This is a genomic window from Pseudomonas sp. v388 (assembly GCF_003935425.1).
Lineage (GTDB): Bacteria > Pseudomonadota > Gammaproteobacteria > Pseudomonadales > Pseudomonadaceae > Aquipseudomonas.
Genome location: NZ_RHQN01000005.1, coordinates 115,344 through 173,014 on the forward strand (window position 1 = coordinate 115,344; position 57,671 = coordinate 173,014).

A 57,671-nucleotide genomic window follows, 5' to 3' on the forward strand; every position below is an offset into this window, starting at 1 on the left:
AGTACACGCTTGCCCTTGAGATCAAGGTGCGGCGAAACCCGTGACCATTTCCAGTCCGAGCGCCATTCGGTGTCGATATGCACGCCGAACACATTGAACGGCCCTTTGCGCCACGGCGACAGCCCCATCAGAGCGGTGCGCAGCTGCGTGCGGGTTTCGCCATCGCAGTCGACATCCAGCGTGAAACTGTCGGCCAGGTCAACGCGGCTCGGCGTCAGCCTGGGCAGGGCATCCAGCGCGCTCTGCCAGCGTTGCAGGTCGCCGTGACCTTTCGCCATCTTTGCGTCGAGCTGGGCTTGCAGGCCGTTGGCCCAAGCGGCCAGGGGTGTGCCCGCCAGACGGCGGACGAGTGGAGCGAGATCAATCATGGCAGGGCAATCAACGAGGCAAAGTTAAGGCATTGGAACCAGGGCACTACCTTGGAGAATCCGGCGGCCAACAGGCGCTCACGGTGTTCCTCCAGGCTGTCGGGTTTCATGACGTTCTCGATGGCGCTACGCTTCTGGGCAATTTCCAGATCGCTGTAGCCATTGGCACGTTTGAAAGCGATATGCAGGTCGGTCAGCAGTGCCTGTTCTTGCGGATCGTTGAAGCGCAGCTTCTCCGAAAGAATCAGCGCGCCGCCTGGCACCAGCGCCTGGCGAATCCGACCGAGCAGTTCGTGACGCTGATCGGGTGGAATGAATTGCAGGGTGAAGTTCAGTGCGACCACCGACGCGGGTTTGAAAGGCAGCGCGAGAATGTCGCCTTCGATGACCTCAACCGGCAGCAGCTCCTGAAACATCGAGTCCTGAGCATTGAGGTATTCACGGCAGCGCTCGACCATCGCCGCCGAGTTGTCCACGGCCACTACACGGCAGCCGTCGGTACGAACATGACGGCGCAGCGCCTGGGTCACGGCACCCAGCGAACTGCCCAGGTCATAGAGCACGGTATCAGGCCTGGCGAACTGAGCCGCGAGCACGCCAAGGTTTTCGACAATGGTCGGGTAGCCGGGCACCGAGCGCTTGATCATGTCCGGGAAGACCCGCACGACGTCTTCATTGAAGGCGAAGTCGGGCACCTGGGCCAGTGGCTGGGCGAAAAGGCGATCGGGTTCTTTGCTCACGGCGGTTCCGGCAGGCGGTCTGAAAGGGCGGCATTCTAGCCAAGTTACGGCCGGGATGCATGGGCCAGATCGACTTGTCTGATGAGCCGCCGTTGCCTCAATGGACCGAGATGGAACAGTCGAAGGTGGCCTGCGGCGTGACTTCAGGCGCCCACGGTTGCTGATAGACCATCAACAGACGTCCGCTGCCGGCTTCGGCTGCCTTATAGCGCCAGACCGACTGCCCGGCGCTGCCGACCATGTCCATCTGTTCAGCACTTGAATAAACCTCGGGGCCGAGACTGCGCAACACGCCGGAACCCGGGTTCTGCACCTGCCAGCGAAAGCCGGTGGTGGGGTTGCTGGGCAACGTCAGAATCAGTGTCTGGCCGGCACTCAGGTTCAGCGGGCAGTCGCCTTGTTCTTCGATAGAAACGGTGTTGTGAGCGGTCTGAGCGCAAGCGGTGAGCAAGGCAAAGCCTAGCGGAGCTAGAAAGCGGGCAGGGGTCATTGGCAAGGTCCGATTTTGCGTGACGATGCGGGAGGATAACCGATGGTGGGCAGGGCGTCTGTTTTCCCGCGGGTGCCTGTGCGGCAGTCTTCGCCGGCAAGCCGGCTCCTACAGGCATCGGACGCACTGCGATTGTGTAGGAGCCACCGGGCGGCGATCCGCCGCATCCGAAAACTTCTTCGCGAAGTGAACGGTGATGCCTTCCTTCAGGTAGTCCGGCAGTTCTTCGAAGTTGCCGCGGTTGGATTCCGGCAGGATCAGTTCGTTGAACGGCGGAGCGATTAGATAGGAACAGCCGTAACGCCGGGGCTCAGAAAGTCGATATGGTAGCCCGTCGAACCGTCGCCGATGGCGAGGTGGACGCCCTCGATGCCTTCGTTGAGCTGAGAATTCACAGCGTAATTAATCAAGGGTTGTATCGAGCGGTTAACGCCTATGGCGAACTCCGTCACACTGAGCCGCCGGGTGCCTGCGGCTTGCTCTAAAAGTTCGAGGTGTTCTCCATCGGCATTTTTCAATGACACGATCTGATTATTTTCTATTGTGATGCTCCCCGCAGAAACGCTGATGCTTTTCATCAGTTTCTCAATACGGATCTCTAAACTTTTTGATTCCTCTACGTGCTTGCTTCGGCGCGCACTCAGGATCCCGGACACCTTCAAATACCCTTCGATGGAAAATGGACAGGGGTGCCCAGCATTCATGTGGGCGTAATGTACTTCGAAAAACTCTGCAACGGAATGGATAAAGTTCTCCTCTAAATCGCTTTTTATCATCGCGTAAGGTGTTGAGTCTTCTTTTATTACAACGCTGGCCATGGAGTGCTCGCCAACAAGATGTAAGCTCTTATGGTGTTTCAGTATGGAAAGTATCTTTCCTTGAGTGTTTAGAGCTTCGATGAAGTCGCTCTTTAGTATCAGGCTCAAGGTGTAGAGTGCCGAACCAACTGAGGCGTCAAATACATGAAGCGGACAAAATATACATTTTCTGACAGGTGTAATTTTCGCCGTTTCGAAAATAAGCCTCGCAGCTTCGTCAGAAAATGAAAATGCCACACTGTGCCCGGGTAGTTTTATCCCCTTTTTAAGGGCGTGTGTGAGGAAACCGAGTTTTCTGCATTCAGAAAGAAAGTCGACGGAGTCCGACACTATTGATAGTTTACGGGCAGTCAGCAGGCTTTTGACAGGGTTTTTGATGAGCATCTTGTTGCCACCCAAAAGGGCTGCAAGCGCACGTCTGGGCACGCTTGCAGGTAGGTTGTGCTGATAGCATCAATATTTGTCAGGCCCAGGCTAGTGGGGGCCAGCTAAATCCGTGCTGGTCGGCCGTAAGTCTGTTTGGCTTTTTTGTTTCAGGTTTGGCGCGTTTCATGGTTTTGTCCTCGATTGCTTACTTTGATGTGCCGCTTAGCTACAGTGGCGACATTATTTAAACATGTTGTCGCTGTCGGGTGTCAATCTGGGTTGCGAAGAGTAGTGGAGGTTTTTATATTGTTGCATCATAAGTTGTAGTGCTCAGATCATGTATGGCTATTAGTGTGGGAAATAACTGTAATTGATTTCTGAAATTCAGCGGGTGCCACCCGTTAGACTTCATTTGCTGGTGCGGAGAGCCTGGAGTAGTTGTATTTTGACTTCGTAAGAACTTTGTGTCTGTAGCTGGAGAATCCAAATGGAAGTTGCAAGAAAAACACTCAGTCAGGCAGCGCTCGAAAACTCTTTAAGCCTTGAAGATCTCACAGAGCTTTCTTTCGCCGGCGAGTCTCACGCCGTCCGGCTCCTTTATCTCAAAATTCTCGAAGACATCAGGCGTAGCGGTTGGCCCCAGGCGGTGATCCTGACTGGGCAGAGGGTCGTGTCTGCTCAGGAGAATTACGGTCTGCTGGGGTACGATCCAGCAGAAGTAACCTTGGGGAATGAGCACACTCGTTGGGTAACCGAAACCACGCTGCTTCGTACACAAACCACCAGTCAGATCCCCGCAGCTTTGAGGGTTGCGGCGCAGCGGCGCAAACCGCAGGAGTTGGTGACACTCGCCGCCCCCGGCATGACTTACCGTAGAGATACCCGCGACCGTTGGCATTGCGCCGAGCCGCATCAGATGGATATCTGGGTATTGGGTGATCCGGACATTTCTACATCCGACAATCTGTTGAAACTGGTCAGTGACATTCTCGCATCGGCTGTTCCCGGTCAATCATGGGAGTACAGCCACAGCCCGCATCATTACACCGAAGAAGGAATTGAGATAAATGTGATCAATGACGGCTGCCGGGTGGAGGTGCTGGAGTGTGGCCGAATTGCTCGTTCTCTGTTGCAGCGGTTAGATATTGACCCGCAGCAACATGGAGGACTGGCGCTGGGCATGGGCCTGGACCGGCTGGTCATGCTGCATAAAGGAATACCTGATATCCGGTTGTTACGTGATCCTCATCCACGCGTTCGATCACAAATGCTTGATCTAGCGCCATGGAGGTCGGTTTCGCGACTGCCATCAATCATTAGAGATATTTCCCTCGCGGTCACGCCAGGTCAAAGTGAAGAGTTATTGACGGAAAAAATGTTAAGCGCTGCCGGAGATTCAGCGGGGTGGATCGAGGAGATGCAGGTCAAAGGGCGTTGGAAATACGAGGATTTGCCTGATAAAGCGATTCAGCGACTGGGAATGTCGTCTGGACAGGAAAATGTATTACTGCGGGTAGTGCTGCGCGATTGCTCTCGATCCATTACGACTGAGGAAGCCAATGTTGTGTACGAGCGCATTCAAGAGCACTTGCATGAAGGCTTACCTGGAGGAGGGTATCGAATCAATAAGGAATAGGTGTACGCGGCGCGCGTCGCGCGCCGCTAGGATTGATGGTTAAAACAGCACCTTCGCCACATCCGAAAACTTTTTCGCGAAGTGAACGGTGATGCCTTCTTTCAGGTAGTCCGGCAGTTCTTCGAAGTTGCCGCGGTTGGATTCCGGCAGGATCAGTTCGTTGATTTTCTGGCGGCGGGCGGCGATGACTTTTTCGCGCACGCCGCCAATCGGCAGGACATGGCCGGTCAGGGTCAGTTCGCCGGTCATGGCCACGCCTTTTTTCGGCGGTTGATTGCGCGCCAGGGACAGCAATGCACTGGCCATGGTCACCCCGGCACTCGGGCCGTCCTTGGGGGTTGCGCCTTCGGGCACGTGCAAGTGCACGAACGCTTCATCGAAGAACTTGGCATCGCCGCCAAACTTCGCCAGGTTGGAACTGACGTAGCTGTAGGCGATTTCAGCGGATTCCTTCATGACCTCACCCAACTGGCCGGTCAGCTTGAAGCCACGGTTGAGAGTGTGGATGCGGGTGGCTTCGATCGGCAGCGTCGCGCCGCCCATGCTGGTCCAGGCCAGGCCAGTGATCACGCCGGTGCCGGACAATACTTGTTCACTGCGGAATACCGGCATGCCCAGTGAGGCTTCCAGGTCCTTGGGGCCGATCTTGATCACCGAGTCCGGCGCGTCTATCAGTTTCACCACCGCCTTGCGCACCAGTTTGCCGAGCTGTTTTTCCAGCTGTCGGACACCGGCTTCCCGTGCGTAGCCGTCGATCACGGCGCGCAGCGCGGCATCGTTGATGGACAATTTCGATTTAGCCACGCCGGCCTTGGCCAGTTGCTTGGGCCACAGGTGACGCTTGGCGATCGCCAGTTTTTCTTCGGTGATATAGCCGGAAAGGCGAATGACTTCCATGCGGTCCAGCAACGGGCCGGGGATGGAATCGAGGGTGTTGGCGGTGCAGACGAACAGCACTTTGGACAGGTCCAGGCGCAGGTCCAGATAGTGATCGAGAAATTCGACGTTCTGTTCCGGGTCCAGGGTTTCCAGCAAGGCGGAGGCGGGGTCGCCCTGGTAGCTCTGGCCCATCTTGTCGATTTCATCGAGCATGATGACCGGGTTCATGACCTCCACGTCATTGAGCGCCTGCACCAGCTTGCCCGGTTGGGCGCCGATGTAGGTGCGGCGGTGGCCCTTGATCTCGGCTTCGTCACGCATGCCGCCCACGCTCAGGCGGTAGAACGGCCGGCCCAGGGATTCGGCGATGGAACGGCCGACGCTGGTCTTGCCCACGCCCGGCGGGCCGACCAGCAGCACGATGGAACCACTGATTTCGCCCTTGTACGCGCCAACCGCGAGGAATTCGAGAATGCGCGACTTGATGTCGTCCAGCCCTGCGTGATGCTCGTCGAGCACCTTGCGGGCGTGCTTGAGGTCCAGCTTGTCCTTGCCGTAGACGCCCCACGGCAACGAGCTGGCCCAATCCAGATAGTTACGCGTGACGGCGTACTCCGGCGAGCCGGTCTCCAGCACCTTGAGCTTGCCGATTTCTTCGTCGATCTTCTTGCGCGCCTGGGCGGGCAAGGTCTTGCCTTCAAGGCGTTGTTCGAATTGCTCGATGTCGGCGCTGCGGTCGTCCTTGCTCAGGCCCAGCTCCTGCTGAATGACCTTGAGCTGTTCCTTGAGGAAGAACTGGCGTTGATGCTCGCCGATCTTGCGATTGACCTCGGCAGAGATCTCCTTCTGCAAGCGAGCGACCTCGACTTCCTTGCGCAGCATCGGCAGCACTTTTTCCATGCGCTTGAGCATGGGCACGCAATCGAGGACTTCCTGCAACTCGACACCGGTGGCGGAAGTCAGCGCGGCGGCGAAGTCGGTCAGCGGTGACGGGTCGTTGGGGCTGAAGCGGTTGAGGTAGTTCTTCAGCTCTTCGCTGTACAGCGGGTTGAGCGGCAGCAGCTCCTTGATGGCGTTGATCAGTGCCATGCCGTAGGCCTTGACCTCGTCGGTCGGCTCGTTGGGCTGGTGCGGGTATTCGACTTCCACCAGATACGGCGGGCGATGGTGCTTGAGCCAGGTGCGGATGCGCACACGGCTCAGGCCCTGTGCAACGAACTGCAAGCGCCCGTTTTCGCGGCTGGCGTGGTGCACCTTCACCAGCGTGCCGTATTCGGGCAGCGCCTCGGTATTGAAGTGGCGGGTATCGTCCTGCGGCGTGTCCATGAAAAACAGCGCCAGCGAGTGGTGATCGGATTTGCTGACCAGTTCCAGGGTTTCGGCCCACGGTTCTTCGTTGACGATGACCGGCAACACCTGCGCCGGGAAAAACGGGCGATTGTGGATCGGGATGATATAGACCTTGTCCGGCAGGTTCTGGCCGGGCAGGGCAAGGGAGGTGCCGTGGGAACTCAGTGACACGTCATGCTCGGCTGCATCGTGTTGCAAATCTGGCGAGTCTGTCTGCTGGTCGTTCATAGGGCACCTGCGAAATTGAACATGGCTCTTAGATGGGGCAGCGGGCCTCAGGTTTCAATGGCAGCGGTCGATAGTGTGGTTATGGGCAAAAAGCCCACGGAGGCAGGGACGGATAAACCTTTCGTTGCGTTTGGCTGGATCAGGCAGAAAATCCTGCTCGTTTGCGTGCATCACCACGTAAGCCCGTTGATCTGCACGCGAGACACATCACTGCCAGGGTCGGCTTTTCAACTTACCGGCAGTGCCATTGTGGATCGAAAAAATATGACCAACCTGATTTCCAAGGCGTTGCTGGCCGGCGTGTTCATGGGCGTCGTGGCCAACGCCCCGGCGGCGTCGCTGACCGCCCAGGTCGTCGACCAGCAGGGCCAGCCGTTGGCCGATGCGGTGGTGACCCTCAAAGGCCCGGCCAGCGCGCCGGGCGCCGCGAAGGCCGACATGGATCAGCGTGATCAGGAATTTTCGCCACGGGTGTTGGCGGTTCATACCGGCACCCAGGTGAAATTCCCCAACAGCGACAACATTCGCCATCAGGTCTATTCCTTTTCGCCCGCCAAGCGTTTCGAGTTGCGTCTGTACGAGGGCACGCCGTCAGAGCCGCTACTGTTCGACAAGCCGGGCGTGGTGGTGCTGGGCTGCAACATCCATGACTGGATGGTCGGCTATATCTATGTCACCGACGAGCCACTGTTCGGCGTGACCGACAGCAACGGCACGCTCAAGCTCGAGCAGGTGCTGGCCGGTCATTACGAAGCGACCCTCTGGCACCCGCGCACCGAAGACATGCAGCCATCGTCAGGCGGCAGTTTTGACGTGCCTGCGGCGGGTCTGGTTCAGCGTTTCAACCTGCCGGTCCAGCCAGGTTCGGATGACAAACCGTCCAAGCCTGCGGCGGGCGGCTTCGGTGATGCCTTCCACAAGGCAGCCCATGAATGAACCTTAGAACCAGCTTTCAGGCGCGCATCGCCTGCGTGTTGATCGCGTTGCTGCTGGTGGTGGTCGTGGCGGTGTTCCTTGCCGTCAAGGTCGCCACCAACGATGCGGTGCACACGCAGGCCCAGGCTCAACTGGAAGTGGGTAGCCGGGTGTTCGAGCGGCTGATCGATTTGCGCGGCCGGCGGCTGCGCGACGCGGTGCAACTGCTGTCGGCGGACTTCGGCTTTCGCGATGCCGTGGCCAGTGAGGATTCCTCGACCATTCGGTCAGTGCTGCTCAACCACGGCAAGCGCATCAACGCCAGCGACATGTTCCTGCTGGGCATGGACGGTACGGTGGTCGCCAGTACCGTAGAGAATGTGTCGGAGGGTTCCAGGTTCGTCTACGACCAGGCGCTGCGGGCGGCCAAGCGCAATAACCAGTCAGTGCTGATCGTGCCCGGCGGCGGCACTCCGCACCTGTTGGTGGAGAGTACGGTGCTGGCGCCGTTGCCGCTGGGCCGTGTGGTCATGGGTTTTTCCATCGACAGCGACATCGCCCAGGAGCTGCGCTCGCTCAGTGGGTTGGAAGTGTCGTTCCTGACCGTTGAAAATGGCCAGCCGGGCAAGCTGATCAGCACCCAGCCCGAGGCGCTGCACGCCAGTCTGGTGGATTTCATGCGAAATGCCTCCGGCGCCCAGACCAGCGTAACCGAACAGTCCAACCAGAACTTTCTCAGCCAGACGCTGATGCTGGCCAACGCCGGCAGCGCCGGCGGTGGCCAGGTGATTGCGCTGCTGCAAAGTCCGCTGGACAAGGCGTTGCAAGCGTTCGCCCCGCTGGATGAAAAGATTTTCTGGATATCCATGGCCGCCTTGCTCGCCTCGCTGGTGGGCACTCTTGCCCTGGCGCGCAGTGTGTCGCTACCGGTGCGGGCGCTGGCGCTGGCGGCCAAGCGCATCGGTGACGGCGATTACGAAACCCCGGTGAAAATGGCCCGTAGCGACGAGCTGGGCATGCTCGCCGATGCGATCAACACCATGCAGCACGGCATTTCGGTGCGCGAAGGTCAACTGGCGCATAACGCGCTGCACGATGCGCTGACCGGGCTGCCCAACCGGGCGCTGGTGCTGGAGCGTCTGGGCAGCTCCATTGCCGCGCAGCGTCCGGTGGCGCTGATGTACCTGGGCATCGAGAACCTTGCCGCAGTCAACGAGAGTTGCGGTGCCGACGGCGTGGACCAGCTGCTGCGCCAGGTCGGTCAGCGTCTGCAGGACACCCTGCGTTCCGGCGATACCGTTGCGCGACTGACGGCCAACGAATTTCTGCTGTTGCTCGACCACACCACCAGCGATGGCGCCGTGGCGATGGGCGACACCTTGCAGCGCCTGCTGATCGAGCCGCAGCGGATCGACACTCAGGAAATCGTTCTGGACAGCTGCATCGGCATCGCGGTGTACCCGGAACACGGCGACTCGCCGCAGGAGCTGGTCAGCCGCGCGGCCATTGCCCGCAAGGACGCCGCGACCATGGCCGGGCGCATGCACATCTACGAAGATGGCCGCGATCTCGCGCATCAGCGGCAAATCAGCCTGATTCGCGACCTGCGAAAAGCCGCCCGCAATGGCGAGCTGATGCTGCATTACCAGCCCAAGCTGGATATTCGTCAGGGCCGGGTGCGTCAGGCCGAAGCCCTGCTGCGCTGGACCCACCCGCAGTTCGGCAACGTGTCTCCCGCTGAATTCATCATCCTGGCCGAGCGCACCGGCAGCATTCAGTTGCTGACCAATTGGGTGATCGAGGAAGCCATGCGCCAATTGGCCGAGTGGAATCGACGCGGTCTGGTGTTGCAGCTGTCGGTCAACATTTCGGCCGACGACTTGCTCGGCACCGATCTGGTCGGTTACGTGATGCGTCTGCTCAAACAGTACGGTGTGCCCGCCAATCAGTTGATTTTCGAAATCACCGAAAGCGCGGTGATGAGCGAACCTGAACAGGCGCTGGTGGTTCTGCACCGTCTGCGCGACTGCGGCATCAGCCTGTCCGTCGACGATTTCGGCACCGGCTATTCCTCTCTGGCGCACCTCAAGCGCCTGCCGGTGCAGGAGCTGAAGATTGATCAATCGTTCGTCCGCAACCTGGATGACACCAGTGAAGATGCCGTGATCGTGCGTTCCACCATCGAAATGAGCCACAACCTGGGGCTCAAGGTGGTGGCCGAAGGCGTCGAGTATCAGCACAGCCTGGATCTGCTCCAGCGCTGGCATTGCGACACCGCCCAGGGTTACCTGATCAGCAGACCGCTGACTGCGTCGGCGTTCGAAGCCTGGGTCGCCCAGTCCCCGTTCTCTTCCAGTCCCACACCCAGCCTGATGGTTAATTGAGTCATGACTTATAGAATTTCGTTGTTGTTAGGTTGTGTGTTGGGCGCCGCTACCTCTGTGGCGCTGGCGGATAACGGACGTCTGATCGCCACGGGTGGCGCCAGCAGCATTGAAGGTGCTGCGGGTGGCGGCATCGCGCCGTGGGCAGTGATCGCCGGCTACAGCGAGCAGGGCGAGTGGGGCGCGACGGCGTTCGCCACCCATGTCGACCTGCCGGATTATCATCTGGACGTCGCCGGGCTGGCGTTTGCCTACGGCAATCGGGTCGAGTTTTCCTATGCCCATCAGCGTTTCGACATCAGCACCTTGCAGCATCAGCTGAGCCTGCCGGAAGACAACCTCAGCCAGGATGTGTTCGGCGTCAAAGTGCGCCTGTTTGGCGATCTGATTTACGACAGCCTCCCGCAGGTGTCGCTGGGTGTTCAGTACAAGCACATGAACAATTTTCTGATCCCGAGCCTGGTCGGTGCCGAGCGCGACTCGGACGTCGAAGGTTACCTGACCGCCAGTCGCCTGTTCATGGGCGCGGCCTTTGGTTACAACGTGGTGGTCAACGGCGGTGTGCGCTACAGCCGCGCCAATGAAACCGGCCTGCTGGGTTTTGGTGGCGATCGCCGGGACACGCGCAGTGTGCTCAAGGAAGGGTCGGTGGCGGTGCTGTTCAACCCGCGCTGGGCGATGGGCGTGGAATATCGAGAGAAGCCTGACAATCTGTCGTTCGCTGGTGAAAGCGACTGGGCCGATATGTTCGTCGGTTATTTCCCCAATAAACATCTTTCTGTCGTCTTGGCCTACGCCCGACTGGGTGAGATCGCGACCCAGGAAAACCAGAACGGTACCTATCTGTCCGTGCAGGGGAGTTTCTGATGATCCGCTTTCTGAGTTGCCTGCTGTTTGCTCTGCTGGTGGGGTGTGCCCAGCAGCCGGCCAAGGATGACAGCCTGTATCGCGACCTGGGCGAGCGTGCCGGTATCCAGCGCATCGTCGAAGGCATGCTGATGAATGTCGCCAAGGACGACCGCATCGTCGAGCACTTCCGCAAGGTGAGCATCGTGCTGTTGCGCGACCGACTGGTGGAGTTTCTGTGCGTCGAAGCGGGCGGCCCGTGCCGTTACAGCGGTGACAGCCTGGCCGAGTCGCACAAGGGCAAGAACCTGACCCGCAGCGATTTCAACGCCCTGGTGGAAAACCTGATCGCCTCGATGGATGCCGAGCATATCCCGGTCCCGACACAAAACCGCCTGATCGCAAGGCTGGCGCCCATGCGTGGAGAAGTGATCGAGAAATAGGCGGGGTTTCACCGGCAAGCCCGCTCCTACGCTTCATCACCCGCCGCGCTCCCGCAGGCAAACAGGCCCGTCCAGTCCATACGCCCACAAAAAAGGCGGCCATCTTTCGATGAGCCGCCTGTTCTTTACCTCAGCAACACTTTACTTGGGCAGTTTGAATGCCATCACGTAATCGCCTTGCTTGGTACCCAGCGAGCCGTGGCCACCGGCAACGACCAGCACATATTGCTGGCCGTCCTTGCCGGCGTAGGTCATCGGTGTGGTCTGGCCACCTGCAGGCAGGCGTCCTTCCCACAGCTGCTTGCCGTTACGAACGTCGTAGGCGCGCAGGTACTGGTCCAGGGTGCCGCTCAGGAACGCAACGCCACCGGCAGTGGTGAACGTACCACCCAGGCTTGGCACGCCCATGCTCAGCGGGATTGGAACCGGCGAGCTGTCACGCACGGTGCCGTTCTTGTGTTTCCAGATGGTCTTGTGCGTAGTCAGGTCGACAGCGGCGACATAACCCCACGCCGGCGCCTGGCACGGCAGGCCCATCGGCGACAGCAACGCTTCCAGAATCACGCCGTAAGGCGCGCCTTTATTCGGCTGAACGCCTTCGGTTTCGCTCTTGCGACCCGGACCGCTTGCCACTTCTTCGGCCGGAACCAGCTTGGAACGGAACGCCATGTAGCTTGGGTTGACGAAGGCGATCTGGCGAACCGGATCGACCGAAATGCCGCCCCAGTCGAACACGCCGAAGTTACCCGGATACACAATCGAACCCTGCAGCGATGGCGGCGTGAACGGACCGTCGTAGCGCAGGGACTTGAAGTCGATGCGGCACAGCATCTGGTCGAACGGCGTCACGCCCCACATGTCGCGTTCCTTGAGCGGAGGCGGCATGAAGTTCAGATCGGACTTGGGTTGGGTGGCCGACGTCCAGTCACCCTCAACCGCGCCCTGTGGAACCGGCACTTCGTTGATCGGCACGATTGGCTGCCCATTGCTGCGGTCCAGCACGTAGATGCTGCCTTGCTTGGTGGAAACCAGCACTGCCGGCTTCACGCCATCGGCGGTTTTCATGTCCATGAGCGTCGGTTGACCGCCCACGTCCATGTCCCACAGGTCGTGGTGAGTCAGCTGATAATCCCAGCGCACGCGACCGGTGGCGATATCCAGCGCCACGATGCCGGCGGCGTATTTCTCGGATTCGGGGGTGCGATGACCACCGAACTGGTCAGGCGTCTGGTTGCCCATCGGCAGGTAGACCATGCCCAGCTTTTCATCGACGCTGAACATGGACCACATGTTCGGCGAGTTGCGCGTGTAGATTCCGTCCGCTGCGATAGGAGCAGTCGCTTCGGGGTTGCCGCTGTCCCAGTTCCAGACCAGACGACCGGTGTGTACGTCATAAGCGCGGATCACGCCCGACGGCTCGTCCATGGAGACGTTATCGGTGACGTGACCGCCGATGATCACCAGATCCTTGGTCACCGCCGGTGGCGATGTGGAGTAGTAACCGCCCGGAGCGAAGGTGCCCATGTTGGCCGTCAGGTCGACCGCGCCCTTGTTGCCGAAGTCTTCGCACATCTTGCCGGTGTCGGCGTTCAGGGCGATCAGGCGAGTGTCGGCAGTCGGAATGAAGATTCGACGCGGGCAGGCCGTGGCTGTGGTGGCGGTTTCAGCCGCGGGGGTAGCCGGGCTCTGCGCCGGCGTCGCTGCCGCATAGGCCGCGTCATCGTGATACGAGACGCCACGGCAGGTCATGTGCGCCCAGCCCTTGAAGTTCTCGGCATTCTGAGTGCTGATCTTCGGGTCGAAGCGCCAGATTTCCTTGCCCGTTTCCGGCTCGAGTGCGATCACCTGGCTGTGCGGCGTGCACACGTACAGCATGCCGTTGACCTTGAGCGGCGTGTTCTCGGCCGTGGTTTCGCCCGGATCGTTCGGACCAGGGATATCGCCGGTGCGATACGTCCAGGCCGGTTCCAGCTTGTGAGCGTTTTCCGGAGTGATCTGCGCCAGAGGCGAGTAGCGATCACCGAAAGCGGTGCGGCCGTAGGACTGCCAGTCGCCGTCCGGCATGGCCGGTGCGGTGTTGGTGGTGCCTGCGGTCTCGCGGTCCAGTTGACCTTCGATGCGACCCGGGTTGGTGAACTGGCTGGCCAGTGCCGTCAGGCCCGCCAGCACCACCGCCACGCTCAGCGCACCGGTGCCCATGCGGGCCGGTTGGCCACGCAGCAGCGGGCGACGAAACCAGGGCAGCAGCAACACAATGCCCAAGGCAAACCACAGTGCCAGGCGCGGCACCAGTTGCCACCAGTCCAGGCCCACTTCCCACAAGGCCCAGACCGTGCTCGCGAACAGGAGGATGGCATACAGGCCGAGCGCCGCACGGCGTCCGGTGATGAGTAGCACACCCGTCACGGAGAAACCGATACCTGCCAGCAGGTAATACAGTGAACCGTCCAGTTGCACCAACCTGACACCGCCGGCCAGCAACGCCAGCCCCATCAACAGGATCACCAGCCCGAGCAACGTCGGTAGCAGGCGATTTCTACTCAAAGCACCGTCAGTGCTCATAATGCGATTCTCCGTGAAGAGTGATTGATTGACGCCTCAATTCAGCAAGGCAGTGAAACGTCATTCTTTAGAGGGCGCTACAAACCGGCTGCACTCGGCAATCCTGCGGTGAAAGGCTGTCAAAATGCGCAGTTACGTTGAGTAAACTCCACTTCGAGCGATTTCGCCTCGTCTTGCCTTGGTTGGCCTGTGTCGTAGACACCCTCTTGCAGCTAGTTGTTTGAACGTATTGCCGGCAGCTGGATTCAACCGCCGGTCAGAACGAGAGTTGCACTTTCAGACCCGCTATCCACGCGTCGTCGACTTGATCGACACCACCCGGGTGGCGGATGTACTGCAGATTCGGACGCACGGTCAGCCAATTGGCGACGTGTACGCCGTAATAAAGCTCGGCGTTGTACTCGGTGTCCTGGACAGGCGTGAACGAGGGGTCGTTGTAGTCGTAGACCGCCGCAGCCTGGTTTCGTGCATCGGCATTCCTGCGGTACGCAGGGTTGACATGAATGCGCGAAACGCCCAGGCCAATGGCATCTTTGGGACGAGCATCGAGCGGGCCTTTGTAGACCATGCCCAGCGACACGTAGTTGTCGACCATGTTGGTCTTCTTGTCATGCAAGGTGCCGTTGGCGAACAGGCTCAGGCCGCGGCTCTGGTCGCTCGCCTGGCTGGTGACCTGCTGGCTGAAGTTAAGCCACATGCCGTGCTTGCTCGACGCGGCGCGATAGGCCATGCCGGTCAACGCCGCTGGCTGACCGTCGGTATCTTTATAGACATCTTCGCTGTCGGCGCTGCTGTAGTAATAACCGGCCCGGTATTCACCCGGCAGACCGTTGAGTTTCGGGCTCCAGACCAGCTCCACCGGCACGACTGCGCCTTGGGTACCGCTGCCGCTGAGCTTGAAGGCGTTGTCGTTTTCCAGGTTGGACGGGTTCTGCTCGAATACGCCGATTTGCGCGAACAGCTCCGGGTTGAGCTGATACTTCACGCGCATCGCCCACTGGCTGATCGGCCAGTTGTACCAGGTGTTCACGTAGTTGCCGGCCTGGGAACCGCACAGCGACAGGTTCTGGAAGTCGCAGGGCATGGTGTTGAAGTCTTCACCTTCGTTGAACCGGCCGAGCTTGATGCTCAAGGCCTGGTCGAAGAACTTCTGCTGATACCACAGTTGGGTCAGGCGCGTGACGCTGCCACGGCCCCAGACTTCCTGCGATGAAGAGATCGTGCCGACACGCGGGTCACCGGTGCGCTCATTGCCCAGGCTGTCGCCGTTGCGGTTGTTCAGCGCCAGCTGGAACTCGGCGTCCTGCCAGCCCAATAGCTTCTGCAGGTCCAGGTGAGCGCTCAGGGTGAACTGGTCGCTGTAGCGCGTGGCCTTGTCGTGGTTATAGCCGCCGTGCAGGTTGGCGGCCGTCTCGCTGGTGTAGTCGAGCTTGAAGTCGAAGCCCTGTTGCGCAAGTTCCGTACGCTTGCCGCCCCAGTCGCCGAACATCCACGGCGAACCGGAATCGAAAGCTGGTGCCGCCTGCACGGCATTGGCGAGGCCGAGAGCCGCCAGCCCGCACAGACCGGCAGCACGATGGACCGCCATGAAACGGTGACGCTTGATAAAACTAGGCATGGGAAAAAGTTTTCTGTTCGAGTTGTTATGGGGACAGAGTGCAAGCTCGCCCGCAACTGCCGGAGGCAGGCGGGTATGAAGTCGACGTGTTGAAAAATCGATTCAGCCAGGACGGCGACAATGATAGGGCGCTAACGAGTTTACAAACAGTAACAAACTCAATATTTATCTTTGCAGATTTTGCAATAGTGGCTCGTGCGACCTAACCGCGCAGCTGCGGGCGCGTCATGACGCCAGTCATTCCGGGAAATGCCTGCCATCACACATCGGTCTCTTCCCGCTGCCCGGCGCGTCGGCTAAGGTGCGCAGCTTATTCATATCAGGCTGCAAGGTTCGTCATGACAACGCCCACCCAAGACCCACTGCACGGCGTCACGCTGGAGCAGATTCTCAAGGCTCTGGTCGAGCACTACCAATGGTCCGGCCTTGCCGAGCGTATCGACATTCGCTGCTTCAAGAGCGATCCGAGCATCAAGTCGAGCCTGACGTTCCTGCGCAAGACGCCCTGGGCGCGGGAAAAGGTCGAAGCGCTGTATGTGAAGCTGCATCGCAGCAAGGGCTGGTGATCCAGCGGGGTGAGGGATAAAACACAGATGTTCAGCGATGATCCGCAACGAACGCAGGTACAGGGTTATTACACCTTGGTGGCCGCGTGCCTGGGCTGGGCGGGCCTGGTCATTCAGTTGTACCTGATCTTTCTCGGACGCTGGGCCGACCAGGCCAGTCTGCTCGGCGGGTTGGTGCGGTTTTTCAGTTTTTTCACGGTATTGACCAACACGTTGGTGGCGGTCGCGCTGACCTGCGCGTTGAGCCACCGCCATTCGGCAGGGCATCGCTTCTTCCGCCATCCGGTGGTCTGCGCGGGCATCGCGGTGAGCATCGTATTGGTCGGGATTGCCTACAACGTTCTGTTGCGACATTTGTGGCAACCGCACGGTTGGCAGCGGGTCGCCGATGAACTGCTGCATGACGTACTGCCTGTGATGTTTGCGTTGTATTGGTGGTTGTACGTGCCCAAAGGGTTATTGCGCCTCAAGCATGTGGCACTGTGGACGCTCTATCCGGTGATGTACTTTGCCTACGTGCTACTGCGCGGCGACGTGATCGGCGACTACATGTACCCGTTCATCGATATCGGCACCATCGGTTACAGGGCAGCGTTCATCAATGCCGGCGGGGTTTTGCTGGGGTTTGTGGTGATCGGGTTGGTGGTTCTGGGTGCTGACAAGCTCATGGTCCGCCGCCAAGCGTGACCTCTGCAGGACGGCACAAATCCACTGCAGAGGTCATGCCGTACATTGAAGCTGTGGCAGGAAGCTTGCTCGCGACTGCTTATGCCGCTGTGATTGACACACTGCAGTCGCCAGCAAGCTGCCCCACGGGGCATCGCAAGACCGTTGCTGAAGGTGCGTTACTCGTCTAGCGAATCCCGCTTCCAATACCCCGCCGCCTTGACGAACGCTTCATCCAGACCGAAATGATCGAGCAGCACCCGGCGCAGTTTGCGCGACAGGCCCGACTCGGTGGCGATCCACGCATACAGTTTGCCGTCCGGCATTTCCAGGCGGCGGACGACACTCTGCAAATCCTGCTCGCCGCGCACGATCCAGATCACATCCACTTGAGCGGCGCTGTCGAAAACCTGCTGCTCTTGCGGGCCGGCGACTTCCACTACCACCAACGCTGCACGATTGGCCGGCAGCGATTCGAGGCGCCGCGCGATGGCCGGCAACGCGGTTTCGTCGCCGATCAGCAGGTAGCTGTCGAAAATATCCGGCACCACCATTGAACCGCGCGGCCCGGCGATGTGCAGAAACTGTCCGGGTTCTGCCTGCGCCGCCCAGGTGGCGGCCGGGCCTTCGCCATGCAGCACGAAATCGATATCCAGCTCGCCGGTCTGCGGATCGTAGCGGCGGGGCGTGTAGTCGCGCATGGCCGGACGTGGCCCTGCGCTGTCAGTGTTCGGTAGCCACTCATCCAGCGCGACCTGTTCTTCCGGCGTGCTGGCGAAGAACAGTTTGACGTGATCGTCGGTCCCCAGGCTGATGAAGCCTTCCAGTTCCGGCCCGTGCAGGGTGATGCGGCGCATCAGTGGCGTGACGTTGCTCACGCGCAGCACTTCGAGCTTGCGACGCGTGATCTCATGCATGACGCGATGAATCGATTGTTCAGAATTCATGCAGATTTCCCCGACAGGTCTTGAGGGCCATCGACGATAGCTTTGGCGGTGTTGTTGAGCAGATCGCGAACCCTGAGGATTTCTTCCGTGCTCCAGCGGCCGTGGTGCAGGTGCAACGCGTGACGCAGGTTATGGATCGCTTCGTGGATTTCGGCGGGCCGGTCGTGGCCGCGCAACGAGCGCTTGCTGACGTCGATGCGCATGCGCACGCCGTCAAGGGCAACGGTCTGATCGGCCAGCGAGGCGGTGCCTGGCGCGGTGATGCGGTAGAGTTTTTTGCCGCCCTGGGCGTCGCCGGTGATCAGTTCGCTTTCTTCGAGAAAGGTCAGCGTCGGGTAGATCACGCCGGGGCTTGGGCTGTAGGCACCGTCGAACATGGCCTCGATCTGGCGAATCAAGTCATAGCCGTGGCACGGCTGTTCTGCAATCAACGCCAGCAGCAGCAGCTTGAGGTCGCCGGGGGCGAACACGCGTGGGCCGCGGCCGCCGCGCTCACGCCCCGGTCGTTTTTCGAAACCGTCGCCGTACTCGCGAAGGGGTGGGGGCTGGTGAGGGTCATCACGCATTCGTCTTCATCTCCGTTTAAAAGTTAGATATACCTTAAGATATATCTTAACTGGCATGCAAGATGTCAAGACGAACGGTTCTCATTTGGCGCTAGATCGAGGGCATGGAGACCGGCTCCCCACACATTGCCTTGCCATCGTTTTCCAGGTACGGAGTGAGAATCGGGGCCATGCCCTTCAGCACTTGTACCGGCAGGGCGGAAGTGAAGCGAAATCCTTCGGCAGCGCGACCGGGAACGAAGGCGGTCAGCGTTCCGAAATGGTGATCGCCGATGTAAAACACGAAGGTTGCCGTGCGGTTGATGGCTCTGGAGCTGATGATGCGCCCGCCGGCGCCGACGCTTTCGATACGGTTATCGCCGGTGCCGGTCTTGCCGCCCATGGTCAGTACGCTGCCGTCCTGCAACTTGAACGTGCCTTGCACGCGCTTGGCGGTGCCGCCTTCTACCACTTGCGAGAGCGCTTCGCGCAATGCCGCGGCAACTTCCGAGGGCAGCACCCGCTTGCCCAACTCAGGATTAGTGGTCAGCACCGTTTCGTAAGGCGTGTCGGCGGCGAAGTGCAGGCTGTCGATGCGCACTGCGGGCAGCCGAATCCCGTCGTTCTGAATGATGCCGACCAATTCGGCCAGAGCGGCCGGGCGGTCTCCCGAACTGCCTATCGCAGTCGCCAACGACGGAACCAGGTGGTCGAACGGGTAGCCGACTCGCTGCCAGCGCTGCTGGATGTCGAGGAAGGCTTCGACTTCCATCATGGTGCGGATGCGGCTGTCCCGCGCGCTCTTGTGCCGACTCTTGAACAGCCAGCCGTAGACTTCCTGACGCTCATGGCGGCTGGCCGTAACGGCATCCTTGAATTGCGCATCCGGGTGCTGCAACAGGTAGCCCACCAGCCACAGGTCCAACGGGTGGACCCGGGCGATGTAGCCCTGGTCCGGCAAGTCGTAGGCGCCCGGCCCGTAGTTGCGATACAACTCCGCCAGGCGTTTATCGGTCAGTTTCGGCAGGGCCTTGTTCTCGGCCAGATGAGCACGGACGAAGGCATTGAATTCGGACGGTTGCGCGCCGGGGAGCAGATAGCGATGCACGGCGGCCAGGCGGCTGGCGGTCGGATGGATGCCGTCGAGGAAGGTGCTCAGGCGTTCCTCACTGCTCTTGTCCTTGTAACGTTTCCAGAACTTCAACAGGAACACCCGACCTTCGCGGTCGGCGAACTCGCTCAGGTATTCCTGGCGGCGTGGGTTCTGGTCGTCCTTGAGCAACGCGGCGCTGTTATTGGGCGCCTGATAGGTGCTGTAGCGCACCAGATCCCGCATCAGGCGAATGAACGGCAGGTTGATGGATTCACGCAGCGATTCGCGAAGGGTCGGAAGGCGCGAATCGTCTTCACGGCGGAAGTTATGGAAACGATGCAGGCCGCCGCCGGTGAAAAAACTTTCGTCGGGGCTGGCCGAATATTTGCGGTCCAGGGCGGCGGAAAGCATTTTCGACAGGTCTCGATCCTTGTTCTGCATCAGGTAGTCCACTGCCCAGCGGGTCAGCCTGTCGGGATCTTCGACAGGGGTTTTCTTGAGCTGCGCGTTGGTCAATCCGGCGTAACGGGTATGCAATTGGGCCATGATTTCCAGATAGGTGGTCAGCACCCGCAGCTTGGCGGTGGAGCCCAGTTCCAGCTTGCTGCCTTCGTTGATATCGAACGGCTGGTCGGTGCTGTCGGTCTGCACGCGCACCCGTGACCCGTCGGCACCGCGCTCGAACAGCGTGAAGCTGTAACGGACCTGCGCGGTGCTGGCCGGCGTCAACAGACGTTCGCCCAGCAAGCCAAGCTGCGCGGCGAACTCGGGGTTGGCCAGGTCGCGCAGGTACCGGCTGACGCTGTTCTGCAATTCACCCTGCAAGGTGCTGGTGGCCGACAGATCGAGGCGGTCCAGATCGTAGAGCGGGCGATTGAGCAGGCTGGACAGGCGGCTGCGCGCGACGCTGATGCCCTTGTTGGTTTCAATGGGCTGGACGGTGGGTTGTTGCACCCAGTCGCGGTAGGTCAGGGTGGCGGCCAGCGCGGCGTCCGCCAATGGCCGGTCGATGACATTGGCCTGGGCCAGCAGGCGGATATGGCTGTCGGTCAGGTCCGCCAGCTCCAGTCGGCCTTTGGCCAGATAGTGCGACGGCCGCCGTTGGGCGATCACCAGCGACAGCACTTCGCGCAGGGCCAGGGCTTTGGCCGCCAACTCGGTGGGGTTGGCCGGTTCTGACGCCAGTATCTGATTGGTCCTGGTGAAATCCGCACCAAACCAGACCCGCAGCCCTTCCGCCAGGCCATGCACCTCGCCATGGCCGGGCACCGCCGACAACGGCACGCTGTTGAGATAATCGCGTACTACATGCTGCCGCGCCTTCAGGGTCTCGACCCCCGGCTGGTAGGCACGCACGCTGGCGGACACCATCTGACGCAGCTTTTCCGAACCGGACTGGGTCATGCCATCGGGCGAGTGGCGATATTTTTCCAGTTGAGTCGCCAGCGTGCTGCCACCGGCGGATTGCCCCGGCAGCGCGAGCAGCTTGGCCACCTGCGACCACGCCGCTTTGACGAAGCGTGGCCAATCCACGGCCGGATTGGCCAACGGCTGGCCGGGGTCCAGCAGATTGCGGTTCTCGATGAACAACAGGCTGTTCACCACCACAGGCGGAATGGCGGCAAAATCAGGGTACAACTGCTGCGGGTAACGAAATTCGTACAACGGCTCTCCCCGGCAGTCGGTGAGCGACAGGCCGGCCTGGATCTTTTCCTGATACGGCACGAAAAAACCGCGCTGGCTGTAGCGCATCAGCTCGGGGGAGAAGTGCGTCTGGCGGCTGATCAGGTAGTCACGTTTGAGCAGCCGAGGCAGGAATTCATCCAGAGATGAGTAGCCCAAACGTTTGTCGAACGGCCCATCGCCCGGATACACCACCTGATCGCTAGGCCCAGGTTGCACCGAGTAACTGAGGCTTGCGGCAAACCGGTTGAATTCCCGGGCCTGCAGCCGGGAACTGCGACTCTCGATGGCCACCGCCGCACCCAGCGCAACGCCGCCCATCGCTACCACCACCCAGAACACTCGCCATCCGTAGCGCCTGCGATGGGGGCCTCGTGGCGCGTTGGGGTCATCCTGTCGGTCAGCGGAAATCACATCTTTCTCGATATCGGAATGCCGTAATACGCCCATGGTCGATTGGCCCGGTCACCCTGTTAAACGCACCTGAAACAAGCTTAGACGCTCGCTGGCTTTGTTGCGGAAATTGTCAGGATTGCGTGCGGGCCCGTAAGTCCGGGCCCGCAACCGCGCTCAGGCCTGGACGTCGACCAGTCGCTTGGGTTCCTCCTCCACCTTCTCGGCATTGCGCTCCAGCTGGTAGCTGAGTGTCTGAACGTAGTTACCGATGGTGTTGCGGCAGAACAGTTGCCCGTAATCAATAATCTTGCTGAAGTTTTCGAGATTGAGCTGACGGCGATCCGGGAAGTTCTTGCGGTCGTGATCGTTCATGGTCATGACCAGCCGTGCGTGAGCACGCACGTCGTTCTGCAACTTGGTGCGGTTGTTGAACTGCTCAGTCAGATAAGCGACCTCCGCAGGCGTCAGTACACCGTCCGGGTCAGTGACTTTGATTTGCTGATCGAAACCGAGGGTGAAGCCGAAATACTTTTTCGAGAGCTCCGGATTCACGTAGGAGAGCTGGTCTTTCAAGCCGTAGAAGGTGTCGCAGATGGAACGCAGAATTTCGCCGGACTTTTCGTGGAGCTTCTCAAAATATCTTTTTTCCTTATCCTGAAGTTCTTTGTCAGGCAGTTTCTTGTAGAACTCTTGGATTTCTCCTGTAGGCGTCTTGGGCAGCCAAGGTGATTCCTCGTAGCGGTAGAATTCGGCGTTTGGGTCGCGCTGGTGTTCTATCTTCGCTGGCGAGGCGTACTCGGGTTTGATCTCTGAAGAGGCTTCCGGGTGTGGCGTAGGCCAGCTTGGGGATAGAGGGGGATTATTTGAGATGTTCATTATGAGTCCTCATTGGTTTGTCGCTGATCTGGCTAGCGGCAGAGGGACCGAAAACTTGGGCTGATAAAACTGTGGGATATTTCCGAAATTTAGGTTTTTGATTTGATTTGTAGGAAGTTTCTGTAATTTCTGGTGAGCGCTTGACGAGGCGATTGATATTGGTCGATGCACGGGTGGTGTAGATGCGAAATCATTTGTTGAGAAAAACCGTGGACGAAATCTCTGGCGGACACAGTTCTATGAAGGTGGTTGGTCTGTCCATAATTTTTTTGCCCCAAAGAAGGGGGCCTACGCCACTCACTTTGATAGCGGTCAGATTGGACACATATGCTACCAGCATCTGGTTAGAAGTACGCCATATGAAATAGGCTTTTGATGCTTGATTGAGCGCGATCCAAAGCCTGGCAAGCCAGCTTGCCAGGCTATGATTAAGCTCTTTCGGATATGTACAGCTCCGACTTAGGCTCAGCGTAACTCCCCACTTGTCTGATCCATTCATTCTGCATGCTATTCGTCCCGCAGCTCAGTACTTTGTGGTAATCGATAATTTCGTGAAAATTGTCCAGGTTGATGTTTCGAGCGGAACCAAAAGTGGCGTGGTCATGGTCTGCGAGGATCATGATGTCTTTAGCTTGATGTTGGATTGCAATTTTCAGTGTCTGGAAGTTGTTCAGCATTTCATTGATTGAGGAGCATTCAGCCTCCGTCAGTGAGTCTGAGTAACTGATGACCTTCAAGTTGGTATCCGGACCCAGCGTAAAGCCGAAGCTTTTCTTTGCGATATCCGGGTGGGTTGTCTGCAATGCATCCTTGAATTGGGTATAGGTAAGCTGAATCAAGGCCAAGTCAATTTGATCCATTGATTTTTTACGTGCCACATACTCTTCGCGGTTTTTCACATCCTCATAGCCAGGCTCGGTCAGCCATGCTTCTTTCTGATACGTATAGAAAGCACCTTCTTTTGAAATAGGCACGTCCGTTGCTAAGCTAATATTCTCCGTATAAGGTGTGAATGTAATGTTGTTTGCACGCTGTAGCTCAATTTTTCTGTGGGTGGAGCTTATGTCGGAGTGTGTAAGGGTTTGAATGCTCATGGTTAGGTTCTCCATTCTGTCGTGGCTTAATGGATAACGGCCGATCGCTGAAAAACTTTGCCTGATAAAGTTGTAGGATGATTCCGAAAATTAACTAGAGTATAAAACTCTGCGCTATTTTTGTAGGATGTTTCTGAGATTCCTACTCGGATTCTTGACTCTTGATGGTCACTTTGATTACGTGATTTTGACAGCTGCATTCAACAGCTGCTGGGAGCAAGGTTGTGAAGTTGCGCATGGAGAGTGAAGATGAATAAACGTCATACGTGCCATTTGTTAAATCTGGCACTGCTCGCGGTATCGTTGCGTTCGTTCGCTGACGGCGCCGATTCTGTTGAGTCTTCGATTCCACTTTCGCAGGACAGCCGTAAAGTCGCCGCCGAATCGAAGATGAGCGACTCCTATTCGGCCATGAGTTGTATATGTGGGTGTAGACCAGATCCGGCGTTCGCTGCGGCCTCGAGACCTGACAGCATGCCTTTGTGGAGCGTGCGCTCGTTTGGATATGCGTCCCGGCGTGAGGGTGAACGGTCTGGTTTCGAGCCACGAACAGTGCCGTTTGAAACCCTGAATTCAGACCGAGCCCAGCAAGGTCGCGAACTCCTCAGGTTCTGACCGCCGCGAGTACAGTCCTCAAGTCGCGACAGCTTGAACCGGTTTCCCCCACTTTTTATTCAGCTCAAGCCCGTTGGCCATCAGGGTCATCAACCCCAGGCCCGCGATGGCAGTGGTGACTTGCATCGGCCAGGTATCGCCAGCCAGGGCATTGGCCATGTCGGCCAGGGGAGCGAGCAACACGCCAAGGCAGAAGATTTCCAGCGAGTAGCGGCCCATGCGGCAGGTCTGGCGGGCTGCCCAGTTGTCGAGCCAGGCCGGGTGAGTGGGCAGCAGTCTGGCGACCACATAGACCAGCGCCAGGAAGTGCAGCAAGCGCACGGGGGCCAGGTCGGTCTTGCTGATCGGATAGAACGATTCAAGGTGCAGCAGGGACACTAGCGACTGATGCACGTCGGGCCATTTTTCACTGAAGGTCAGTGTGCCGGCTACCAGCAGGTACAAGGCCGCGGCAATGAAGAGCGGTTGTTGGCAAGCGGGGCGGCGCTGGCGTGGCGCTGCATTTTCCGCTCGCAACGCGCAGGCACCGCCCAGTACGAACAGCAACTGCCACGCCACCGGATTGAAGTACCAGACGCCGCCACCTTCGTAGGCGCGCAGGTTCCAGCCGAACAGCGGCACCATCAGGTACAGCGCGATCGACAGGCCCACTGCGACTTCCAGCCTGCGCAGCATCAGCGGCAGAATCAAGGGCAGTGCCAGCAGCAGCACGATGTAGAGCGGCAGCGGGTCGGTGAGGTTGGGCTTGAAACGCAGCAGCAGTTCATCGGCCAGCGCCTGCTGCGGGTTGCCGACAAAGTATTCAAGGCCCATCTGCTGGACCATGTCGCGGGTCTCGACATGATTGTTGGCGACGAAGACGATGCCCATGAGCAGGGTCAGCAGGAAAATGTGCACGACGTACAGCACCCAGGTGCGGCGCAGGATGCGGACGTTGGCGACCAGCAGTCCATCGCGCCGGGCGATGCGTCCGTAGGCCAGGATGGCGGCATAGCCGGCGAGGAAGACGAAAATTTCCGCTGCGTCGCTAAAGCCGAAGTTGCGCACGGTCAGCTGCGCCAGGGGGTTGTCCGGTACGTGATCCCAGAAGATGAAGATCAGTGCCAGGCCCCGGAAGAAGTCGATTCGATGATCGCGTCCGTTAGTCATAACGGTGGGCTCTTGAAGGTCGTCAATGAAAGAAGATCGCTCTGGGGCGAGCAAGGTTCCCGTGCCGTGGTCGGTGGTACGCGGCGGCGCGGCAGGGTGGCGTTTCCCGGCAGGAAATGCAACGCGGCGCTATTACAGAATGTCTCCAGCGGCGCCGACCGGGAATGACCTGCCGTACAGGAGAATGTAGCGGATGCTGGTTGCCGGGCGGGCCTTAAAAGCCGCTTTTGTGATGATGTTCCGCCCTGAACCGTGAGCGCTGCAACACTGCGTTCACTGCTCCAGAATCCACGGCTTGAGGTAGCGATAACGCTCGGCCATCGCGTAGACGTCCTCGCGTCCTTCCAGGCTGGTCCAGCGCAAATGCTGGATGAGTATCTGCTCTTTCGGGTTGAGGGCCACGAATCCCAATTCATCGGCCTTGCGCATGAACGAGTCGCGGGGTTCGGCGGGGCTGCTGGCAGCGATGACATCCTGCAGGGCGTTTTGCAGCATCGACACATAACCCACCAGCATCGACGGGTTGCACAGCACGTCCGTTTTATTGACGTAACTGTCAAGCAGGCGAAGCGAATCGCGAGCTTCGATCAGGCGTTCATAGGCATGTTGAGGCAACTCGTAGCGGGTGTCAGGCATGAAAAATCCTACTAGCTTTGTTATGTCATCCCCAGTCCGGGACCAGTCGGATGGGCGGCTCCGTGTAGGCTGGTCTGACAAGTAGTAGACGTTGCCATGCCCTGCGGCACGGTTAAAGGGGCTGGCCGTTGTCGGAAGCCTTTGTCGCTACGAGTATGAAAGACGCTGTGCGCCATTGTGCTTGCCGACAGGAGGGAGACCCATCCCGAAACGCTGATGCGGCACAAAGGGCGAACCATAGCCGCAAGCGCCCGACCGATCAAGTTCGGTCATATGGGTGCTGGATGAGAACGATGAGCGCATCTTTTGATCATTATGTTATGGTATAACAATTCTGCTATTGCTCTCTGGAGGCATCATGAAACCTGGCATTCACCCCGCGTATCGCACCGTGCTGTTCCATGACACGGCGGCCGACGTGTATTTCCTGATCGGTTCCACCGTGGACACTGACCGGACGCAGCAGCACACCGACGGCAACACCTATCCTTATGTGGCGCTGGACGTGTCGAGTGCCTCGCATCCGATGTATACCGGCCAGCAGCGCAAAACCACGACCGAAGGTCGGATCGCCGGATTCAACAAACGCTTCGCGACGTTCGGTTCCGCAGGCAAGAAGGACAGCACGGCCGCGCAATGAGCGGCTCACCATCCCGGTCCGGTGCATCCAGGCCGGGATTTTTCGTGACAGAAAGACTGTGCGACCACACGCGCACTGGACTAACTCCGGCAATTGCTTTTATCTTCGCGGCCTGAAAAACAGGAGTACCCGCTTTGAAAAAATCAGTTGCCATCGTTTTCGGTGGGCAATCCAGCGAGCACGAGGTTTCGTTGCAGTCGGCGCGTAATGTCATTAATGCGATCGACCGCCAACGCTATGACCTGACCTTGATCGGCATCGACAAGCTGGGCCGCTGGCTGCGGTTCGAGGAAAGCGATTACCTGCTCAACGCGAGCGATCCTGCAAAGATCAAATTGACTCCGTCCGGCAGGCTGCTGGCGCTGTTGCCGGGTAGTGCGGACGCACAGTTCATTGACGTAGAGTCCGGTAGCCGGCTGCCGCGCATCGATGTGGTGTTTCCTCTGATTCACGGTGCCTACGGCGAAGACGGCTCGCTGCAAGGGCTGCTGCGCCTGTTGGCGATTCCTTTCGTCGGGCCGGACGTGCTGGCTTCGTCGGCCTGCATGGACAAGGATGTCACCAAGCGCCTGCTGCGCGATGCCGGTATCGTGGTGGCGCCGTTCATGGTCCTGAGCCGTGGCGAGATGGCCGACTTCGCCCAGATGTCTGCGCGGCTGGGACTGCCGATGTTCGTCAAGCCCGCCAGCCAGGGGTCGTCGGTGGGCGTCAGCAAAGTCACCGACGAAGCCGGTCTGATGGCGGCATTGGCGCTGGCCTTCGAGTATGACCACAAGGTCTTGATCGAACAGGGCATCGTCGGTCGCGAGGTGGAATGTGCAGTGCTGGGCAATCATGAACCGCAGGTCAGCGTATGCGGTGAAGTGGTCGCCAATGACGAGTTCTACGCCTACGACACCAAATACCTGAACGATGGCCAGGCGCGTATCGCCATTCCGGCCGAGCTGGCGCCCGACCTGAGCGAACAGGTGCGCAATGTGGCGATCCAGGCTTATCGCGTGCTGGGGTGTGCGGGGCTTTCGCGGGTGGACTTCTTCGTCACCGAGGCGCGGGAGATCATCATCAACGAGGTCAACACCATTCCAGGCTTTACCTCCATCAGCATGTACCCCAAGCTGTGGCAGGCCAGCGGGTTGTCCTATCCGGACCTCATTGATCGCCTGATCAACCTGGCGCTGGAGCGCGCGGATGAATCGCGCCTGTTGAAGACGGAGATCTTTGCATGAATGTAATCCACATCGCCGCAGCATTGCTGATCGGCCCGGACGGCAGGACGCTGCTGGTGCGCAAGCGCGACACCGAGGCGTTCATGCAGCCTGGTGGCAAGATCGAGGCCGGCGAGCCTGCGGCGCACGCTCTTGCCCGTGAGCTGCACGAAGAACTGGGCCTGCGCGTTGATCCGGCTCAAGCGGCCTTTCTGGGCGAGTTCAGCGCACCGGCCGTGCATGAGCCGGGGTTTGAGGTCATCTGCCAGTTGTTCCAGATCCACATCGACGAAGCGGTCGTTCCGGCGGCGGAAATCGAGGAAGTGGTCTGGGTCGGCGCAGACAGCCATCCGGACCTGAACCTCGCTCCGCTGACCCGCGACGTCATCCTGCCACTCTATCGCCAGCGGCTGGCCGAGACGATCTGAGAGTGCAGTTGCCCTGCCTGCACAGATCATGGGAGCGCGTCTGCCATCAACGCACCGCGCTCACCCCGTCCAGCGTCGAGAACGAAGTGTCCTTGGCGGTCAGCAGAAAATCACGCATGTACGGCGCGTCGAGCATATCGGCGCGTATCGCGGCATAAAGCGTCGCGAACAGCCCTTTCTCGCCCAGCCGCTTGCCCTTCACATAGCCTCGCGAACTGTATTCATGCAACGCCCAATGCGGCATGCCGCACACGCCGCGTCCGCTGGCGACCAGTTGCATCATCATCACCGTCAGCTCGGACGTACGCACCTGCGCCGGTTCCATGTCGGCCGGTTCCAGGAAGCGGGTGAAGATATCCAGTCGGTCGCGTTCCACCGGATAGGTGATCAGCGTTTCGCTCAGCAGGTCTTCCGGAACGATATACGGCTTGTTCGCCAGTGGGTGCTGATTGGCGACCGCCAGCATGGCTTCGTAGGTGAACAACGGCACGTAGGTAATGCCGGGCAATTCCAGCGGATCTGAAGTCACCACCAGATCCAGATCGCCCCGTGCCAGTGCAGGTAGTGGCGCGAACGAGAAGCCCGAGGGAAGATCCAGTTCGACCTCCGGCCAGGCGTCGCGGAACTGGTCGATGGTGGGCATCAACCATTGGAAGCAACTGTGACATTCGATCGCCATGTGCAGCCGGCCGGCCGTTCCGCCCGCCAGGCGCGCGATGTCTCGTTCGGCACTGCGCAGTTGCGGCAACATCGAGTCGGCCAATTGCAGCAGGCGTAATCCGGCGCTGGTAAAACGCACCGGCTTGGTCTTGCGCACGAACAGCGGCATGCCCAGCCGCTCCTCCAGCTCCTTGAACTGATGCGACAGCGCCGACTGGGTCAGGTGCAAGCGCTCGGCGGCCTCCACCAGGCTGTCGGCTTCCCGCAGGGCGTGCAGGGTTTTGAGGTGACGTATTTCCAGCACCTTCAGGCTCCATGAATTAAATTTGTGACGAACACGAAAACAATGAGTTTGTCTCATGTTGCTGCGGCTGTCGACAATAGCGCCATCTTTTATGGAGGACGCTGCATGGCCCTGGCCCACAACCTTGGATTTCCGCGCATCGGCGCAGACCGCGAATTGAAGAAAGCCCTGGAAGCGCACTGGAAGGGCGATCTGGACCAGACGGGGTTGCGTGCAGCGGGTCGTGAGTTGCGCGCCGCCCATTGGCAACTGCAGAAGCAAGCGGGCATCGACCTGCTGCCGGTCGGCGACTTCGCCTGGTATGACCAGGTGCTCACTCACTCCCTGACCTTCGGTGTGATCCCCGAGCGCTTTGCCGACGCTACTGATGAGCGCGGGTTGCCGACGCTGGACACCTTGTTCGCCATGGCCCGCGGCGCTGGCGCGTGTTGCGGCAGCAACCACGGTGAAGCCCGGCACGCCCTGGAACTGACCAAGTGGTTCGATACCAACTATCACTATCTGGTCCCGGAGTTCACCCAGGATCAGCGCTTCCGCTTGAGTTGGGAGCAGTTGTTCGAGGAAGTCGAGCAGGCCCATGAGTTGGGTCACCGGGTCAAGCCGGTGCTGATCGGACCGTTGACCTACCTGTGGCTGGGCAAGGCCAAGGGCGAGAGTTTCGACAAGCTCGACCTGTTGGAGCGTCTGCTGCCGGTCTATGGAGAAATTCTCGGCCGACTGGCTGCGGTGGGCGTCGAATGGGTGCAGATCGACGAACCGATCCTGACCCTTGATCTGCCGCAGGACTGGAAAACCGCCTTCGAGCGCGCTTATCACAGCCTGCAGTATTCACCGCTCAAGAAGCTGGTGGCGACTTACTTCGGTGGCCTGGAAGACAACCTCGGCCTGGCGGCGTCGCTGCCGGTAGACGGTTTGCACATTGATTTAGTGCGTGCACCGGAACAACTGGCGGCCGTGCTCGACCGCTTGCCGAGCTATAAGGTGCTGTCGTTGGGCGTGGTCAACGGCCGCAACATCTGGCGCTGCGACCTGGATGCCGCGCTGGCGAGTTTGCGTCAGGCCCATGATCGTTTTGGCGATAACCTCTGGGTAGCAGGTTCGTGCTCGTTGCTGCACAGCCCGGTGGATCTGGGCCGTGAAGACCAGTTGGACCCTGAACTCAAAGGCTGGCTGGCGTTTGCAGTGCAGAAGTGTGGAGAAATCGCCGTTCTCGGTAAGGCCTTGGGCGAGCCGCAGGCTGCTGGAGTCGAAGCTGCCATGGCGCAAAGCCGCGCCGCGCAGGCCAGCCGCAAGCAGTCGCCGCGCATCCACAATCCCAAGGTCCAGGCGCGTCTGGCCTCGATCAGCGCCGACGACCATCAGCGTCGTTCCGGGTTTGCCGAGCGTATCCAGGCGCAACGGGCACGCTTGCAGCTGCCGGCTTTTCCAACCACCACCATCGGTTCGTTCCCGCAGACCTCGGCGATTCGTCTGGCGCGACAGTCCTACAAGCAGGGCAGGTTATCGCTCAACGACTACACCGATGCCATGCGCCACGAAATCCGCCACGCCGTACAAATCCAGGAACGGCTGGGCCTGGACGTGCTGGTCCATGGCGAGGCAGAGCGCAACGACATGGTCGAGTACTTCGCCGAGCAACTGGACGGCTATTTATTCACTCGCTTCGGCTGGGTGCAGAGCTACGGCTCGCGCTGCGTGAAGCCGGCCATCATCTTTGGCGACCTGAGCCGACCCAGGGCAATGACCGTCGACTGGATTCGCTACGCCCAGAGCCTGACCGACAAGACCGTGAAAGGCATGCTCACGGGCCCGGTCACCATGCTGATGTGGTCTTTCCCCCGTGAAGACGCCAGTCGTGAAGTACAGGCGCAGCAGTTGGCGCTGGCGATCCGCGACGAGGTGCTCGACCTGGAACGGGCCGGCATCAAGATCGTGCAGATCGACGAAGCAGCGTTTCGCGAAGGTCTGCCGCTGCGCAAGTCGCAGTGGCAGGATTACCTCGACTGGGCCGTGGCGGCATTTCGGCTGTGTGCGTCGGGCGTGCGCGACGAAACCCAGATCCATACCCACATGTGCTACAGCGAATTCAATGACGTGATTCAGTCGATTGCGAACATGGACGCCGACGTCATCACTATCGAAACCTCGCGTTCGGATATGGAGCTGCTCCAGGCGTTCGAGGCGTTCGACTATCCGAACGACATCGGGCCGGGCGTCTATGACATTCATTCGCCGCGCGTCCCGCAGACCGCCGAAATAGTCGAACTGATCACCAAGGCCGCCAGGCGTATCCCCAGCGAACGCCTGTGGATCAACCCCGATTGCGGCCTCAAGACCCGCAACTGGCCGGAAACCGAAGCGGCGCTGGTCAATATGGTGGCGGCGGCGCGTCAACTGCGCCGGGCCTGAACGCCGGTCGAGGCCGCGGCCCTAAGGTCGCAGGAATACCGCTGATCCCCCTTCATCAAACTGTCACGCAACTGTGGCAGCGCGCTTTGCAAAACATCATCAAACTCGTTGCCTACTGGGGATCTGTTTTTTGGTGTTTTTTCATGCGGGTTTTAATCTTTCTGGCCGCACTTCTGTGCGGCTTGCCGTCTTTTGCGGCCTCTCGTTGCAATGTCGATGTTCCTGTACAAACAGCCGACCTCAAGGACGTCCGACTGGCCTATCAGAGCATCGGCGATGAATCGGACCCTGCGTTGTTACTGGTCATGGGCCTGGGCGGGCAATTGATCCACTGGCCGGATGAAGTGGTTGTCGCGCTGTGCCAGCAGGGTTATCGCGTGGTGCGCTATGACAATCGCGATGTCGGCCTGTCGAGCTGGGTACAACCGCCGGCCGATGCCAACCTGACCTATGAAGTGCTGCGCTACAAGCTTGGCCTGCCGGTGTCCGCGCCGTATTCGCTGACCGACATGGCCGACGATGCCCTGGGCCTGATGGATGCGCTGAAGGTGCGCGAATTCCACGTGCTGGGCGCGAGCATGGGCGGGATGATCGCCCAGCATCTGGCCGACATGGCGCCGCAGCGGGTCGAGAGCCTGACCCTGATCATGACCAGTTCCGGCGCTCAAGGCCTGCCGATGCCGACCGCGGCGCTGATGCAGCTGCTGGCACGCCGTGGCGCGCCCACTCGGGAAGCGGCTCTTGAGCAACAAGCCGACTTGTTGGCCGCATTGGGCAGCCCGCAGGTCAAGGATGACCGCGAGCAACTGCTGCATCAGGCGGCGCTGTCCTACGATCGCGCGTTCAACCCTGAGGGCGTGAAGCGACAGATTCTGGCGATCCTCGCCGAGTCCAGTCGTGTCGAACTGCTCAACCGTTTGCGCCTGCCGGTGCTGGTGGTGCATGGCACGGCCGATCCGCTGTTACCGGTCATGCATGGTGTACACGTGGCAGCCCATGTGCGCGGCAGTCAGCTGCGGCTGATTCCGGGGCTGGCGCATCGTTTCCAGGAGGCGTTCAAGGCGCCGTTGCTGGGCGCTGTGTTGCCCTATCTCAAGGCGCAGCACGAGGACGGTCGTCACGTCGCGCAGTTGTAATGCTCGGTTCTACTGGTTCGTAAACGCCCTATGGCCATGAGAGGGGTGTATCGTGGAGTCTTTGTTTATCGAGCGAGGACGTTATGACCACCCCGTTGAAGATCGATTTCGTTTCCGACATTTCCTGCCCGTGGTGCGTGGTCGGGCTGCGGGCACTGGATCAGGCGCTTGAAGCGCTGGGCGATGAAGTCAGCGCGCAGATCCATTTTCAGCCGTTCGAGCTCAACCCGAACATGCCGGCCGAAGGGCAGGATATCGTCGAGCACATCGCGGAAAAGTACGGTTCCACCCCGGAGCAGATTGAAGCCAATCGAGAAAACATCCGCGCCCGCGGTGCCGAACTGGGTTTCGAATTCGCGGCCGGCGACCGGCGCATCTACAACACTTTCGACGCGCATCGGCTGTTGCATTGGGCCGGGCTGGAAGGCCGGCAGCAGGCGCTGAAGGAAGCGCTGTTCGCCGCTTACTTCTCGGATCTCAAAGACCCGTCCAATCACCGCACCCTGGCCGACATCGCTCAGCGCGTAGGCCTGGACCGGGTGCGTGCCGAGGCGGTTCTGGCGAGCAATGAGTTCGCTGCTGAAGTTCGCGAAGCCGAGCAGCTGTGGGTGTCCCGTGGCGTCAGTTCGGTGCCGACCATCGTGTTCAACGACCAATACGCCGTTTCCGGTGGTCAGCCAGTGGATGTGTTCATGGGTGCGATTCGGCAGATCGTCGGTGAGGCTGGATAAACCCACCGGCGCCGGTACGACACCACATCGTCATCGCCTGAAATTACGTCTTCGCGGACAAGTCCGCTCCTAGGAAAACGGCGCAAGCCTGTAGGGGCAGACCGGACGGCGCTTCGCTTGTCGCGAAGGCGGCGGATCAGGCGATAACGCCAGTCAGCCGTGAAACCGCACCCACGCCATTACCAGTAGCGTGGCGGCCACCAGCCAGGCCACTGCGGCGAGAGCCAGGGACGCTTCCAGGCGCAACCGATCAACCAACAGGTACAGCGCTGCCAGGTACACAAAGTACGGAATGATCGACCACATGCCGAACAGGATGGTTGTCTTCAGATCGTCTATCGAACGAGCCTTGCCAACGATGTAATGCGCGATCAGCGCAAAGGTCGGGAACAGCGGCACCAGCCCCGCGATGTAGTAACTTTTGGTCTTGGCCAATGCGGCAATGACCACCACCACCGCAGCGCCCAACAGGGCCTTGAGTACTAAATCCACGCATCACTCCACATCAAATGACAGCGGCTCAGAGGCCGTATTTCTTGACCTTGTCGAACAGGGTGGTCTTGGCCATGCCCAATTCCTGGCTGGCCTGGCTCAGGTTGCCACCGCTGCGCTGCAAGGCTTCGCTCAGCAGATTCTTCTCGAACGCTTCGACCGCTTCGGCAAAACCCAGACTCTGGTGCTCAAGGCTGGCACCTGATTGCTTGAAGGCCGGCAGGCCCAAGGCATAGCGCTCGGCGACGTTGCGCAACTCACGCACGTTGCCCGGCCAGTCGTGGCTCATCAGGCTGGATTGGGTCTGGCGGTCGAGCACAGGCGGTTCGCGGTCGAAGCGCAGCGACGACAACTGCAGGAAATGCTCGAACAGTTGCAGGATGTCCTCGCGGCGCTCGCGCAGTGGCGGCAGTTCCAGGGTGACCACGTTCAAGCGGTAATACAGGTCGCTGCGAAACTGACTGGCCTTGCTCAATTGATTGAGGTCGGATTTGGTCGCGGCGATGACCCGGCAGTCCACTTCGACACTCTGGTTGGAACCCAGACGCTCAAGCGTGCGCTCCTGCAATACCCGCAGCAGCTTGATCTGCAGGTTGATCGGCATGCTTTCCACTTCATCGAGAAACAACGTGCCGTTGTGCGCGTGCTCGATCTTGCCGATCCGTCGCTTGCCCGCGCCGGTAAACGCATTGGCTTCATGGCCGAATATTTCCGACTCGAACAGGCTTTCCGCCAGCCCGCCGCAATTGAGCGCCACGAACTGATTGGCGCTGCGTCGGCTGAAGTCGTGCAGGCAGCGGGCGACCAGTTCCTTGCCGGTACCGGTTTCGCCTTCGATCAGCACATTCGCCGAGGTGTCCGCGACGTTGGCGATCAACGCACGCAGGTTCTGCATGGCGGGCGAGCGGCCGATGATCTTGCCTTCCAGCGAGTCGCGTTCGGCCAGCTGTTTGCGCAATGCCCAGACTTCCCGCGCCAGCCCGCGTTGCTCAAGAGCGCGGCGTGTGACGTCCACCAGCTTTTCCGGCGAGAAGGGCTTTTCCATGAAGTCATAGGCGCCGTCGCGCATTGCGTTGACCGCCATGGAGATATCGCCGTGCCCGGTGATCAACACCACCGGCAGGCTGCGATCCCGCGCCTTGAGGCGGGTGAGCAGTTCCAGGCCGTCGATGCCGGGCAGCCGAATGTCGCTGATCACGATGCCGGCGAAATTGTCGCCGACCCGCTGGAGTGCTTCCTCGGCGGTGGACACGCCCTCGCTGGCGATATCTTCCAGGGCCAGGGCTTGCTGGCAACCGAGCAGGACATGGGGGTCGTCTTCGACGATCAGGACGGTGAGGTCACTGTTGATGCTCATGGGTAACGCCTCATGTCGGCCCGGCCTGGCGGGGTTGAGTAGGGGAGCCGTCGGTGAACGGCAGACTCAGCACGAACACGGTGCCGACCTCGTTCGCAGGTTCGGCGTTCAGACTGCCGCCTGCCGCAGCGGCCAGACTCGCGGATAACGTCAGGCCCAGCCCAAGCCCTTGCTCACCGGGCTTGGTGGTGAAGAACGGCTCGAAAAGGTGCTTGCGCGCCTCGCTGTCGATGCCATGGCCGTTGTCGCGCACCAGCAATCGATAACGGTCTTCGACGATGGCGCCTTCCAGGCTCAGTTCCGGCAGTGGCTGGGCGGCCATCGCGTCCAGCGCGTTGCCGATCAGGTTGACCAGAATCTGTTCCAGACGGGTCTGGTCGATGCCCAGCGTGGCGTCGGCAAAGTGCTGATGCAGGGTGACGGCCGATTGCTCCAGACGCACGGCCAGCAATTGCAGCGCGGCGTCGACGGCCTTGCTCAGTTGCGCCTGGCCTCGGTCATCGCCACGGCGGGCAAAGGCGCGCAGGCTGGCGGTGATCCGGCCCATGCGATCGACCAGATCGTTGATGGTGCGCAGGTTGGTGCTGGCCACGTCCAGCGCGCCGCGTTCGATAAACCGGACGGTGTTGCCCGACAGCGTGCGCAACGCCGCCAGCGGCTGGTTCAGCTCATGGGCGATGCTGGTCGACATCTGGCCGATGGCAGCCAGTTTGCCGGCCTGGACCAGTTCGTCCTGGGCTTTGCGCAACGTGTCTTCGGCCTGGCGACGTTCGCGGATCTGCGCCTTGAGTCGTTCGTTGCTGGCGCGCAGGTGCTCGGTGCGCTCGGCGATCTTGCGCTCCAGCTCGTTATTGGCCGCCTGCAAGGCTTCGCGCGCGGCGAGGCGAGTGGAGAGCACCTTGCGCCGCTCGTTCCAGGCGATCAGCAAGAACGCCACCAGCGCACAGGCCACGGCCACCAGCATGCCCTGGCTGGCGGCTTCCCGGCGCAGGTCTTCCAGTGGCGTCAGGAGCGTCAGATGCCAGGGTGTGTCGCTCAGTTGGCGAGTCTGGGCCAGATAGCTGACCTGAGTGTGTTCAAGGTCGACACTGACGTTGGCCGGAAAGGTCAGCTTCTCGACGCCCTCGGCCAGGGTTTCCCGCTCCAGCGGTACCAGCTCGTTGAGCGGCCACCAGTAATATTGCAGGCTGCGGGCCAGGCGTTCCTTGATGTCCGCAGTCAGCGGGCGAACCGATTTCAGGCGTCTGGCCGGGTCGCTGGAGAGAATGATGATGCCGTTCTCGTCGCTGACGAATGCCTCCAGACGCGCCCGCTGCCAGCGCTCTTCGAGCGCTTCGAGGCGCACCTTGATTACTGCGACACCGATGATCCGGCCTTTGTCTTCCAGACCGTGGGCCAGGTAATAGCCGGATTCGCCGGTGGTGGTGCCGATCCCGTAGAAACGGCCGGGCAGGCCACGCACCGCGTCCTGAAAATAGGCACGGAAGGACAGGTCTTCGCCTTGATAGCTGTCGGAGTCGCGCCAGTTGCTGGTGGCCAGTACCCGGCCGGTGGTGTCCAGCACATAGATTGCGCGGCTGCGGCTGCGGCGGTTGAGGCCTTCGAGGTAGCCGTTGACCTTGCGCTGCAAATCGCCGGAGGGTGCGTTCAGCAACTGCGAAACGCTGGATTCGAGTTCCAGAACGCTCGGCAGGTAGGTGTATTTGTTGATCTCGCTTTCGACGGTGCGCGCATGCAGTTCCAGCTGCCGTTCACCATTCTCGCTGAGCCCTTTGATGCCGTTACGTTCGCTGACCACATAGGCGGCATAGCCCAGGCCGATCATCAGCAGGAGGATTAGCGGCGGGATGAACAGTTGGCGGATCAGACGAGGTTTCACGGCAAGTGATGGCGGTGCGGCGCGATAGAGAGAGGGGTCGCATTTCATCACAGTCGTCCTTAGCCGAACAGCTACCCGCATCCTGCGGGTAGCTGAGGAAATGTATCTGCGCATCGGTGATGCTGCGTTGCAACCGGGCTCGGAATGCTCATTGACAACCAGTCAACTCCGCTTCCTCGCCCGTCTGCGCCTTGCCTGACCTTCGCTCGACACATTTCGACCGTTTTTAGTGCTGCAGGATCTTGGCGAGGAACTGCTGGGCGCGTTCGGAACGTGCGGTCACGTCGCCGAAGAACTCTTCCTTTTCACAGTCTTCGACGATCTGACCCTTGTCCATGAAGATGACCCGGTTCGCCACTTTACGGGCGAAGCCCATTTCGTGGGTCACGCACATCATGGTCATGCCTTCATGGGCCAGTTGCACCATCACGTCGAGCACTTCGTTGACCATTTCCGGGTCGAGGGCCGAAGTCGGCTCGTCAAACAGCATCACCACCGGGTCCATCGCAAGGGCACGGGCGATCGCCACGCGCTGTTGCTGGCCGCCGGACAGTTGGCCAGGGTGCTTGTTGGCGTGTTCAGACAGGCCGACGCGATCCAGCAGTTGCAGACCCTTCTTGGTCGCCTCTTCCTTGCTGCGCCCCAGGACCTTGATCTGCGCGATGGTCAGGTTTTCCACGATGGTCAGATGCGGGAACAGCTCGAAATGCTGAAACACCATGCCGACCCGCGAGCGTAATTTCGGCAGGTTGGTCTTGGAGTCCGAGATCGAGGTGCCATCGACCACGATGTCGCCTTTCTGGAACGGTTCCAGCGCGTTCACGCACTTGATCAGCGTCGACTTGCCCGAACCGGACGGGCCGCAGACCACTACCACTTCGCCTTTGGCGACCTCGGTGCTGCAGTCGGTCAGTACCTGAAAGTCCCCATACCACTTGTCAACGTTCTTGATGGAAATCATACGGCAAACCTTTTTTGCAGACGCTTGACCAGCAGCGAGGCGGCAAAGCTGATTGTGAAATAGACCAGACCGGCGATGATGAGGAATTCATTGGCGCGACCGATGATGTCGCCACTGGCGCGGGAAGCGTTGAGGAAGTCCACCAGGCCGACGGTGTAGACCAGGGAGGTGTCCTGGAACAGGATGATGCTCTGTTGCAGCAACAGCGGCGTCATCTTGCGGAACGCCTGGGGCAGGATGATCAGGCGCATCATCTGCCCGTAGGTCATGCCCAGCGCCTGGGCGGCGCCCATCTGGCCCTTGGAGATCGACTGCACACCGGCGCGCACGATTTCACAGAAGTACGCGGCTTCGAACATCATGAACGCCACGACGCAGGAGGCGAATGCGCCCACCGGTGTATCTTCGCCGGTGATCCAGCGCAGCACGAACGGCACCGCGAGATAGAACCAGGTGATGACCAGCAGCAGCGGAATCGAGCGAAAGTAGTTCACGTAGGCGCCGGCCACATTGGCCAGCAGCTTGTTCGACGACAGACGCATCAACGCCAGGATGGTGCCGAGCACCAGGCCACCGACCACGCCCAGCGCCATCAGCTTGAGGGTCATGACCATGCCGTTCCACAGGCCGGGAATGGCCGGAACGATACCTGTGAAGTCCATTATTTACCCCCCACGGAAATGAGGCCGGGCACCGCGACTTTCTTCTCGACCATGCGCATCAGCAACATCAGGCTCATGTTCAGGGTGAAGTAGATCAGCGTCGCCAGCGTGAAGGCCTCGAACAGATTCGCGGAAAACTCAGCGGTCTGTTTGGTTTGTGCCAGCAATTCCATCAGGCCGATCAACGACGCCACCGACGAGTTCTTGAACACGTTGAGGAATTCGGAGGTGAGCGGCGGAATGATGATCCGGTATGCCTGGGGCAGCAGCACGTTCCAGTAGATCTGCGGCAGTCGGAAGCCCATGGCGCGAGCGGCCGATTCCTGGCCCTTGGGCAGCGCCTGGATGCCGGTACGCACCTGCTCGCAAACCCGCGCGGCGGTGAACAGGCCCAGACACACCACCACACTCAGGAACGCCGAGGTGGTCGGGTTGAGGTCTTGCTTGTACCACTCCTGCAGGTTTTCAGGCAGCAGGTCGGGCACCAGGAAGTACCAGATGAACAGCTGCACCAGCAGTGGCACATTACGGAAGATTTCCACGTAAGCCGTGGCGATACCCGCTACCAGACGATTCGGCACGGTGCGCATGACACCCAGCACCGAGCCCAGTATCAAGGCGATGATCCAGGCGACGACGGCAATGGCGATGGTCCAGCCCAGACCGGAAATGAACCAGTCCAGATAGGTTTCGCTGCCCACACCGGTGGACTTGAAGAACACGCCCCAGTCCCAGTTGTAATTCATCAGGGTCTCCCCCTCTTGTTGTATCGAAATGCGCGCACGGTCGGGACGCGATTGTGATCAGTCGATCCCGGACGGGCAGGCCGCCCGGGACGCAATCAGAACCTGTCGGCTCAGGCTTTCTTGTCGGGAGCCGGCTTGTCGGTCGGTTCAGCGATCAGCTTCTTGAGTTCGTCGCTCATCGGGAATTGCAGGTTCAGGCCCTTTGGTGGAATCGGCGACTGGAACCACTTGTTGTAGATGGTGTTGATCTCGCCGGACTTGAAGGTCGCCACGATGGCGTCATCCACGGCTTTCTTGAACGGCTCGTCGCCCTTGCGGACCATGCAGCCATAGATTTCGTAGGACTGCGCGGTACCGGTCACGGCCCAGTCTTCCGGCTTCTTGGCCTTGGCCATTTCGCCGGCCAGCAGGGCGTCGTCCATCATGAACGCGACGGCACGACCCGATTCCAGCATCTGGAACGACTCGCCGTGATCCTTGGCCGAGATCACGTTCATGCCCATCTGCTTCTCGGCGTTCATGGCCTTGATGATGCGCTCGGACGTGGTGCCGGCGGTGGTCACGACGTTCTTGCCCTTGAGGTCATCGAAATCCTTGTAGCTGGATTCCTTCTTGGAGAGCAGGCGGGTGCCGATCTCGAAGATACCCACCGAGAAATCGACCTGCTGGCCGCGTTCGGCATTGTTGGTGGTGGAACCGCATTCCACGTCAACGGTGCCGTTCTGCACCAGCGGGATACGGGTCTGGGACGTGACCAGGTTGTAGCGGACATTCAGCTCGGGCATGTCCAGTTCTTTCTTGATGGCTTCGACGATCTTGAGCTGGATGTCGTGGGAATAGCCGACCGGCTTGCCGGATGCGTCAGCGATATAGGAAAACGGGATGGAAGCGTCCCGGTGGCCGAGGGTGATGGTGCCGGACTCTTTGATCTTCTTCAGTGTGCCGGTCAATTCAGCAGCGAAAACTGGAGTGCTAACCAGAGCGGCAGCGATTGCTGCGCCCAACAACTGGGGAACGATGCGCATCGATGAATCCTCGATTTCATTTTTTATTTATCTGGCCGCCATCGGACGGACCACTGCGTAACGCTTCAACGGCGGCCTCACCAGACCCGCCACTGGAGTCGAAGCTGTCGACCAAGAGTGTAGAGCAGAAGTCGTGCCAGACCTGTGCAGATAGCCATGTCGTTGATATATAAAGATAAATTTTCAATGGTGAGTGACCGCACGCGCTGACGGCGTCCGGGAAGCCGAACCTGAAACGCGGTTTCGTTCGGAAAACCGAATGTGGCTGTACCGGTGCCTCAGGTCAGCGGACGGATATCCGACGTCGGCCCAACGAAGGGCCGAACGGCGTCGGAGCACCTGCACAAGTCAGGTCGCGGAAAAATAATCGTGAATGGCGCCGGCACGCCGATGCGGCTCCAGAGGCGAAAATGCGCACCAAATTCATCCGCGGCAACAGTACTTACCGGCCTTCAGCCGCCCTCATAAGGTGCTCTTGCACCATGGCTGTGCTGTGATAATTAGGCATGTGAGCACTCTGAAATTATCACTTGTTCCCCCTCCGTCGGCTGCCCAACATGATTTGAAAGTAGAGCGTTGCAATCATCAGGGCGAACGAAATGAAGGTTAAAAGTTTTCTGCAAAGTCCGACGTTTGTTTTTATCCTTTTGTACCTGGGCTACATGATTTCCTATATCGATCGCACGGCAATATCGCTGGCACTCGCTCATATAGGAAAGGACTTCAATGTCGGCCCGGCGGAACTTGGCATCGTGCTGAGTGCGTTCTACCTGGGTTACGCCGCCATGCAGATTCCGGGTGGCTGGCTGGCCGACCGCTACGGCAGCAAGGTGGTAATCGTTGTCTCCATCGGCCTGTGGTCGTTGTTCACCGTCATGACCGGCCTGGCCTGGTCGCTTGCCTCGCTTTTGATCATCCGTTTCCTGTTCGGCCTGGGCGAAGGCAGTTACCCCTCTTCGGCGATGAAAGGGGTTGCCGAGAACTATCCGCGCGAAGCTCGTCCGAAGATGGCCGGGCTGATGATTTCGTCCAACTACGTCGGCAGTTTCGTCGCACCGCTGATCATTGCACCGCTGATCCTGTGGCTGGGCTGGCGCGACGTCTTTCTCGCCATCGGCCTGTCCGGGATCGTGTTCGCGGTGTTCTATGCGTTCACGGTGCGCCAGGCCGCAGTGGTCGAAGATGACAAGCTCAGCCGTGCGCCGGCCGCCAGGGTCAGCGTCAAAGAACTGCTGCGCATGCCGACGCTGTGGAAGATCGTCATCGTCTGGTTCTGCCTCAGCCTGGTCAACAAAGGGCTGGATGCGTGGATGCCGATGTACCTGCTGACTGCTCGCGGCCTGGATCTTAAAACCGTGGGCATGCTGGTGCCGCTGCCCTTTATTGCCGCCAGTGTGGCCACGGCGATGGGTGGCTGGCTGATGACGCGGTTCTTCGACGGCAAAGAGAAATTCCTGATGATGGGCAGCTGCATCCTGACCGGGGTGTTCGTGTATGGCATGTACAAGGGGCAGAGCACGACTCAGGTGATCGTCTACCAGACCGCCGCCTACTTCTTTAAATCGTTCGTGTTTGCCACGGCGTTCGCGCTGCCGACCAAGATCCTCTCGCAACGCCTGGTCGGAACCGGAATCGGTATGGTCAACTTCGGCGGTCAGGCGGCAGGCTTCGTTTCGCCCATGGTGATCGGCTTTCTGGTTTCGTATTACGACAGTTATGACTCGGCGTTCCTGTTCCTGCTCGGCGCAGTAGCGGTGTCGACCCTGGTCAGCATGACCATCAGCGCGCGCAAGATCCGCGACGTGCAGATGGCCAACGCACACGAGGCCTGATCCGATGACAGCGCTCAACGAGGGCCATACCCGCGGGACGGTTCGACTAAAATGCGACCTTTCGTATTCGGAGAACCACTCGCCCATGAGCGCTCGTATCCTCAGCGAGACCGCCATTCGCTACTTCCTGCAAGTGGTCAACAGCGGCTCCATCAGCGAAGCGGCGGCCAGGCTGCATGTCGTGCCTTCAGCGATCAGCCGCCAGATCAGCCGCCTTGAAAGCGAACTCGACGCACCCTTGTTCGAACGCCAGTCCCGAGGCGTGGCGCTGACCGCCGCCGGTGAACTGTTGGCCGGTTACGCGCGCCGCACGCTGCTGGACGCCGAACAGGTGAGCAACGAAATCAGAGCGCTGCAGAACAACTCCGAATCGCTGATCAAGCTGGCCTGCACCCAGGGATTCGCCTCCCATTGCCTGCCCGACGCGATTGCCAGGTTCCAGGCCGCCGGCATACCGGGCAGCTTCCAGATTCAAGTGGCGTCGGCCCGTGAAGTCACTCGTCTGGTGCGTGAGGCGCAAGTGGATATCGGCTTCTGCTTCAGCCTCGGCGCCGCCAAGGATATCAATGTGGTCTATAGCCAGCCGGCGCCCTTGCTGGCGCTCGTAGCACCGGGCCATCCACTGGCGAGTCGCGGCAGCGTGACGCTCAGTGAAGTCGTCGACTACCCGCTGGCGCTGCCGGGCCCGACGTCGACGTTGCGCGAACTGTTGGACATCTATTGCAGCCGGGCAGGGCTGGTCTACAGAAGCGTTCTGGATACGGAAAACCTGGAAACCTTGGTGCAATTCGCCATCTCCGGGAACGCGGTGACGTTTACCGGAGAATTGTTCGTTCGCCATCGCTTGAAAGCCAATGAGCTCACGGCGCTGAACCTGGCGGAAATTGCCGGCAGTGATCGGGCCATCGAAATTCAAACCCTCGCTCGCCGACAACTTTCACCGACCATGACGCGTTTCATCGAACATATGAAAGCGATTCTTTCCCAGACTGAATAGTTGAACGCGACTGTTCTGTAAAAAGCATGGCTGCCTTCTGAATTAGTTGGTTGTGGCGGGCAGTCACGCGTTCTTATTATTTATTCACTCTTTTTGCGCGAGAACAGTGTCATGCATAACCCCAATGAATTGGCCGACAAAGGCGCGGTAGAACTCAAGTCGCTGCTCGATTCGCGTCAGGTTTCGCCTACTGAAGTTCTTGAGGCGTGCATCTCGCGCATCGAAGCCTACAACCCGAAGATCAACGCCTTCTGCGCCACCTCGTTCGAGCGTGCCCGGGAAGAAGCGCGTGCCGTAGAGCGGGCGATCCTGCGCGGCGAAGAGCGCGGCATGCTCAGCGGCCTGCCGATCGGCATCAAGGATCTGGAAGAAACCGAAGGCGTGCTGACCACCTACGGTTCGCCGCTGTTCCGCTCCAACGTTCCGGCGCAGGACAACGAACTGGTCCGGCGACTGCGTGGGGCCGGCGCGATCGTGGTGGGCAAGACCAACGTGCCGGAAATGGGCGCGGGCGCCAACACCCGCAACCCGGTATGGGGCGCGACCGGCAATCCGTTCAACCCTCGTTTGAACGCCGGTGGTTCCTCGGGTGGAGCGGCTGCGGCGCTGGCGGCCAGCATGGTGCCGCTGTGCAGCGGTTCGGACACCGGTGGATCACTGCGCATTCCCGCCGCCAAATGCGGCATCGTCGGCTTGCGCACTTCGCCGGGCCTGGTCCCCAGCGAACGCAAGTTGCTGGGCTGGACGCCGATTTCCGTGGTCGGGCCAATGGGGCGTGACGTGGCCGATACCTGGCTGCAACTGGCCGCCACCGCCGGCATCGCGCCCAGTGACCCGCTGAGCTACGACTTCGCCATGTCGCCGTCCATGGATGGCTACCAGCCAACGGACCTGTCGCGCCTGCGCGTGGGTTACACCGAAGACTTCGGCGTCTGCGACGTGGACGAGGACATTCGCCGCGTGTTCCGGAACAAGATCGCCAGCCTGAAAGGCGTGTTCGCCAGCTGCGAAGAAGTCGAAATCGACATGCAGCACGCGCATCGCTGCTTCGATGTGGTCCGCGCCGAAGCATTCGTCGGCAGCTTGCAGGCCGCTTATGAAAAGGATCCGGATTCGCTGGGCCCGAACCCGCGCGCCAACTATGAAATGGGCGCACGCATGTCCCTCAAGGATTGCGTCTGGGCCGGTGGCGAGCAGACCCGCATTTTTCGTCGCTTCCAGAAGCTGTTCGGCCAGTACGACCTGATTCTGTCGCCTACCACGCCGGTCTCGGCGTTCCCGTGGGAGCAGCCGTATCTGGAACGCGTCAACGGCGTCGAACTGGAAAACTACTATCGTTGGCTGGCGCTGACCTACGTCGTGACCCTGGCCACCAATCCGGCGCTGTCGATGCCCATGGGCGTGGACCATCTCGGAATGCCGTTCGGCATGCAGGTCATCGGCAGATTCCGTGGCGACCTCGAACTGCTGCTGGCCGCTCAGGCCATCGAAACCCACTGCGAAACCAGTGCCGAACTGCGCCGCCCGCGCCCGGACATGGCCGTATTGGCCCGCAGCGAAGTGGACCTGTGGACACCGGTGACGCACCCGCCGCGGACGCCGGACCAATACAGCAGCGTGACTGATGGCCGCCCGGCGGTCTGACCAACCCGAGACTATTCGCACCGTGGAGAAAGCGCAGTGACCCAGTCTGTTTATGGCAAAAGCCTCGCCGAGTGGAAGCAGGAGTTTGCGCTGCTGGAACCCGTTCTGGCCGGTACCGAAGTCAGTTGGTTCAATCCGCAGATCGCGCCGCTGGCTGATGCGTTGAACGATATCGACCTCACCGCCGAGGATGTGCGTCAGGCCAGTGAACGCTTACGCCGATTCGCGCCGTTTCTGGCCCAGGCGTTCCCGGAAGTGGCTGCCAGCCAAGGCATCATCGAGTCCGAACTGGTCGATGTGCCCGCGTTCGGCGAAGCATTGCGCGCCCGCTACGACGTAGAGCCGCCGGTGCGACTGATGCTGAAAAAGGACAGCCACCTGCCGATCTCCGGGTCGGTCAAGGCGCGCGGCGGCATCTATGAAGTGTTGTTTCATGCCGAGCAACTGGCGATTCGGCATGGTCTGTTGACCGAGTCTGATGACTATCGGCGCCTTGCCGAAGAGCCTTGTCAGGCGCTGTTCCGTTCGCACCAGATCGCGGTGGGCAGCACCGGCAATCTGGGCATGTCGATCGGCATCGCCGGGGCTCGACTGGGCTTTGCCACCACCGTGCACATGTCGGCCGACGCTCGGCAATGGAAGAAAGACAAACTGCGTGCCCACGGCGTGACAGTGGTGGAGTACGCCGGGGATTACGGCCAGGCGGTAGAGCAGGGCAGGGAGCAGGCGCAGAACGACCCGAACTGCCACTTCATCGATGACGAGAACTCCAGAACGCTGTTTCTCGGTTATGCGGTGGCCGGCGAGCGCCTGAAGGCGCAGCTCACCGAGCGCGACATCATGATCGATGCCGAGCATCCATTGTTCGTCTATCTGCCTTGCGGCGTGGGTGGCGGCCCCGGCGGCATCGCGTTCGGCCTGAAGCTGGCGTTCGGAGATCACGTGCATTGCATCTTCGCCGAACCGACCCAGTCGCCCTGCATGTTGATGGGGGTCTACACCGGTCTGCATGATGGCCTGGCGGTTCAGGATTTCGGGATCAGCAACCAAACGGCCGCAGATGGACTGGCGGTCGGCAGGCCGTCGGGGTTCGTCGGGCGTTCGATGCAGCGCATGCTCGACGGCTTTTATACGGTTACCGACGAAGAATTGTTCAGCCTGCTACGGCTGCTGAACGAGACTGAAAACTTGAAGCTGGAGCCGTCCGCGCTGGCTGGCGCGCCGGGGTTCGCTCGCGTGCTTCAGGAAAATCAGGGATATCGCCATCGTCTGGGTATGCCCGGCGGCTTGCCGGCCGGCGCGATTCATCTGGTCTGGGCAACCGGCGGCGGGATGGTGCCGGAAGCAGAGATGAATGCCTATCTGAGCAAAGAGTGAGAGTGCGATGTAAACACTCTGGAAGGGAGCTTGCTGGCGACGCAAACACCGCGATTTGTTGGAACAACCGCGTTGTTGTTCGTCGCCAGCAAGCTCCTTCCCCCATCAGGATCGCCGCTGGTAGCCTGATCAGGCTGCCTGAAACGCCGCCTTGCTGCGCAGTACGGTTTCCAGATAAGCCTGCACCGCCGCCTGTTCTTCCTGGGTCATGAACAGGCCCAGTTTGCTGCGACGCCACAGAATGTCTTCGGCTGTGGTCGCCCATTCCGTGTCGCACAGGTAATCCACTTCACGGGTGTACAGGCCGGCTCCCAGGTGCTGGCCCATGTCTTCCAGACCTTGCACTCCATCCAACAGGCGCAGACTGCGTTGGCCGTAGGTGATCGACCAGCGCTTGGCGATAGGCGCCGGCAACCAGCTGAAGCGGCGGGTCAGTTCGCTGGCCAGTTCCGCAGGCGTGGTCATGTCTTCACCGCCCGGCAACGGCTTGGTCGCGGTCCAGCTTGGCTTCATGTGCTTGAAGTACGGCGCCAGCTGCGCCAGGGCCGATTCGGCCAGCTTGCGGTAGGTGGTCAGCTTGCCGCCGAATACCGAAAGGATCGGCGCTTCTTCACCATTGCCCGACAACGACAGGGTGTAGTCGCGCGTGATCGCCGACGGGTTATCAGACTCGTCATTGCACAACGGACGCACGCCCGAATAGGTATGAATCACATCGTCGCGGGTCAGTTGTTTCTTGAAGTGATCGTTGGCGACCTTCAGTACGTAATCCATTTCCGGCTCAGTGATTTTCACTTTGGCCGGGTCACCCTGGTATTCACGGTCGGTAGTACCGATGATCGTGAAATGTTCCAGATACGGGATGGTGAACACGATGCGCTTGTCTTCGTTCTGCAGAATGAACGCGTTTTCACCCTCATAGAGCTTGGGCACGATCAGGTGGCTGCCCTGAATCAGGCGAATGCCGTATGGCGAGTCCAGCTTGAGGTCTTCGCGAATGAACTTGGCAACCCACGGGCCGGCCGCGTTGACCAAAGCCTTGGCGTGCACGGAGAACAGGCTGCCGTCGTTGCGCTCCATGTGCAGGTGCCACATGCCCTTGATCCGGCGAGCGCTTACACAGCGGGTGCGGGTGTGGATATGGGCGCCGTTTTCACGGGCGGCCATGGCATTGAGCACCACCAGGCGTGCGTCATCCACCCAGCAATCGGAATATTCGAAACCACGGCTGATCGAGGCATTGAGCGGGCTGTCGGCGCCGAACTTCACGGTGCGTGAAGCGGGCAGCTTTTCGCGCTTGCCGAGGTTGTCGTACAAAAACATACCGGCGCGAATCATCCATGCAGGACGCAAGTGCGGACGGTGCGGAAGAATGAAGCGCATCGGCTTGACGATGTGCGGCGCTTTGGCAAGCAGAACTTCGCGCTCGGCCAGTGCCTCACGCACCAGGCGGAATTCGTAGTGCTCCAGATAGCGCAGGCCACCGTGAATCAGCTTGCTGCTGGCCGAGGACGTGTGGCTGGCCAGATCGTCCCTCTCGCACAGGAACACAGACAGGCCGCGACCGGATGCATCGGCGGCAATCCCGACACCATTGATCCCGCCACCGATAACGGCGATGTCGTAAACCTCGGAAAGGGGCGGTGTAGGCACGGTAGCTTGGGGCATCTGGAAGCCTCCTGACTTATTCTTGAGCGCGGCTCGAAAGGCGAAACCGAACATTAATGTTCATTTTCGAAAATCATAGCGCAATAAAAACCAGTCTGCCAGCCGGGATTGATTGAAATTACTGATGATGAAAACACAAAACAACAAAAGTGAACATTGTAGGGCGAGGGTTGTCGCGTGCTTGCAAGAGCCCGGATGCGCCGGCCCCTGTAGGCGCCGCCCGCTCCTACAGGTATTGGGGCGCTATACGACCTCCAACCGAATCTTGTTCTGCGCCAGCAACGCTTGCAGCGCGGGCACCGGAGGTTGATCGGTGACCAGGCAATCGATCAGGGTGATCGGCCCCAGGCGCACCATGGCGTTGCGGCCGAATTTGCTGGAGTCCGCTGCCAGCAAAACCTGGCGGGCGTTGGCGATGATCGCCTGGGAAACCCGCACTTCCTGATAATCGAAATCCAGCAGGCTGCCGTCTTCGTCTATTCCGCTGATGCCCACCAGTGCGAAATCCACCTTGAACTGCGTGATGAAGTCGACGCTCGCCTGGCCGACGACGCCGCCGTCACGTCGCACGACACCGCCTGCCAGCAACACTTCGAAGTCATCCTTGGCGCTCAGGATCGAGGCCACGTGCAGGTTGTTGGTGATGATTTTCAGGTTGCTGTGGTTAAGCAGGGCGCGAGCAATGGATTCGGTGGTGGTGCCGATATTGATGAACAGCGAGGCGTGATCGGGGATTTGCGCGGCAATCGCTTCGGCGATGCGCTGCTTTTCGTCGCGCATCTGATCCGCGCGCATGGCATAGGCGGTGTTCTCGATGCTTGAGTCATAGGCCGCGCCGCCGTGGTAGCGGCGCAGCAGGTTCATTTCCGCGAGCTGATTGATGTCTCGGCGGATCGTCTGGGGGGTCACGACGAACAGCGTCGCCATTTCCTCGATGCTGACGTAGCCGCGGTCGCGGACCAGTTCGAGGATCTGTTGTTGGCGGGGAGGCAGGTTCATTGTTTTTCCTTGGGCGCCCTCTATAAACGGCACCCATGATGCCGCAGGACCCGATGCCTGTCAGCCCGAATCCTGCCCCGCGCCGCCCGTGCGGACTTACTCTTCGTTTTCGTGCGGTTCCCAGTCGCGGGTGCGCGCCACGGCCTTCTGCCAGCCGGCGTACATTTTTTCCTTCTCGGCGTCGCCACACTGCGGTTCGAAAACGCGCTCGATCACGGCCTTGTCGCGCAACTCATCCAGGCTGCTCCAGAACCCGATTGCCAGACCGGCCAGGAAAGCCGCGCCCAGCGCAGTGGTCTCACGCATTTGCGGACGCTCGACCTGAGTGCCGAGAATGTCGGCCTGGAACTGCATCAGGAAGTTGTTGGCTACCGCGCCGCCGTCCACGCGCAGCGACTTGAGGCGTTCGCCGGAGTCCTGCTGCATGGCGTCCAGCACGTCGCGGGTCTGGTAGGCGATGGATTCCAGCGCCGCACGGATGATGTGATCGACTTTCACGCCGCGGGTCAGGCCGAACAGGGCACCACGGGCATACGGGTCCCAGTACGGAGCGCCCAGACCGGTGAAGGCCGGTACCAGGTACACGCCGTTGCTGTCCTTCACTTTGCTGGCGAAGTACTCGGTGTCCAGCGCGTCGTTGACCAGCTTGAGTTCGTCACGCAGCCACTGCACGGTCGAGCCACCGTTGAATACTGCGCCTTCCAGTGCGTAAGCGACTTCGCCACGCGGGCCGCAACCGATGGTGGTCAGCATGCCGTGGGCAGAGGTCACGGCTTTCTTGCCGGTGTTCATCAGCAGGAAACAGCCGGTGCCGTAGGTGTTCTTCGCCTGGCCGGGCTCCACGCACATCTGACCGAACAGCGCCGCCTGCTGGTCACCGGCGATGCCGGCAATCGGGATACCGCTCTTGCTGTGACCGTAGACTTCCGAAGACGCCTTGACTTCGGGCAGCAGCTCGCGCGGAACGTCCAGCAGGTCGAGCATGCGCTGGTCCCATTCCAGCGTGTGGATGTTGAACAACATGGTGCGCGACGCGTTGGTGTAATCGGTAACGTGAACCTTGCCACCGGTGAATTTCCAGATCAGCCAGGTATCGATGGTGCCGAACATCAGCTCGCCCTTGCGGGCGCGCTCGCGGCTGCCTTCGACGTTGTCCAGAATCCACTTGACCTTGGAGCCGGAGAAGTACGGGTCGATGACCAGGCCGGTGGTGTCCTTGATGTACTGCTCGTGGCCGTCGCGCTTGAGTTGCTGGCAGATCTCGGTGCTGCGGCGGCACTGCCAGACGATGGCGTTGTAGATCGGGCGGCCGGTGTCCCGCTCCCAGATCACAGTGGTTTCACGCTGGTTGGTGATACCGATGGCGGCGATCTGGTTGTGGTGCAGGTCGGCCTGGGCCAGCGCTTTGGTCATGCAGGCGGTCTGGGTAGCGAAGATCTCCATCGGGTCGTGCTCGACCCAGCCGGCCTGCGGATAATGCTGTACGAATTCGCTTTGCGCCGTGCTGACCACGTTGGCATCGCGGTCGAAGATGATGGCGCGCGAACTGGTAGTGCCCTGGTCAAGAGCAATGATGTAGTTCTTGTTCTGAGTGTCTGTCATGTCGATTGCCTTGCTTGAAAGGGTGGAATTCAGGATGAAGCCGAGACTTTGCCGCGCGCAACACCGGCATCTTTTTCACGTTCAACGGGCACAGCGCCGGGCAGGTGACGCGAGAACATGCGGTACCCGGCTGCACCCAGGCAGGCGCCCAGGATCGGCGCAAAGACTGGAACCAGGAAATAAGGTATGTCGCGTCCACCGGTGAACGCTACTTCGCCCCAGCCCGCGATGAATATCATCAATTTTGGACCAAAATCCCGGGCCGGGTTCATGGCGAAACCGGTCAGCGGCCCCATCGAAGCACCGATCACGGCGACCAGCAAGCCGATCAGCAGCGGCGCCATGGCTCCGCGTGGCAGGCCGTTCTTGTCATCACCGATTGCCATGATCACGCACATCAGAATGGTGGTGATGACGACTTCGACAAGAAACGCCTGGCCAACGGAAATCGCCGCATTCGGGTAGGTGGTGAACGCCGATGCAAGCTCGAGGCTCTCGACGCTGCCGCGAACCATTTGGTGCGCATGTTCGAACTCGAAAAACAGGCTGATATACAGAAGGTATACAAGCCCTGCGCCACAGAACGCGCCTGCGACCTGAGCCGAAATATAGAAAGGCAGTTTTCTTTTTTCAAAGCCTGCGAACAAAGCCAGCGCAATGCTGACCGCAGGATTGAGGTGAGCCCCGGAAACGCCGGCGCTCAGGTAGATCCCCATGCTGACCGCCAATCCCCAGATAATGCAGATTTCCCAGAGACCGAACGTGGCGCCCGCGACCTTGAGCGCTGCAACGCACCCCGTGCCGAAGAAAATCATCAGTGCCGTGCCCAGGAATTCGGCCAGGCACTGGCCACCCAACGTCGGTTGTCGTAACGCAATAGTCATGGAAACCTCGATTTTTGTATTTTTTGTCGGCACCGAATGCATAGCTGGCGCTCATTTCTTCCGTACCGGGAAAACCCCATTCCCGACCGGTTGTAAGACCCGTCCTACGTTTTTTGGTTTCAGTCAGATCTTCGCAAACGAAAAAATATAGACAAGAAAGAACCCTGTCAAAGGTCGGAACTGAACAGTCAGGCGTATTCTGCCGACACGCGGGCGCTTCGTCATGACTGTTCTGTAAGAAATTACTTATCCAGTTGCGAAGGCCGCATGCCCGAGAGCGGCGTGGATCAAGGCACGGCCAGTTGAATCGCTTAAGATAGCCGCCGCCCTAATCGCCAGGAGTGACGCATGACACCCGCTTTGGACTTGCTGAAAAAAGTTCGCGCCGAACACCGAATACACAGTTACGAACATGACCCGAAAGCAGCGTCCTATGGGCTGGAGGCTGTCGAGAAGCTGGGGCTGGAAGCGGCTCGGGTGTTCAAGACGCTGCTGGCCGCCTCTGAAAAGGGTGAGCTGCTGGTCGCCGTGGTGCCGGTCGCCGGCACGCTGGACCTCAAGGCCCTGGCACAGGCAGCGGGCGTGAAGAAAACCGAAATGGCCGACCCGGCCGCTGCGCAGCGTTCCACCGGCTACCTGCTGGGCGGCATCAGCCCGCTGGGGCAAAAGAAACGCCTGCGCACCTTTATCGATCAGAGCGCGCAGCCGTTTCAGACCGTTTTTGTGAGTGCCGGCAGGCGCGGACTGGAAGTGGAGTTGTCAGCCGCCGTGCTGGCGGAACACACCAGGGCTGTGTTTGCGCCGATAGGAAGGGCCTGACGCGCGCATCACACAGATACCGTAGGAGCGACCTTGGTCGCGAAGACTTATTGTCAGGCGATACATCTGCATGGAATGTACTGACCTTTTCGCCAGCAAGCTGGCTCCTGCAGAAAAAGTGCTGTGTCAGAGGTGGCTGCTATGCGCCGCCACACTGCCCGCCGCAGGGAACAGCACCAGATGGTCAGCCGCTACGCGGATGCCGACGTCTTCTCCCGCCATGTGGTCAGCATGGCTGGGGAAGATGGCTTCCAGCTCGCTGCCGGTCGGCAGTTGCAGCCGATACAGGGTCGCCGCGCCCTGGAAGGTTCGCCCCAATACTCGCGCCTTGAGATCGCTGTTCGGCTCATGAACGATGTCGTCCGGGCGCAGCAGCACGTCCACGGCACTGCCGCGAACGCCGGGGTACGCACGATTGCCGCGCAGTACGCCCAGCTCGGTCTGCACCGACTCCGGGTCGATCAACTGGCCGCGAATGAAGTAGCCCTGGCCGACGAAGCTGGCTACGAACGGAGTCAGAGGTTCGTGATAGAGGTTGTATGGCGTATCCCATTGTTCGAGTCGACCTTCCTTGAACACGCCCACATGGTCGCTGACCGCAAAGGCTTCTTCCTGGTCGTGGGTGACCAGGATGGCGCTGGTGCCGCGCGCTTTGAGAATGTCGCGTACTTCATGGCTCAGGCGTCGGCGCAGCTCACCATCCAGATTGGAGAACGGCTCATCGAGCAATAGCAGTTGCGGTTCCGGGGCCAGGGCACGTGCAAGGGCGACACGCTGTTGCTGGCCGCCGGACAACTCATGGGGAAAACGCTGCCCTAGGGTCTTGAGGTTGACCAACTCCAGCAACTCTTCGGTGATCTGGCGCAGACGTGGATGTTTGCGGATCCCGAAGCTGATGTTCTGGGCGACGCTCAGGTGCGGAAACAGCGCGTAGTCCTGAAACACCATGCCGATCCGGCGCTTCTCGGGCGCCAGGGTGTAGCCGGGGCGGGAAATGACCTCGCCGGCCAGGGTGATGTCACCGGCGTGAACCGGCTCGAAGCCTGCGATGGCGCGCAGCGTGGTCGTCTTGCCGCACCCCGAGGAACCCAGCAGGCAACCGATGTCGCCTGCGTTGAGGTGCAGGTTCAAGTCCTGCACCACGCGCTGATCCTGGTAGCCGCAGGCGAGATTGCGCAGGTTCAGCAGCAACCTGGTCATGCTGGCTGGCTTGGCGCGACGAGAAATTCCAGCAGCGCCTTTTGCGCGTGCAGGCGGTTCTCGGCCTGATCCCATGCCACCGAGCGCGGGTCGTCGAGCAGATCCTCGCTGATTTCCTCGCCACGGTGCGCAGGCAGGCAATGCATGAACAGGACATCCTCGGCTGCAAGATCCAGCAGGGCGCGGGTCACCTGAAACGGTGCGAACAGCGCCATGCGCTTGGCCGTCTCTTCTTCCTGGCCCATTGAGGTCCAGACGTCGGTGCTGACCAGATGCGCGCCGGCGACGGCCGCTTTTGGATCGCGGACCACGGTGACCCGATCGCCGGCCAAGGCCAGGAATTCAGGGTTGGGTTCGTAGCCGAGGGGGCAAGCCACGCGCAGCTGGAAGTCGAAGCGAATCGCCGCTTCTATATAGCTGTTGCACATGTTGTTGCCGTCGCCGATCCAGGCAACGGTCTTGCCCTTGATCGCGCCGCGATGTTCCAGGTAGGTCTGCATGTCGGCCAGCAGCTGGCAGGGGTGCAGGTCGTCGGACAGGCCATTGATTACCGGCACCCGCGAATTGGCGGCGAATTCGGTCAGGTTGGCATGGGCGTAGGTACGGATCATTACCGCATCGAGCATCCGCGACATGACCTTGGCACTGTCGGCAATCGGCTCACCGCGACCCAGTTGGGTGTCGCGGTGGGACAGAAAGATGGCCTGGCCGCCCAAGTGGATCATGCCGGCTTCGAAGGAAAGACGGGTACGTGTCGAGGATTTCTCGAAGATCATCCCCAGCACCCGATTCTTCAAGGGTTCAAAAAGCACGCCGCGATTTCGCAGGTCTTTGAGCTCTACGCCACGACGAATCAAGCCCAGCAGCTCGTCTGGGGTGTAATCCATCATCGAGAGAAAGTGCCTGGCGTTCATGATTAACTACCTTTTTTGCAACAGACCGCAGGTTCTGAAAGCCGGTTTATATCGGGAAACGGGCCTGACCTGCGGCGAAAGCCGCGTTGAGCGACGAATAAGGGAGGCGCGATAGTATAAAAAAATGTCGCCTCTTACCAATACATGCGTGTTTTCACAGAAAGTGCCTGGAACCTGGCGTAAGCGCACGAGACACGATCTGGCGATAGCTGCGCGGCAGAGCTGCCGCACGAATGGCAGGCCAATAGCCAGCGCCATGAATCCGCAAGCGAGCATTTGTACACTGCGTGCACCGCCATTGGCAATTAGTGCCGATCCTGCAACAGTCCACGACCCGCCGTGCAGATGCGACACACTTCACGCTGATGACACTTCGCCAGTTTCATTAATGGCAGGCGTAGGTTATAAAGCGTTGCACGTATTACTCAATTCAATGAGGGCTGGAGGAATGGATTCAAAGGAACGTCAATTAACGGAGCTTCTCGGGCTGACCGCCCGCACCCTCACGCACCTTACCGCTTCAATCACGTCCATGTCGTTCGAGTTGCTGCGCAGCGAGGACGAAGTCACCCGTTCGGCAGGTCGGCGCATGATCGACCGCATGGCGACCATCAGTTCCGGGCTCGATGAGCACTGGCGCCTGATCGGTGATCTCACCGGGGTCCACATGGCCCAGGAAGAAATCGAGACCGTGACCGAAATCCAGTTGCAGCGCAAGGTCGTCACGCCCATCGGCGGCTGAGCCGACAGCACGACCAGGCCGTTATCGGCCGGTGTGATGCGCAACGATTCATGTGACGAACGTCCCTGGCGCCCCGCGCAGTCCCGCACCATAGTTCCGGTTCCGCAACCCGAAGGGTTGCCCTGACCGGACGTGAGGCTGCGATGACCAACACTCAGCACTACCGCGCCTGCCATTTGTGCGAAGCCATATGCGGTCTGACCATCGAGACCGCCGGCCTGAGCATCACCTCGATCAAAGGCGACCCGCTCGACCCGTTCAGCCGCGGCCACATCTGCCCCAAAGCCATCGCCTTGCAGGATATTCAGAATGATCCGAATCGTCTGCGGCATCCGGTCCGACGCGTGGGTGATCAATGGCAGGCCATCGACTGGCAAGAGGCTTTCGAGCTGATTGCCCGACGTCTGCAGGATATTCAGCAGCGGCACGGCCAGAACGCGGTGGCGGTCTACCAGGGCAATCCCAGCGTTCACAACTACGGGCTCATGACCCACAGCAATTACTTTCTGGGTCAACTCAAGACACGCAATCGGTACTCCGCCACGTCGGTCGATCAACTGCCGCAACACCTGACCAGCTTCCTGATGTACGGCCACGGCCTGTTACTGCCGATTCCGGATATCGATCACACCGACTTCATGCTGATCCTGGGCGGCAATCCGCTGGCGTCCAACGGCAGCATCATGACCGTGCCCGACGTGGAAAAGCGCCTGAAGGCGATTCACGCGCGCGGCGGGAAGGTGGTGGTGATTGACCCGCGGCGCAGCGAAACGGCCGCGATTGCCACGCAGCACATTTTCGTCAAGCCCGGTGGTGATGCGGCGCTCTTGTTTGGCTTGCTCAACACGCTGTTCGAAGAACGACTGGCGCGGGGCAGCCACTTGCCGGTGAACGGGCTGGAGCAGGTCCGGCAGGCCATTGCGCCACTCACGGCGGAATCGATGAGCGCGCGCTGTGGCGTGCCGGCCCAGCAGATACGCCAATTGGCCCGAGACTTCGCGGCAGCCGAGCGTGCCGTCTGTTACGGGCGCATGGGTATCTCTACCCAGGCGTTCGGCACGCTGTGCCATTGGCTGGTGCAGTTGATCAATCTGGTGACCGGAAACCTTGATCGAGTGGGCGGCGCGTTATGCACCGAACCTGCGGTGGATCTGGTCGGCGTGACGTCGGGCGGCCACTTCGACCTCTGGCAGAGCCGGGTCTCGGGTTTGCCCGAATACGCCGGAGAGCTGCCGGTCGCGGCCCTGGCCGAAGAAATGCTCACCGAAGGGCAAGGGCAGGTGCGGGCGCTGGTGACGGTGGCCGGCAATCCGGTGCTGTCCACCCCCAATGGCCGACAGCTGGAACGGGCACTCGAAGGTCTTGAGTTCATGGTCAGTATCGATCTCTACATCAACGAAACCACGCGCTATGCCGATCTGATCCTGCCCTCGACCTCGGCGCTGGAAAACGACCACTACGACACCACCTTCAACGCCCTGGCGGTGCGCAATGTCACGCGTTTCAACCGGGCGATCTTTCCCAGGCCGCAAGGTACGTTGCATGACTGGGAAATTTTTGTCGGGCTGGCCAAGGCGTTTGCGGCGCGCACCGGCAAGGAGTTGAAGCCTGCGCTGGCTCCGGCGCAGATGATCGACCTGGGCTTGCGTAACGGCCCGTATGGTGAAGGCAGTTCGCACGACCTGTCGATTGCAAGCCTTGAACGCTATCCGCACGGCATTGATCTGGGCGCCTTGACACCCAATCTGCGGGAACGCCTCAAGACCGAAGATGGCCAGGTGCAGGCCGCGCCCGCAGTGGTCATGGCGGATATCGCGCGCTTTATCGCCACCCCTGTTTCCCGGCCCGGCGAGTTGTTGTTGATAGGACGCCGTCATGTGCGCAGCAACAACTCATGGATGCACAACTATCAGCGCCTGGTGAAGGGCAAGCCCAGGCATCAGCTGTTGATGCACCCGCAGGACATGGCCGCACGCGGGCTGAGCGACCAGCAATGGGTCACGGTCGACTCGCGAGTGGGGCAGGTCCGGGTTCAGGTACTGGGCAGTGCGGACATGATGCCCGGTGTCGCCAGCCTGCCGCATGGTTGGGGCCATGGCCGTTCCGGCGTGCAGCTGGATATCGCGAATGCCCAACCGGGTGTCAGCGCCAATGACCTGACCGATGAGCGAGTGCTGGATGCGGTGTCCGGCAATGCTGCATTGAACGGTGTGCCGATCCGTGTCAGCGCTGCCGATGTTCAGCACTGAGCGTCAGGCACAGGATTCCGTTACAATGCGCCACCGTGCCGACTACTGTGTCGGAAAGTTCAGCCGAGGTGTTCCATGGATATCATCGAAACGATCAAAGAGCAGATTGCCAACAACACCATTCTGCTTTACATGAAAGGCGCTCCGAATGCCCCGCAGTGCGGCTTTTCGGCCAAGGCGTCCCAGGCATTGATGGCATG

49 protein-coding genes and 1 pseudogene (2 of these 50 cut by a window edge) are annotated in these 57,671 nt (G+C 60.1%); 21 read left to right on the forward strand and 29 right to left on the reverse strand.

Going from position 1 to position 57,671, the window contains the following annotated elements; translation table 11 throughout:
- The 5 genes and pseudogenes from cmoB to EGJ27_RS13370 all read right to left on the reverse strand — a co-directional run.
- Positions 1-368: the 5' end (the start) of a tRNA 5-methoxyuridine(34)/uridine 5-oxyacetic acid(34) synthase CmoB gene (cmoB, locus tag EGJ27_RS13355; protein ID WP_125831217.1), read on the reverse strand. The gene continues 592 nt to the left of window position 1, outside the view; the window shows 368 of its 960 coding nt (coding positions 1-368); its start codon is at positions 366-368; its stop codon lies beyond the left edge, outside the window.
- Entirely contained in the window at positions 365-1,108 is a 744-nt protein-coding gene (gene cmoA / locus EGJ27_RS13360) for a carboxy-S-adenosyl-L-methionine synthase CmoA (RefSeq protein ID WP_125831218.1), read from the reverse strand. The genes cmoB and cmoA overlap by 4 nt, the downstream gene beginning before the upstream one ends.
- 97 nt (positions 1,109-1,205) lie before the next feature.
- Positions 1,206-1,598, reverse strand: coding sequence for a protease inhibitor I42 family protein (locus EGJ27_RS13365; protein WP_125831219.1), 393 nt, complete (start codon positions 1,596-1,598; stop codon positions 1,206-1,208).
- A 108-nt stretch (positions 1,599-1,706) separates the two neighbouring features.
- Positions 1,707-1,862: pseudogene (locus tag EGJ27_RS25335) on the reverse strand (hypothetical protein); the annotation flags it as partial.
- 17 nt (positions 1,863-1,879) lie between these two features.
- The gene (locus tag EGJ27_RS13370) at positions 1,880-2,800 is read right to left on the reverse strand and encodes a hypothetical protein (protein WP_125831220.1); all 921 of its coding nucleotides are present in this window, start codon (positions 2,798-2,800) and stop codon (positions 1,880-1,882) included.
- Between the two features lie 469 nt (positions 2,801-3,269).
- Here EGJ27_RS13370 and EGJ27_RS13375 point away from each other — a divergent pair, with 469 nt between their 5' ends.
- Positions 3,270-4,418: a hypothetical protein gene (locus EGJ27_RS13375; protein ID WP_125831221.1), complete on the forward strand. Its 1,149-nt coding sequence runs from the start codon at positions 3,270-3,272 to the stop codon at positions 4,416-4,418.
- A 39-nt stretch (positions 4,419-4,457) separates the two neighbouring features.
- Here the strand turns inward: EGJ27_RS13375 and lon are convergent, their stop codons facing one another.
- On the reverse strand, positions 4,458-6,875 hold the full coding sequence (gene lon / locus EGJ27_RS13380) for an endopeptidase La (protein WP_125831222.1): 2,418 nt from the start codon (positions 6,873-6,875) through the stop codon (positions 4,458-4,460).
- A 264-nt stretch (positions 6,876-7,139) separates the two neighbouring features.
- On the opposite strand from lon, the gene EGJ27_RS13385 reads away from it, so the two are divergent.
- The 4 genes from EGJ27_RS13385 to EGJ27_RS13400 are packed head-to-tail and all read left to right on the forward strand — an operon-like array spanning position 7,140 to position 11,463.
- A complete protein-coding gene (locus tag EGJ27_RS13385) occupies positions 7,140-7,811 on the forward strand; it encodes a methylamine utilization protein (protein WP_125831223.1) in 672 nt (223 codons plus the stop codon).
- Positions 7,808-10,174, forward strand: a complete 2,367-nt coding sequence (locus EGJ27_RS13390; protein ID WP_125831224.1) for an EAL domain-containing protein — start codon at positions 7,808-7,810, stop codon at positions 10,172-10,174. The genes EGJ27_RS13385 and EGJ27_RS13390 overlap by 4 nt, the downstream gene beginning before the upstream one ends.
- A gap of 3 nt (positions 10,175-10,177) precedes the next feature.
- Positions 10,178-11,041 (forward strand): DUF3034 family protein, encoded by an 864-nt coding sequence (locus EGJ27_RS13395; protein WP_125831225.1) that lies wholly within the window; start codon positions 10,178-10,180, stop codon positions 11,039-11,041.
- Positions 11,041-11,463 carry a group 1 truncated hemoglobin gene (locus EGJ27_RS13400; protein ID WP_125831226.1) on the forward strand — a complete coding sequence of 141 codons (423 nt, stop codon included), beginning with the start codon at positions 11,041-11,043 and terminating at the stop codon, positions 11,461-11,463. The genes EGJ27_RS13395 and EGJ27_RS13400 overlap by 1 nt, the downstream gene beginning before the upstream one ends.
- A 141-nt stretch (positions 11,464-11,604) precedes the next feature.
- Here the strand turns inward: EGJ27_RS13400 and EGJ27_RS13405 are convergent, their stop codons facing one another.
- Together EGJ27_RS13405 and EGJ27_RS13410 are read right to left on the reverse strand one after the other, a co-directional pair.
- Positions 11,605-14,025 (reverse strand): glucose/quinate/shikimate family membrane-bound PQQ-dependent dehydrogenase, encoded by a 2,421-nt coding sequence (locus EGJ27_RS13405; RefSeq protein ID WP_125831227.1) that lies wholly within the window; start codon positions 14,023-14,025, stop codon positions 11,605-11,607.
- Between the two features lie 256 nt (positions 14,026-14,281).
- Complete coding sequence (locus tag EGJ27_RS13410; RefSeq protein ID WP_125831228.1) at positions 14,282-15,643, reverse strand: carbohydrate porin; 1,362 nt, start codon at positions 15,641-15,643, stop codon at positions 14,282-14,284.
- 338 nt (positions 15,644-15,981) lie between these two features.
- On the opposite strand from EGJ27_RS13410, the gene EGJ27_RS13415 reads away from it, so the two are divergent.
- Both EGJ27_RS13415 and EGJ27_RS13420 read left to right on the forward strand, forming a co-directional pair.
- A complete protein-coding gene (locus tag EGJ27_RS13415) occupies positions 15,982-16,209 on the forward strand; it encodes a VF530 family DNA-binding protein (protein WP_125831229.1) in 228 nt (75 codons plus the stop codon).
- Between the two features lie 27 nt (positions 16,210-16,236).
- Positions 16,237-16,896 carry a Pr6Pr family membrane protein gene (locus tag EGJ27_RS13420; protein ID WP_125831230.1) on the forward strand — a complete coding sequence of 220 codons (660 nt, stop codon included), beginning with the start codon at positions 16,237-16,239 and terminating at the stop codon, positions 16,894-16,896.
- A 158-nt stretch (positions 16,897-17,054) separates the two neighbouring features.
- Here EGJ27_RS13420 and EGJ27_RS13425 read toward each other — a convergent pair whose 3' ends face one another.
- The 7 genes from EGJ27_RS13425 to EGJ27_RS13455 form a co-directional block, all read right to left on the reverse strand.
- Positions 17,055-17,822 carry a siderophore-interacting protein gene (locus EGJ27_RS13425; RefSeq protein ID WP_125831231.1) on the reverse strand — a complete coding sequence of 256 codons (768 nt, stop codon included), beginning with the start codon at positions 17,820-17,822 and terminating at the stop codon, positions 17,055-17,057.
- Positions 17,819-18,388, reverse strand: coding sequence for a PadR family transcriptional regulator (locus tag EGJ27_RS13430; RefSeq protein ID WP_125831232.1), 570 nt, complete (start codon positions 18,386-18,388; stop codon positions 17,819-17,821). The genes EGJ27_RS13425 and EGJ27_RS13430 overlap by 4 nt, the downstream gene beginning before the upstream one ends.
- Positions 18,389-18,479: 91 nt before the next feature.
- Positions 18,480-21,593, reverse strand: coding sequence for a transglycosylase domain-containing protein (locus tag EGJ27_RS13435; RefSeq protein WP_125831233.1), 3,114 nt, complete (start codon positions 21,591-21,593; stop codon positions 18,480-18,482).
- Between the two features lie 120 nt (positions 21,594-21,713).
- Positions 21,714-22,415 carry a hypothetical protein gene (locus EGJ27_RS13440; RefSeq protein WP_125831234.1) on the reverse strand — a complete coding sequence of 234 codons (702 nt, stop codon included), beginning with the start codon at positions 22,413-22,415 and terminating at the stop codon, positions 21,714-21,716.
- 428 nt (positions 22,416-22,843) lie between these two features.
- Positions 22,844-23,509 carry a hypothetical protein gene (locus tag EGJ27_RS13445; protein WP_125831235.1) on the reverse strand — a complete coding sequence of 222 codons (666 nt, stop codon included), beginning with the start codon at positions 23,507-23,509 and terminating at the stop codon, positions 22,844-22,846.
- Positions 23,510-24,142: 633 nt separating this feature from the next.
- Positions 24,143-25,273 carry an OpgC domain-containing protein gene (locus tag EGJ27_RS13450; protein WP_125831236.1) on the reverse strand — a complete coding sequence of 377 codons (1,131 nt, stop codon included), beginning with the start codon at positions 25,271-25,273 and terminating at the stop codon, positions 24,143-24,145.
- Between the two features lie 273 nt (positions 25,274-25,546).
- Complete coding sequence (locus tag EGJ27_RS13455; protein WP_125831237.1) at positions 25,547-25,909, reverse strand: hypothetical protein; 363 nt, start codon at positions 25,907-25,909, stop codon at positions 25,547-25,549.
- Positions 25,910-26,267: 358 nt separating this feature from the next.
- Here EGJ27_RS13455 and EGJ27_RS13460 point away from each other — a divergent pair, with 358 nt between their 5' ends.
- From EGJ27_RS13460 to EGJ27_RS13470, 3 genes are all read left to right on the forward strand, one after another.
- Entirely contained in the window at positions 26,268-26,549 is a 282-nt protein-coding gene (locus EGJ27_RS13460) for a type B 50S ribosomal protein L31 (RefSeq protein ID WP_125831238.1), read from the forward strand.
- Between the two features lie 134 nt (positions 26,550-26,683).
- Positions 26,684-27,775: a D-alanine--D-alanine ligase gene (gene ddlA / locus EGJ27_RS13465; RefSeq protein WP_125831239.1), complete on the forward strand. Its 1,092-nt coding sequence runs from the start codon at positions 26,684-26,686 to the stop codon at positions 27,773-27,775.
- Entirely contained in the window at positions 27,772-28,182 is a 411-nt protein-coding gene (locus EGJ27_RS13470) for an NUDIX domain-containing protein (RefSeq protein WP_125831240.1), read from the forward strand. Before ddlA ends, EGJ27_RS13470 begins: the two co-directional genes overlap by 4 nt.
- Before the next feature lie 46 nt (positions 28,183-28,228).
- Here EGJ27_RS13470 and metR read toward each other — a convergent pair whose 3' ends face one another.
- Positions 28,229-29,146, reverse strand: coding sequence for a transcriptional regulator MetR (gene metR, locus EGJ27_RS13475; protein ID WP_125831241.1), 918 nt, complete (start codon positions 29,144-29,146; stop codon positions 28,229-28,231).
- Between the two features lie 105 nt (positions 29,147-29,251).
- On the opposite strand from metR, the gene metE reads away from it, so the two are divergent.
- From metE to EGJ27_RS13490, 3 genes are all read left to right on the forward strand, one after another.
- On the forward strand, positions 29,252-31,555 hold the full coding sequence (gene metE, locus EGJ27_RS13480; RefSeq protein ID WP_125831242.1) for a 5-methyltetrahydropteroyltriglutamate--homocysteine S-methyltransferase: 2,304 nt from the start codon (positions 29,252-29,254) through the stop codon (positions 31,553-31,555).
- A gap of 143 nt (positions 31,556-31,698) precedes the next feature.
- A complete protein-coding gene (locus tag EGJ27_RS13485; RefSeq protein WP_125831243.1) occupies positions 31,699-32,691 on the forward strand; it encodes an alpha/beta fold hydrolase in 993 nt (330 codons plus the stop codon).
- Positions 32,692-32,774: 83 nt separating this feature from the next.
- Positions 32,775-33,422 (forward strand): DsbA family oxidoreductase, encoded by a 648-nt coding sequence (locus EGJ27_RS13490; RefSeq protein ID WP_125831244.1) that lies wholly within the window; start codon positions 32,775-32,777, stop codon positions 33,420-33,422.
- A gap of 153 nt (positions 33,423-33,575) precedes the next feature.
- Here EGJ27_RS13490 and EGJ27_RS13495 read toward each other — a convergent pair whose 3' ends face one another.
- The 7 genes from EGJ27_RS13495 to EGJ27_RS13525 all read right to left on the reverse strand — a co-directional run bounded on the left by EGJ27_RS13495 (position 33,576) and on the right by EGJ27_RS13525 (position 40,544).
- On the reverse strand, positions 33,576-33,914 hold the full coding sequence (locus tag EGJ27_RS13495) for a GlpM family protein (RefSeq protein ID WP_125831245.1): 339 nt from the start codon (positions 33,912-33,914) through the stop codon (positions 33,576-33,578).
- Positions 33,915-33,942: 28 nt separating this feature from the next.
- The gene (locus EGJ27_RS13500; protein ID WP_125831246.1) at positions 33,943-35,271 is read right to left on the reverse strand and encodes a sigma-54 dependent transcriptional regulator; all 1,329 of its coding nucleotides are present in this window, start codon (positions 35,269-35,271) and stop codon (positions 33,943-33,945) included.
- Between the two features lie 10 nt (positions 35,272-35,281).
- Complete coding sequence (locus EGJ27_RS13505; RefSeq protein ID WP_125831247.1) at positions 35,282-37,198, reverse strand: ATP-binding protein; 1,917 nt, start codon at positions 37,196-37,198, stop codon at positions 35,282-35,284.
- A 178-nt stretch (positions 37,199-37,376) separates the two neighbouring features.
- Positions 37,377-38,111, reverse strand: coding sequence for an amino acid ABC transporter ATP-binding protein (locus EGJ27_RS13510; protein ID WP_125831248.1), 735 nt, complete (start codon positions 38,109-38,111; stop codon positions 37,377-37,379).
- Positions 38,108-38,776: an ABC transporter permease subunit gene (locus EGJ27_RS13515; RefSeq protein WP_177523034.1), complete on the reverse strand. Its 669-nt coding sequence runs from the start codon at positions 38,774-38,776 to the stop codon at positions 38,108-38,110. Before EGJ27_RS13515 ends, EGJ27_RS13510 begins: the two co-directional genes overlap by 4 nt.
- A complete protein-coding gene (locus EGJ27_RS13520) occupies positions 38,773-39,519 on the reverse strand; it encodes an amino acid ABC transporter permease (protein WP_125831250.1) in 747 nt (248 codons plus the stop codon). The genes EGJ27_RS13515 and EGJ27_RS13520 overlap by 4 nt, the downstream gene beginning before the upstream one ends.
- Before the next feature lie 110 nt (positions 39,520-39,629).
- On the reverse strand, positions 39,630-40,544 hold the full coding sequence (locus EGJ27_RS13525; RefSeq protein ID WP_125831251.1) for a glutamate/aspartate ABC transporter substrate-binding protein: 915 nt from the start codon (positions 40,542-40,544) through the stop codon (positions 39,630-39,632).
- Between the two features lie 599 nt (positions 40,545-41,143).
- Between EGJ27_RS13525 and EGJ27_RS13530 the strand changes: the two genes are divergently transcribed.
- The 4 genes from EGJ27_RS13530 (at position 41,144) to dsdA (ending at position 46,394) form a co-directional block, all read left to right on the forward strand.
- Positions 41,144-42,376 (forward strand): MFS transporter, encoded by a 1,233-nt coding sequence (locus tag EGJ27_RS13530; RefSeq protein WP_125831252.1) that lies wholly within the window; start codon positions 41,144-41,146, stop codon positions 42,374-42,376.
- 85 nt (positions 42,377-42,461) lie between these two features.
- Positions 42,462-43,373 (forward strand): LysR family transcriptional regulator, encoded by a 912-nt coding sequence (locus EGJ27_RS13535; RefSeq protein WP_125831253.1) that lies wholly within the window; start codon positions 42,462-42,464, stop codon positions 43,371-43,373.
- A 111-nt stretch (positions 43,374-43,484) separates the two neighbouring features.
- Positions 43,485-45,017 (forward strand): amidase, encoded by a 1,533-nt coding sequence (locus EGJ27_RS13540; RefSeq protein ID WP_125831254.1) that lies wholly within the window; start codon positions 43,485-43,487, stop codon positions 45,015-45,017.
- Between the two features lie 36 nt (positions 45,018-45,053).
- Entirely contained in the window at positions 45,054-46,394 is a 1,341-nt protein-coding gene (gene dsdA, locus EGJ27_RS13545; protein ID WP_125831255.1) for a D-serine ammonia-lyase, read from the forward strand.
- Between the two features lie 129 nt (positions 46,395-46,523).
- Here the strand turns inward: dsdA and glpD are convergent, their stop codons facing one another.
- From glpD to EGJ27_RS13565, 4 genes are all read right to left on the reverse strand, one after another.
- Positions 46,524-48,062, reverse strand: a complete 1,539-nt coding sequence (gene glpD / locus EGJ27_RS13550) for a glycerol-3-phosphate dehydrogenase (RefSeq protein WP_125831256.1) — start codon at positions 48,060-48,062, stop codon at positions 46,524-46,526.
- A gap of 243 nt (positions 48,063-48,305) precedes the next feature.
- A complete protein-coding gene (locus EGJ27_RS13555; protein WP_125831257.1) occupies positions 48,306-49,061 on the reverse strand; it encodes a DeoR/GlpR family transcriptional regulator in 756 nt (251 codons plus the stop codon).
- A 96-nt stretch (positions 49,062-49,157) separates the two neighbouring features.
- Positions 49,158-50,663, reverse strand: a complete 1,506-nt coding sequence (glpK, locus tag EGJ27_RS13560) for a glycerol kinase GlpK (RefSeq protein ID WP_125831258.1) — start codon at positions 50,661-50,663, stop codon at positions 49,158-49,160.
- A gap of 29 nt (positions 50,664-50,692) precedes the next feature.
- Complete coding sequence (locus EGJ27_RS13565; RefSeq protein ID WP_125831259.1) at positions 50,693-51,547, reverse strand: MIP/aquaporin family protein; 855 nt, start codon at positions 51,545-51,547, stop codon at positions 50,693-50,695.
- A 348-nt stretch (positions 51,548-51,895) separates the two neighbouring features.
- Here EGJ27_RS13565 and ybaK point away from each other — a divergent pair, with 348 nt between their 5' ends.
- Complete coding sequence (ybaK, locus tag EGJ27_RS13570; protein ID WP_125831260.1) at positions 51,896-52,366, forward strand: Cys-tRNA(Pro) deacylase; 471 nt, start codon at positions 51,896-51,898, stop codon at positions 52,364-52,366.
- A 126-nt stretch (positions 52,367-52,492) separates the two neighbouring features.
- On the opposite strand, the gene EGJ27_RS13575 is transcribed toward ybaK, so the two are convergent.
- Together EGJ27_RS13575 and argF are read right to left on the reverse strand one after the other, a co-directional pair.
- Entirely contained in the window at positions 52,493-53,566 is a 1,074-nt protein-coding gene (locus EGJ27_RS13575) for an ABC transporter ATP-binding protein (protein ID WP_125831261.1), read from the reverse strand.
- Positions 53,563-54,480 carry an ornithine carbamoyltransferase gene (argF, locus tag EGJ27_RS13580; RefSeq protein WP_125831262.1) on the reverse strand — a complete coding sequence of 306 codons (918 nt, stop codon included), beginning with the start codon at positions 54,478-54,480 and terminating at the stop codon, positions 53,563-53,565. The genes EGJ27_RS13575 and argF overlap by 4 nt, the downstream gene beginning before the upstream one ends.
- 448 nt (positions 54,481-54,928) lie before the next feature.
- Here argF and EGJ27_RS13585 point away from each other — a divergent pair, with 448 nt between their 5' ends.
- From EGJ27_RS13585 to grxD, 3 genes are all read left to right on the forward strand, one after another.
- Entirely contained in the window at positions 54,929-55,222 is a 294-nt protein-coding gene (locus tag EGJ27_RS13585; protein ID WP_125831263.1) for a hypothetical protein, read from the forward strand.
- 143 nt (positions 55,223-55,365) lie between these two features.
- Entirely contained in the window at positions 55,366-57,471 is a 2,106-nt protein-coding gene (locus tag EGJ27_RS13590) for a molybdopterin oxidoreductase family protein (RefSeq protein WP_125831264.1), read from the forward strand.
- Between the two features lie 75 nt (positions 57,472-57,546).
- Positions 57,547-57,671, forward strand: the start of a protein-coding gene (grxD, locus tag EGJ27_RS13595) for a Grx4 family monothiol glutaredoxin (protein ID WP_125831265.1). 199 nt of this gene lie beyond the right edge of the window; the window shows 125 of its 324 coding nt (coding positions 1-125); its start codon is at positions 57,547-57,549; its stop codon lies beyond the right edge, outside the window.

Coding starts and splice junctions, on each gene's coding strand:
- EGJ27_RS13365 (WP_125831219.1), bottom strand. CDS start 1,598: ATGACCCCTGCCCGCTTTCTAGCTCCGCTAGGCTTTGCCTTGCTCACC.
- EGJ27_RS13370 (WP_125831220.1), bottom strand. CDS start 2,800: ATGCTCATCAAAAACCCTGTCAAAAGCCTGCTGACTGCCCGTAAACTA.
- EGJ27_RS13375 (WP_125831221.1), top strand. CDS start 3,270: ATGGAAGTTGCAAGAAAAACACTCAGTCAGGCAGCGCTCGAAAACTCT.
- lon (WP_125831222.1), bottom strand. CDS start 6,875: ATGAACGACCAGCAGACAGACTCGCCAGATTTGCAACACGATGCAGCC.
- EGJ27_RS13385 (WP_125831223.1), top strand. CDS start 7,140: ATGACCAACCTGATTTCCAAGGCGTTGCTGGCCGGCGTGTTCATGGGC.
- EGJ27_RS13390 (WP_125831224.1), top strand. CDS start 7,808: ATGAACCTTAGAACCAGCTTTCAGGCGCGCATCGCCTGCGTGTTGATC.
- EGJ27_RS13395 (WP_125831225.1), top strand. CDS start 10,178: ATGACTTATAGAATTTCGTTGTTGTTAGGTTGTGTGTTGGGCGCCGCT.
- EGJ27_RS13400 (WP_125831226.1), top strand. CDS start 11,041: ATGATCCGCTTTCTGAGTTGCCTGCTGTTTGCTCTGCTGGTGGGGTGT.
- EGJ27_RS13405 (WP_125831227.1), bottom strand. CDS start 14,025: ATGAGCACTGACGGTGCTTTGAGTAGAAATCGCCTGCTACCGACGTTG.
- EGJ27_RS13410 (WP_125831228.1), bottom strand. CDS start 15,643: ATGCCTAGTTTTATCAAGCGTCACCGTTTCATGGCGGTCCATCGTGCT.
- EGJ27_RS13415 (WP_125831229.1), top strand. CDS start 15,982: ATGACAACGCCCACCCAAGACCCACTGCACGGCGTCACGCTGGAGCAG.
- EGJ27_RS13420 (WP_125831230.1), top strand. CDS start 16,237: ATGTTCAGCGATGATCCGCAACGAACGCAGGTACAGGGTTATTACACC.
- EGJ27_RS13425 (WP_125831231.1), bottom strand. CDS start 17,822: ATGAATTCTGAACAATCGATTCATCGCGTCATGCATGAGATCACGCGT.
- EGJ27_RS13430 (WP_125831232.1), bottom strand. CDS start 18,388: ATGCGTGATGACCCTCACCAGCCCCCACCCCTTCGCGAGTACGGCGAC.
- EGJ27_RS13435 (WP_125831233.1), bottom strand. CDS start 21,593: ATGGGCGTATTACGGCATTCCGATATCGAGAAAGATGTGATTTCCGCT.
- EGJ27_RS13440 (WP_125831234.1), bottom strand. CDS start 22,415: ATGAACATCTCAAATAATCCCCCTCTATCCCCAAGCTGGCCTACGCCA.
- EGJ27_RS13445 (WP_125831235.1), bottom strand. CDS start 23,509: ATGAGCATTCAAACCCTTACACACTCCGACATAAGCTCCACCCACAGA.
- EGJ27_RS13450 (WP_125831236.1), bottom strand. CDS start 25,273: ATGACTAACGGACGCGATCATCGAATCGACTTCTTCCGGGGCCTGGCA.
- EGJ27_RS13455 (WP_125831237.1), bottom strand. CDS start 25,909: ATGCCTGACACCCGCTACGAGTTGCCTCAACATGCCTATGAACGCCTG.
- EGJ27_RS13460 (WP_125831238.1), top strand. CDS start 26,268: ATGAAACCTGGCATTCACCCCGCGTATCGCACCGTGCTGTTCCATGAC.
- EGJ27_RS13470 (WP_125831240.1), top strand. CDS start 27,772: ATGAATGTAATCCACATCGCCGCAGCATTGCTGATCGGCCCGGACGGC.
- metE (WP_125831242.1), top strand. CDS start 29,252: ATGGCCCTGGCCCACAACCTTGGATTTCCGCGCATCGGCGCAGACCGC.
- EGJ27_RS13485 (WP_125831243.1), top strand. CDS start 31,699: ATGCGGGTTTTAATCTTTCTGGCCGCACTTCTGTGCGGCTTGCCGTCT.
- EGJ27_RS13490 (WP_125831244.1), top strand. CDS start 32,775: ATGACCACCCCGTTGAAGATCGATTTCGTTTCCGACATTTCCTGCCCG.
- EGJ27_RS13500 (WP_125831246.1), bottom strand. CDS start 35,271: ATGAGCATCAACAGTGACCTCACCGTCCTGATCGTCGAAGACGACCCC.
- EGJ27_RS13505 (WP_125831247.1), bottom strand. CDS start 37,198: ATGAAATGCGACCCCTCTCTCTATCGCGCCGCACCGCCATCACTTGCC.
- EGJ27_RS13510 (WP_125831248.1), bottom strand. CDS start 38,111: ATGATTTCCATCAAGAACGTTGACAAGTGGTATGGGGACTTTCAGGTA.
- EGJ27_RS13520 (WP_125831250.1), bottom strand. CDS start 39,519: ATGAATTACAACTGGGACTGGGGCGTGTTCTTCAAGTCCACCGGTGTG.
- EGJ27_RS13525 (WP_125831251.1), bottom strand. CDS start 40,544: ATGCGCATCGTTCCCCAGTTGTTGGGCGCAGCAATCGCTGCCGCTCTG.
- EGJ27_RS13530 (WP_125831252.1), top strand. CDS start 41,144: ATGAAGGTTAAAAGTTTTCTGCAAAGTCCGACGTTTGTTTTTATCCTT.
- EGJ27_RS13535 (WP_125831253.1), top strand. CDS start 42,462: ATGAGCGCTCGTATCCTCAGCGAGACCGCCATTCGCTACTTCCTGCAA.
- EGJ27_RS13540 (WP_125831254.1), top strand. CDS start 43,485: ATGCATAACCCCAATGAATTGGCCGACAAAGGCGCGGTAGAACTCAAG.
- glpD (WP_125831256.1), bottom strand. CDS start 48,062: ATGCCCCAAGCTACCGTGCCTACACCGCCCCTTTCCGAGGTTTACGAC.
- EGJ27_RS13555 (WP_125831257.1), bottom strand. CDS start 49,061: ATGAACCTGCCTCCCCGCCAACAACAGATCCTCGAACTGGTCCGCGAC.
- glpK (WP_125831258.1), bottom strand. CDS start 50,663: ATGACAGACACTCAGAACAAGAACTACATCATTGCTCTTGACCAGGGC.
- EGJ27_RS13565 (WP_125831259.1), bottom strand. CDS start 51,547: ATGACTATTGCGTTACGACAACCGACGTTGGGTGGCCAGTGCCTGGCC.
- ybaK (WP_125831260.1), top strand. CDS start 51,896: ATGACACCCGCTTTGGACTTGCTGAAAAAAGTTCGCGCCGAACACCGA.
- EGJ27_RS13575 (WP_125831261.1), bottom strand. CDS start 53,566: ATGACCAGGTTGCTGCTGAACCTGCGCAATCTCGCCTGCGGCTACCAG.
- argF (WP_125831262.1), bottom strand. CDS start 54,480: ATGAACGCCAGGCACTTTCTCTCGATGATGGATTACACCCCAGACGAG.
- EGJ27_RS13585 (WP_125831263.1), top strand. CDS start 54,929: ATGGATTCAAAGGAACGTCAATTAACGGAGCTTCTCGGGCTGACCGCC.
- EGJ27_RS13590 (WP_125831264.1), top strand. CDS start 55,366: ATGACCAACACTCAGCACTACCGCGCCTGCCATTTGTGCGAAGCCATA.